The organism is Frigoribacterium sp. PvP054 (genome assembly GCF_040547465.1).
Lineage (GTDB): Bacteria > Actinomycetota > Actinomycetes > Actinomycetales > Microbacteriaceae > Frigoribacterium.
Map to the genome: position 1 here is coordinate 55907 of NZ_JBEPPU010000009.1, position 55697 is coordinate 111603.

Annotated in this window: 56 protein-coding genes and 2 tRNA genes (2 of these 58 running past the window's edge); 19 read left to right on the forward strand and 39 right to left on the reverse strand. The window is 73.5% G+C overall.

The features are described 5' to 3' along the window. Positions 1 to 430, forward strand: partial view of a TetR family transcriptional regulator gene (locus tag ABID81_RS11995; RefSeq protein ID WP_354595018.1) — the 3' portion only. 236 nt of this gene lie to the left of the window's left edge; only the last 430 of its 666 coding nucleotides appear in the window; its start codon lies off the left edge, out of view; the stop codon is at positions 428 to 430. Positions 431 to 433: 3 nt separating this feature from the next. Then, a complete protein-coding gene (locus ABID81_RS12000) occupies positions 434 to 1240 on the forward strand; it encodes a phosphotransferase (RefSeq protein WP_354595019.1) in 807 nt (268 codons plus the stop codon). A 74-nt stretch (positions 1241 to 1314) separates the two neighbouring features. Here ABID81_RS12000 and ABID81_RS12005 read toward each other — a convergent pair whose 3' ends face one another. The 5 genes from ABID81_RS12005 to ABID81_RS12025 form a co-directional block, all read right to left on the reverse strand. Then, positions 1315 to 2223 (reverse strand): glycosyltransferase family 2 protein, encoded by a 909-nt coding sequence (locus ABID81_RS12005; protein ID WP_354595020.1) that lies wholly within the window; start codon positions 2221 to 2223, stop codon positions 1315 to 1317. Then, positions 2220 to 3611: a PIG-L family deacetylase gene (locus ABID81_RS12010; RefSeq protein ID WP_354595021.1), complete on the reverse strand. Its 1392-nt coding sequence runs from the start codon at positions 3609 to 3611 to the stop codon at positions 2220 to 2222. Before ABID81_RS12010 ends, ABID81_RS12005 begins: the two co-directional genes overlap by 4 nt. Continuing rightward, entirely contained in the window at positions 3605 to 4789 is a 1185-nt protein-coding gene (locus tag ABID81_RS12015; protein WP_354595022.1) for an acyl-CoA dehydrogenase family protein, read from the reverse strand. Before ABID81_RS12015 ends, ABID81_RS12010 begins: the two co-directional genes overlap by 7 nt. Positions 4790 to 4889: 100 nt before the next feature. Then, the gene (locus ABID81_RS12020) at positions 4890 to 5222 is read right to left on the reverse strand and encodes a hypothetical protein (protein WP_354595023.1); all 333 of its coding nucleotides are present in this window, start codon (positions 5220 to 5222) and stop codon (positions 4890 to 4892) included. A 165-nt stretch (positions 5223 to 5387) separates the two neighbouring features. Next, positions 5388 to 5477: transfer RNA gene (locus ABID81_RS12025), tRNA-Ser, on the reverse strand. A 207-nt stretch (positions 5478 to 5684) separates the two neighbouring features. Between ABID81_RS12025 and ABID81_RS12030 the strand changes: the two genes are divergently transcribed. Continuing rightward, positions 5685 to 5996: a hypothetical protein gene (locus tag ABID81_RS12030; RefSeq protein WP_354595024.1), complete on the forward strand. Its 312-nt coding sequence runs from the start codon at positions 5685 to 5687 to the stop codon at positions 5994 to 5996. Here the strand turns inward: ABID81_RS12030 and ABID81_RS12035 are convergent. After that, entirely contained in the window at positions 5948 to 7321 is a 1374-nt protein-coding gene (locus ABID81_RS12035; RefSeq protein WP_354595025.1) for an LCP family protein, read from the reverse strand. The two genes, ABID81_RS12030 and ABID81_RS12035, sit on opposite strands and share 49 nt — an antisense overlap. A 150-nt stretch (positions 7322 to 7471) precedes the next feature. After that, complete coding sequence (locus ABID81_RS12040) at positions 7472 to 8533, reverse strand: glycoside hydrolase family 6 protein (protein WP_354595026.1); 1062 nt, start codon at positions 8531 to 8533, stop codon at positions 7472 to 7474. A 240-nt stretch (positions 8534 to 8773) separates the two neighbouring features. Between ABID81_RS12040 and ABID81_RS12045 the strand changes: the two genes are divergently transcribed. Beyond that, on the forward strand, positions 8774 to 9073 hold the full coding sequence (locus tag ABID81_RS12045; protein WP_354595027.1) for a hypothetical protein: 300 nt from the start codon (positions 8774 to 8776) through the stop codon (positions 9071 to 9073). Positions 9074 to 9116: 43 nt separating this feature from the next. On the opposite strand, the gene ABID81_RS12050 is transcribed toward ABID81_RS12045, so the two are convergent. From ABID81_RS12050 to serS, 3 genes are all read right to left on the reverse strand, one after another. Further along, positions 9117 to 9201: transfer RNA gene (locus tag ABID81_RS12050), tRNA-Ser, on the reverse strand. A 135-nt stretch (positions 9202 to 9336) separates the two neighbouring features. Continuing rightward, the gene (locus ABID81_RS12055) at positions 9337 to 10191 is read right to left on the reverse strand and encodes an HAD family hydrolase (protein ID WP_354595028.1); all 855 of its coding nucleotides are present in this window, start codon (positions 10189 to 10191) and stop codon (positions 9337 to 9339) included. Further along, positions 10188 to 11453, reverse strand: coding sequence for a serine--tRNA ligase (serS, locus tag ABID81_RS12060; protein WP_354595029.1), 1266 nt, complete (start codon positions 11451 to 11453; stop codon positions 10188 to 10190). Before serS ends, ABID81_RS12055 begins: the two co-directional genes overlap by 4 nt. Positions 11454 to 11551: 98 nt before the next feature. Here serS and ABID81_RS12065 point away from each other — a divergent pair, with 98 nt between their 5' ends. Further along, a complete protein-coding gene (locus tag ABID81_RS12065) occupies positions 11552 to 12577 on the forward strand; it encodes a diacylglycerol/lipid kinase family protein (protein ID WP_354595030.1) in 1026 nt (341 codons plus the stop codon). A 67-nt stretch (positions 12578 to 12644) separates the two neighbouring features. On the opposite strand, the gene pheA is transcribed toward ABID81_RS12065, so the two are convergent. Beyond that, on the reverse strand, positions 12645 to 13598 hold the full coding sequence (gene pheA, locus ABID81_RS12070; protein ID WP_354595031.1) for a prephenate dehydratase: 954 nt from the start codon (positions 13596 to 13598) through the stop codon (positions 12645 to 12647). A 69-nt stretch (positions 13599 to 13667) separates the two neighbouring features. Here pheA and pgm point away from each other — a divergent pair, with 69 nt between their 5' ends. Then, complete coding sequence (pgm, locus tag ABID81_RS12075; RefSeq protein ID WP_354595032.1) at positions 13668 to 15287, forward strand: phosphoglucomutase (alpha-D-glucose-1,6-bisphosphate-dependent); 1620 nt, start codon at positions 13668 to 13670, stop codon at positions 15285 to 15287. A gap of 104 nt (positions 15288 to 15391) precedes the next feature. Here the strand turns inward: pgm and ABID81_RS12080 are convergent, their stop codons facing one another. Both ABID81_RS12080 and ABID81_RS12085 read right to left on the reverse strand, forming a co-directional pair. Further along, the gene (locus ABID81_RS12080; protein WP_354595033.1) at positions 15392 to 15637 is read right to left on the reverse strand and encodes a hypothetical protein; all 246 of its coding nucleotides are present in this window, start codon (positions 15635 to 15637) and stop codon (positions 15392 to 15394) included. A 5-nt stretch (positions 15638 to 15642) separates the two neighbouring features. Next, positions 15643 to 16467 carry a M15 family metallopeptidase gene (locus tag ABID81_RS12085; RefSeq protein ID WP_354595034.1) on the reverse strand — a complete coding sequence of 275 codons (825 nt, stop codon included), beginning with the start codon at positions 16465 to 16467 and terminating at the stop codon, positions 15643 to 15645. Positions 16468 to 16615: 148 nt separating this feature from the next. On the opposite strand from ABID81_RS12085, the gene ABID81_RS12090 reads away from it, so the two are divergent. From ABID81_RS12090 to ABID81_RS12100, 3 genes are all read left to right on the forward strand, one after another. Beyond that, positions 16616 to 18445 (forward strand): MDR family MFS transporter, encoded by a 1830-nt coding sequence (locus tag ABID81_RS12090; protein WP_354595035.1) that lies wholly within the window; start codon positions 16616 to 16618, stop codon positions 18443 to 18445. Between the two features lie 286 nt (positions 18446 to 18731). Then, positions 18732 to 19298, forward strand: a complete 567-nt coding sequence (locus ABID81_RS12095; RefSeq protein ID WP_354595036.1) for a MarR family winged helix-turn-helix transcriptional regulator — start codon at positions 18732 to 18734, stop codon at positions 19296 to 19298. A 190-nt stretch (positions 19299 to 19488) separates the two neighbouring features. Further along, positions 19489 to 19659, forward strand: a complete 171-nt coding sequence (locus tag ABID81_RS12100) for a hypothetical protein (protein ID WP_354595037.1) — start codon at positions 19489 to 19491, stop codon at positions 19657 to 19659. A 114-nt stretch (positions 19660 to 19773) separates the two neighbouring features. Here the strand turns inward: ABID81_RS12100 and ABID81_RS12105 are convergent, their stop codons facing one another. Next, positions 19774 to 20634, reverse strand: coding sequence for a DNA-methyltransferase (locus tag ABID81_RS12105; RefSeq protein ID WP_354595038.1), 861 nt, complete (start codon positions 20632 to 20634; stop codon positions 19774 to 19776). A gap of 71 nt (positions 20635 to 20705) precedes the next feature. On the opposite strand from ABID81_RS12105, the gene ABID81_RS12110 reads away from it, so the two are divergent. Further along, positions 20706 to 20990, forward strand: a complete 285-nt coding sequence (locus tag ABID81_RS12110) for a GNAT family N-acetyltransferase (RefSeq protein ID WP_354595039.1) — start codon at positions 20706 to 20708, stop codon at positions 20988 to 20990. Between the two features lie 81 nt (positions 20991 to 21071). Here the strand turns inward: ABID81_RS12110 and lplAB are convergent, their stop codons facing one another. The 8 genes from lplAB to ABID81_RS12150 all read right to left on the reverse strand — a co-directional run bounded on the left by lplAB (position 21072) and on the right by ABID81_RS12150 (position 29088). Further along, positions 21072 to 22121 carry a lipoate-protein ligase LplAB gene (lplAB, locus tag ABID81_RS12115; protein ID WP_354595040.1) on the reverse strand — a complete coding sequence of 350 codons (1050 nt, stop codon included), beginning with the start codon at positions 22119 to 22121 and terminating at the stop codon, positions 21072 to 21074. Positions 22122 to 22130: 9 nt separating this feature from the next. After that, entirely contained in the window at positions 22131 to 23006 is an 876-nt protein-coding gene (locus ABID81_RS12120) for an alpha/beta hydrolase (RefSeq protein WP_354595041.1), read from the reverse strand. 158 nt (positions 23007 to 23164) lie between these two features. Continuing rightward, the gene (locus ABID81_RS12125; RefSeq protein WP_354595042.1) at positions 23165 to 23686 is read right to left on the reverse strand and encodes a PepSY domain-containing protein; all 522 of its coding nucleotides are present in this window, start codon (positions 23684 to 23686) and stop codon (positions 23165 to 23167) included. A gap of 249 nt (positions 23687 to 23935) precedes the next feature. After that, positions 23936 to 25579, reverse strand: a complete 1644-nt coding sequence (locus ABID81_RS12130; protein WP_354595043.1) for a HAMP domain-containing sensor histidine kinase — start codon at positions 25577 to 25579, stop codon at positions 23936 to 23938. Continuing rightward, positions 25572 to 26249: a response regulator transcription factor gene (locus tag ABID81_RS12135; protein ID WP_354595044.1), complete on the reverse strand. Its 678-nt coding sequence runs from the start codon at positions 26247 to 26249 to the stop codon at positions 25572 to 25574. Before ABID81_RS12135 ends, ABID81_RS12130 begins: the two co-directional genes overlap by 8 nt. Before the next feature lie 132 nt (positions 26250 to 26381). Further along, positions 26382 to 27134, reverse strand: a complete 753-nt coding sequence (locus ABID81_RS12140) for an SDR family NAD(P)-dependent oxidoreductase (protein WP_354595045.1) — start codon at positions 27132 to 27134, stop codon at positions 26382 to 26384. A 141-nt stretch (positions 27135 to 27275) separates the two neighbouring features. Further along, positions 27276 to 27695 (reverse strand): VOC family protein, encoded by a 420-nt coding sequence (locus ABID81_RS12145; RefSeq protein WP_354595046.1) that lies wholly within the window; start codon positions 27693 to 27695, stop codon positions 27276 to 27278. A gap of 166 nt (positions 27696 to 27861) precedes the next feature. Next, on the reverse strand, positions 27862 to 29088 hold the full coding sequence (locus ABID81_RS12150) for a multidrug effflux MFS transporter (protein ID WP_354595047.1): 1227 nt from the start codon (positions 29086 to 29088) through the stop codon (positions 27862 to 27864). A gap of 111 nt (positions 29089 to 29199) precedes the next feature. On the opposite strand from ABID81_RS12150, the gene ABID81_RS12155 reads away from it, so the two are divergent. Next, positions 29200 to 29652, forward strand: a complete 453-nt coding sequence (locus ABID81_RS12155) for a MarR family winged helix-turn-helix transcriptional regulator (RefSeq protein ID WP_354595048.1) — start codon at positions 29200 to 29202, stop codon at positions 29650 to 29652. Continuing rightward, positions 29649 to 31031: an MFS transporter gene (locus ABID81_RS12160; RefSeq protein ID WP_354595049.1), complete on the forward strand. Its 1383-nt coding sequence runs from the start codon at positions 29649 to 29651 to the stop codon at positions 31029 to 31031. Before ABID81_RS12155 ends, ABID81_RS12160 begins: the two co-directional genes overlap by 4 nt. A 127-nt stretch (positions 31032 to 31158) precedes the next feature. Here the strand turns inward: ABID81_RS12160 and ABID81_RS12165 are convergent, their stop codons facing one another. Both ABID81_RS12165 and ABID81_RS12170 read right to left on the reverse strand, forming a co-directional pair. Next, entirely contained in the window at positions 31159 to 32193 is a 1035-nt protein-coding gene (locus ABID81_RS12165; protein ID WP_354595050.1) for a YdcF family protein, read from the reverse strand. Positions 32194 to 32291: 98 nt separating this feature from the next. Further along, positions 32292 to 33155 (reverse strand): cation-transporting ATPase, encoded by an 864-nt coding sequence (locus tag ABID81_RS12170; RefSeq protein WP_354595051.1) that lies wholly within the window; start codon positions 33153 to 33155, stop codon positions 32292 to 32294. Positions 33156 to 33329: 174 nt separating this feature from the next. Between ABID81_RS12170 and ABID81_RS12175 the strand changes: the two genes are divergently transcribed. Continuing rightward, complete coding sequence (locus ABID81_RS12175; protein ID WP_354595052.1) at positions 33330 to 34442, forward strand: hypothetical protein; 1113 nt, start codon at positions 33330 to 33332, stop codon at positions 34440 to 34442. 48 nt (positions 34443 to 34490) lie between these two features. After that, the gene (locus ABID81_RS12180) at positions 34491 to 35348 is read left to right on the forward strand and encodes an endo alpha-1,4 polygalactosaminidase (protein WP_354595053.1); all 858 of its coding nucleotides are present in this window, start codon (positions 34491 to 34493) and stop codon (positions 35346 to 35348) included. A 211-nt stretch (positions 35349 to 35559) separates the two neighbouring features. On the opposite strand, the gene ABID81_RS12185 is transcribed toward ABID81_RS12180, so the two are convergent. From ABID81_RS12185 to ABID81_RS12195, 3 genes are read right to left on the reverse strand one after another with little or no spacing between them, the layout of a single operon-like run. Further along, positions 35560 to 36405 carry a transglutaminase family protein gene (locus ABID81_RS12185; RefSeq protein WP_354595054.1) on the reverse strand — a complete coding sequence of 282 codons (846 nt, stop codon included), beginning with the start codon at positions 36403 to 36405 and terminating at the stop codon, positions 35560 to 35562. Further along, complete coding sequence (locus ABID81_RS12190; protein ID WP_354595055.1) at positions 36402 to 37328, reverse strand: alpha-E domain-containing protein; 927 nt, start codon at positions 37326 to 37328, stop codon at positions 36402 to 36404. Before ABID81_RS12190 ends, ABID81_RS12185 begins: the two co-directional genes overlap by 4 nt. Then, entirely contained in the window at positions 37322 to 39076 is a 1755-nt protein-coding gene (locus ABID81_RS12195) for a circularly permuted type 2 ATP-grasp protein (protein ID WP_354595056.1), read from the reverse strand. Before ABID81_RS12195 ends, ABID81_RS12190 begins: the two co-directional genes overlap by 7 nt. 188 nt (positions 39077 to 39264) lie before the next feature. On the opposite strand from ABID81_RS12195, the gene ABID81_RS12200 reads away from it, so the two are divergent. The 4 genes from ABID81_RS12200 (at position 39265) to ABID81_RS12215 (ending at position 43220) form a co-directional block, all read left to right on the forward strand. Then, complete coding sequence (locus tag ABID81_RS12200; protein ID WP_354595057.1) at positions 39265 to 39477, forward strand: hypothetical protein; 213 nt, start codon at positions 39265 to 39267, stop codon at positions 39475 to 39477. Between the two features lie 141 nt (positions 39478 to 39618). Then, positions 39619 to 39888 carry a GlsB/YeaQ/YmgE family stress response membrane protein gene (locus ABID81_RS12205; protein WP_043595797.1) on the forward strand — a complete coding sequence of 90 codons (270 nt, stop codon included), beginning with the start codon at positions 39619 to 39621 and terminating at the stop codon, positions 39886 to 39888. 93 nt (positions 39889 to 39981) lie between these two features. Next, positions 39982 to 40338 (forward strand): phosphotransferase, encoded by a 357-nt coding sequence (locus ABID81_RS12210; RefSeq protein ID WP_354595058.1) that lies wholly within the window; start codon positions 39982 to 39984, stop codon positions 40336 to 40338. Between the two features lie 131 nt (positions 40339 to 40469). After that, complete coding sequence (locus tag ABID81_RS12215; RefSeq protein ID WP_502915220.1) at positions 40470 to 43220, forward strand: phosphoenolpyruvate carboxylase; 2751 nt, start codon at positions 40470 to 40472, stop codon at positions 43218 to 43220. A 102-nt stretch (positions 43221 to 43322) separates the two neighbouring features. On the opposite strand, the gene ABID81_RS12220 is transcribed toward ABID81_RS12215, so the two are convergent. The 10 genes from ABID81_RS12220 to ABID81_RS12265 form a co-directional block, all read right to left on the reverse strand. Then, on the reverse strand, positions 43323 to 44309 hold the full coding sequence (locus ABID81_RS12220) for an SDR family NAD(P)-dependent oxidoreductase (protein WP_354595059.1): 987 nt from the start codon (positions 44307 to 44309) through the stop codon (positions 43323 to 43325). A 49-nt stretch (positions 44310 to 44358) separates the two neighbouring features. Continuing rightward, positions 44359 to 44682: a ferredoxin gene (locus tag ABID81_RS12225; protein WP_354595060.1), complete on the reverse strand. Its 324-nt coding sequence runs from the start codon at positions 44680 to 44682 to the stop codon at positions 44359 to 44361. Beyond that, entirely contained in the window at positions 44679 to 46040 is a 1362-nt protein-coding gene (locus ABID81_RS12230) for an NADH-ubiquinone oxidoreductase-F iron-sulfur binding region domain-containing protein (RefSeq protein WP_354595061.1), read from the reverse strand. The genes ABID81_RS12225 and ABID81_RS12230 overlap by 4 nt, the downstream gene beginning before the upstream one ends. Continuing rightward, complete coding sequence (locus tag ABID81_RS12235; RefSeq protein ID WP_354595062.1) at positions 46037 to 46726, reverse strand: ferric reductase-like transmembrane domain-containing protein; 690 nt, start codon at positions 46724 to 46726, stop codon at positions 46037 to 46039. Before ABID81_RS12235 ends, ABID81_RS12230 begins: the two co-directional genes overlap by 4 nt. Beyond that, positions 46723 to 47793 carry an FAD:protein FMN transferase gene (locus ABID81_RS12240; RefSeq protein WP_354595063.1) on the reverse strand — a complete coding sequence of 357 codons (1071 nt, stop codon included), beginning with the start codon at positions 47791 to 47793 and terminating at the stop codon, positions 46723 to 46725. The genes ABID81_RS12235 and ABID81_RS12240 overlap by 4 nt, the downstream gene beginning before the upstream one ends. 2 nt (positions 47794 to 47795) lie before the next feature. Continuing rightward, positions 47796 to 48131, reverse strand: coding sequence for a globin family protein (locus tag ABID81_RS12245; protein WP_354595064.1), 336 nt, complete (start codon positions 48129 to 48131; stop codon positions 47796 to 47798). Between the two features lie 136 nt (positions 48132 to 48267). Further along, positions 48268 to 48888 (reverse strand): CDP-alcohol phosphatidyltransferase family protein, encoded by a 621-nt coding sequence (locus tag ABID81_RS12250; protein WP_354595065.1) that lies wholly within the window; start codon positions 48886 to 48888, stop codon positions 48268 to 48270. Between the two features lie 287 nt (positions 48889 to 49175). After that, a complete protein-coding gene (locus tag ABID81_RS12255; protein WP_354595066.1) occupies positions 49176 to 49610 on the reverse strand; it encodes an HhH-GDP family DNA glycosylase in 435 nt (144 codons plus the stop codon). A gap of 146 nt (positions 49611 to 49756) precedes the next feature. Then, positions 49757 to 50842, reverse strand: a complete 1086-nt coding sequence (locus ABID81_RS12260; RefSeq protein ID WP_354595067.1) for an alkene reductase — start codon at positions 50840 to 50842, stop codon at positions 49757 to 49759. A 153-nt stretch (positions 50843 to 50995) separates the two neighbouring features. Further along, complete coding sequence (locus tag ABID81_RS12265) at positions 50996 to 51961, reverse strand: NAD(P)-dependent oxidoreductase (protein WP_354595068.1); 966 nt, start codon at positions 51959 to 51961, stop codon at positions 50996 to 50998. Positions 51962 to 52445: 484 nt separating this feature from the next. Between ABID81_RS12265 and ABID81_RS12270 the strand changes: the two genes are divergently transcribed. Continuing rightward, complete coding sequence (locus tag ABID81_RS12270; RefSeq protein WP_354595069.1) at positions 52446 to 52922, forward strand: hypothetical protein; 477 nt, start codon at positions 52446 to 52448, stop codon at positions 52920 to 52922. On the opposite strand, the gene recQ is transcribed toward ABID81_RS12270, so the two are convergent. Beyond that, positions 52883 to 55006 carry a DNA helicase RecQ gene (gene recQ / locus ABID81_RS12275; RefSeq protein WP_354595070.1) on the reverse strand — a complete coding sequence of 708 codons (2124 nt, stop codon included), beginning with the start codon at positions 55004 to 55006 and terminating at the stop codon, positions 52883 to 52885. The genes ABID81_RS12270 and recQ overlap by 40 nt on opposite strands. Positions 55007 to 55037: 31 nt before the next feature. Further along, positions 55038 to 55697, reverse strand: the 3' portion of a protein-coding gene (locus ABID81_RS12280) for a CPBP family intramembrane glutamic endopeptidase (RefSeq protein WP_354595071.1). It continues 303 nt past the right edge of the window; 660 of the gene's 963 nt are visible here — the last part of the coding sequence; its start codon lies off the right edge, out of view — the gene reads right to left on this strand; its stop codon occupies positions 55038 to 55040.

A 55697-nucleotide genomic window follows, 5' to 3' on the forward strand; every position in this document is an offset into this window, starting at 1 on the left:
GCTCAACAAGGCCGGCGCCGCCGTCGACGCGTCCGACCTGTCGGCCCTGGCGACGTTCCAGGGCACCGACATCGACCTGCTCGAGCTGCTGCTGCTCTCGGCGGTCGACACCCAGCTGTGCGACTACATGATCAGCCTGCGGCACCTGCTGCGGACGCACGAGCCCCTGCTGCCCTACGTGCTCGCGGTCGGCGTCCCCATGACCGAGCGGGTCGGCGACGTCATCGCCCTCGCCGTCGGGCCGTCGCGCGACCCCCTGACCACGTCGTTGCTGATCCACGCGACCTGGGGCGCCGTCATCGCCGTGCTGCGCGGCGTCTACGACCCGTGGACCGACACCACCACCGACGACGAACGCGTCGAGGCGTTGCGCGCCTACTGGGTGACCACCTTCGACCGGTTCCGCACGGGCTTCGGCCCGGTCGCCTGACCCGTGGCCGACGAGGTGCCGATCGGCGAGGGGCCGGCCGACGCGGTGCCCACCGACGCGGTGCCGACCCACGCGATGCCGGCCGGCGAGGTCCTGGCCGGGGGCAACATGAACGCGGTCGTCCGTCAAGGTGACACGGTCCTGCGCGTGGCCGGCCCCTGGACGCCCACCGTCCACCGGCACCTGGCCTACCTCGCACGCGCGGGCGTCCGCGGCATCCCCCGGCCGCTCGGCATCGAGGACGGCCGCGAACGCCTCAGCTTCGTCGACGCCGAGGTGCCGGTCTACCCCCTGCCCGACCACGTCTTCACCGACGAGGCCCTGACCGAGGGTGCCCGGCTGCTGCGGCGGCTGCACGACGCGAGCATCGGCTTCGGACTCGACGGCGCCGTCTGGCAGGCACCGGCGAAGGTGCCGTCCGAGGTGATCTGCCACAACGACTTCTCTCCCCACAACCTGGCGTACGACGCCGACGGGCACGTCGTCGGCGCGATCGACTTCGACTTCGCCTCGCCCGGTCCCCGCCTCTGGGACCTCGCCCACTACGCCACCCGCGCCGTCCCCCTGACCGATCGCACTCCCCCGAACGCGCCCGGCCCGGCCGACGCCGAGCGCCGCGTGCGCCTCCTGCTCGACGCCTACGGCAGCGACGCCACCTGGGACGACGTGCTGCGGGTCGCGATCATCCGCCTGCACGACCTCGCCGAGATGAGCCGCGACAAGGCGGTCGAGCTGGGCAAGCCCGAGCTGGCGGCCGATGCGGACGGGTACGAGCGCGAGGCCGCGTACCTGGCGACCGTCCGCGACTGAGCCGCACGCGCCTCCCGGGGGCGTCGACGCCTCCGTCGGCGCGGCACCGCCGTCAGGAGGCGCGGGTCGGCCCGTCAGGCCAGCAGGTCGACGGCGAGGTACCCCGCGTAACCGCCCGACGTGCGCCCGTCGCGTCGTCCGGAGGTCAGCACCTCGCCGACGTCCGAGGCGACGAGCGTCGCGCCCGCGGCGCGCAGCCGGTCGACGAGGTCGTTGTCCTCGTGCAGGTCGACGGGGGCGAACCCTCCGACGGCCCGGTACGACGAGGCCCGCACGCCGAGGTTGGCGCCGTGCACGTGGCCGTTCGGTCGACCCGGCGTGTGCCGTCCGGTCCACGCCGCGATCTGCCGGGGCGAGAGGTCGGCGAAGTCGGGACGCACCGTGCCGATCACGACGTCGGCCCCGGCGGCGGCTCGGTCGAGCTGGTCGTCGATCCACCCGACCGGGACGACCGAGTCCGCGTCCGTGCAGGCGAGCCAGACGGCGTCGAGCGGCAGGTCGCCGGGCGGCAGGTCCTCGGCCCGCAGGTCGCCGGCGGGCCGGTCGTCGGCGGGCGACATGTCGTCGGGCAGGGCCCCGGCGTCCGCTCCCTCGGCGGCCACCCCGAGCGCGGCCACCCCGAGCGCGGCCAGGGCCGCGTCGACCCCGACGGACCGGGCGACGCCGACGCCCCGGGCGTCGATCTCGACCACCTGCACGTCGGGGTGCGCCCGGGCGGCCGCGACCGTGCCGTCGGTGCAGGCGTCGGCCACGAGGACGACGACGACCCGCGCCTCCGGGTGCGTCCGGGCCGTGTGCCGACGGGCGCGCTCGACGCCGTCGAGGGCCCGTGAGACGAGTGCCTCCTCGTCGTGTGCGGGCACGACGACCGCGACGGCCCGCACGGGGTCGGTGCGCCCGTGGTCGGTGCGTCCGAGGGCGTCGGGCACGGGAGCGTCCGGCACGGGCCCACCGGACCCGGTGCGATCCGTCGCGTCGCTCATCGCAACCCCGTCCGCTGGGCGACCGACCGCGGGTCGCGCGAGAACACGTCGAGCACGAAGTCGTCCTCGACGTGGTGCGAGACCCGGTGGAGGCGCGGGTCGGCCCCCAGCCGGGCGTGCACGTCGTCCGCGCCCTGCCGGAAGTCGCCCTCGGGCTGCAGCCAGTGGCAGGCCACGACGTCGCCGTCGTCGGCGAGCCCGTCGACGATCGAGTCGACGAGCCGCCCGAACGCGTCGGGGGCGAGGTAGTAGCCCACCTCGCTGAGGACGACGAGGTCGAAGGTGCCCGCCGGGTAGTCCCGTGCGGCGTCGGCCTGCTCGACCGTGACGTGCGGGAGGTTCGCGAGCCGCTCCCGCGCGGCCTGCACGGCCACCGACGACACGTCGAGGGCCAGCAGGCGGTCGGCGGCCGGGGCCAGGTCGCCCGTCAGCACCCCGATCGAGCAGCCGACCTCGAGCACGTGGCCGTAGCGCTCCCGTGGCAGCGACGCGAGGGTCAGGGCACGCTTGCGCCGTTCGTACCAGCGCGTCGTGACGCGCCAGGGGTCGGCCCGGCGGGCGTGCGTCCGGTCGAACGTGGCCTCGGTCGCGGCCGCCCGCCCGGCCGGGCCCGCGGTCTCGTGCCCGTCCACGACGAACACCTCGCGTCCGCGGGCGAAGTGCCGCTCGAAGACCGGGTGCAGCACGGCCGCGTCCTCGGGTGCCGACGACAGCGGTCGACGCTGCGACGCGTAGGCCGCGAGGGCGGAGCGCTTCGCCGCGTCGGCGGCGGCGTCGAGCGGGAGGAGCCGCATCGACGACCAGGGGACGTCCGGGTGGTCGGGCGATCCCCAGTGCCAGAGCCAGATCGGGTACTGCAGCAGGCGGGGCGCCGCGACGCCGGCCTCGTCGACCAGCTCGGCGGCGATCTCGCCGAGAACCCGGTGGTCGCGGTGGCCGTCGCCGCTCCAGGGGGCGACGAGCACTCCGTCCGGCCAGGGCAGCAGGGGCCGCAGCCGTTCGGTGACCTCGGCGCGCGCCTCGCGCACGGCCCCGTCGGGCACGGCCCACCGGACCAGCTCGACGTCGTGACCCAGCAGGCCGACGGCGACCCGCGCCTCCTCGGCCCGCGTCGCGACGAGGCTCTCGGCGTCGGTGGACGACCCGGGGTGCGAGGCGGCCCCGTCGGTGACGACGACGACCGTGACCGGCAGGCCGCGGGCCGCGGCGTCGGCGATCAGCCCACCGGCGCCGAGCGTCTCGTCGTCGGGGTGGGCGGCCAGGACGACGAGCCGCGACACCGTGGCCGGGTCGACGGCTCCGTCGAGCGGCGGCAGGGCGAGGAGGCGCGGGTCGGCCTCCCAGGTCTCGACCGGGGTGCCCGGCGCGCGACCGTCGAAGCTCACCACGCGGGCTGCCCGTCCGAGAGGGCGTCGCGCAGCAGGGTCTGGCCGAGCGAGGCGTCGTCGCGTTCGCCGTGGTGCTGGCGCAGGTACAGCTCGAGGTCGGCGACGCGCTTCGCGTGGGCCGCGTCGGTGGCGAGCGGAGCGGGGCCCAGGGCGCGGGACGCCCGGGCGAGCACCTCGTCGCAGGCGTGCGCGACCGTGCCGCGGACGCGCTTCGCCAGCAGGCGCCCCGCGTCGCCGGTCGCCTCACCGGCGTCGACGAGGTCGGCCGCCTCGACCAGCGCCCGACGGGCGTCGGCCAACCGCGTGTCGACGAGGCCGAGGGCCTGCAGGAGGTGCGGGTCGGCCGGACGCCCCGGCGTGCGACCCGAGGCGGTCACCGCCGCGGCGAGCAGGGTGCGGGCCACCCCGACCGCGCCGCCGTACCAGCACGCGGCGACGCCGATGCCGCCCCACGAGAAACCGGGGCGCTCGAGGTACCAGCCGGGTGCGCCGACCTCGTGCGCCTCGACGTCGTCGAAGGCGACCGGGCCGGACGGGATCTCGACGAGGCCCCTGGCGTGCCAGGCGTCGGCCTCGACCGTGACCCCCGGCTGGCGCAGGTCGACCGAGAAGAGCCGCCGGTCGTCGCCGACCCAGGCGGTGATCAGGGCGCCGTCCACGGTGCCCGCGAGGGAGCACCAGGGCTTCGCGCCGGTGAGCGACCAGGCGGGGGCGGCGTCGGTGGCGTCGGCGGACCCGGGCCCCGTGGCCGGGCGTGCCGCGGCGACGAGACGGACGCCGGGGCCCTCGGCGGCGAACACCCCCCAGGTGAACGAGTCGTCGGCCCGGGCCCGGGCGGGCAGGGGCGAGCGGTCGGACGCCGCACGGGCGTCGCCAGCGTGCTGGTCGAGGATGGCGAGCGCGTCGAGGTGCGGTTCGGCGGCCCGGGCCGCACCGAGGTCGTGCGCCGCGAGCGTGGCGAGGGCCTGCCAGAGGTCGGCGGTCGACCCGAGCCCCGGCAGCGCGCCGTGGCGACCGAGCTCGACCGCGAGGTCGAGCGCTGCGCCCACGGACGGTGCCGCTCCCGATCGCAGCCGGTCGACGACGAGCGCGGTGGCCGTCCCGACGACCGGGCCCGCGCCTCCCAGGGTCACGGGGGTCACGGCCTCGGTCGGGTCCGGAGGCGCGGTGGTGGTCATCGTGCCGACGCTAGTCGGTCCGGCAGCGCTTGGCGGACCCTTGACAAGCGGAGACCACGCCGGTCCCGACCCGGCGAGAGTCGACGACGCCTGTCGGCGATCAGAACTCGTCGGTGTCGAGTGGGATGCCCTCGGCCGGTTCGGTGGACTGCGGTTCGACGCCCCGCAGCCGGTCGATGCGCGCCTCGATGTCGTCCACCAGGCCCGGGTCGTCGATCTCGGCCTCGTCGGTCTGCTCTTCTGAGACGAGCATCTGGCTCGCCGGGCCGAGCAGGATCTGGAACCGCTGGTGCAGGCCCGCGCGATCCCGGCCGGGGAGGTCGACCATGTCGGACTTGTTCTTCATGGCCAGGGCACGCGCGTACTCGACGACGGCCGCCGCGATCGTGTCGCCGGTGACCATGTACTCGTCGGTGTAGTGGATGCGTTTCACCCGGGGGCCTCCTGCGGTCGTGACGGGCGTCCGTCGCCGATTACGCTACGCCGGAGGCGACTGGGAAGGCGCCGCCCCGGGGGACACCCCCGGCACCGGGTGAGGGCAGAAGAAAAGCCACCCCGGAACGTCTCTGGCGAGAGAGAGGACCGACGTGGCTTTCCGCGGAGCCGGTGGGATTTGAACCCACGGTTCCCACAAAGGGAACTCCACCTTAGCAGGGTGGTGCACTAGGCCGAACTATGCGACGGCTCCATGCGGCTCGCGAGCGAACGCGCAGGGACCAGCATAGCGGCCCGCGGGCCAGATGCCGAACCGGGGCGGGCGGTGACAGAACCACCCTCGCCCCACCCGCTCCGGGGGCCGTGATCGGGTTGTCGGCATTTGTGCCGACACATAGAGTACCCCTGACGCCGACGACGGCCGAGGGGCCGGGGCCCGACAGCACGGGCCCGTTCACCCTTGCCGAACACGCCCTCCGACGGTCGCCGCGTCACGTGCCCCACCAGCGAGCGCCGCACCCGAACGGCGGCGTCCGAGGGGCTCGTCGCCGGCACCGACGCCGGCCTCCACACCCCCCTCGGTGCCGACCCCCTGATCCCGGCACCGCGGGGTTCTCATGCGCGCGCGTTCGGGCCGCCGCGTGAGGTCACCGGTCGTCCCGGCGAGCTGGTTACTCGCCGGGACGACTCTCGGGCGGCGCTCCTCGCCCGGACGCTGCGCGCCTACTTCGAGCCGAAGGCCACCGAGCAGGTCTGGTCGGCGGCCGTCTGACCGGTCAGCCCCTGGATGACCTCCGTCGAGGGTGCCGAGGTCTCGGTGCCCGTGCCCGGGTCGGCGGGCGCGGCCGTCCCGGCCGGAGCCGACGACGTCGGTGCGGACGCGGCCGGGGCGCCCGTCGCCGCCGGCGCCTCGGTCGCGGCCGGGGCCGTGCTCTCGGAGCCGATGCCGGTGCTGCCCTCGGGGATCGAGAAGGGCACGTCGCTCTTGATCGCGTCGAACAGCTGGTTCGCGACGGCCGTGTCCGGTTGCACCTTGCCCGCGTAGACCCCGGTGCCGCCGGTCGTGCCCGGGTACTGCACGAAGTTGACGTCGTCGAGCGGCAGGTCGCGCAACGCGAGTCCGATCTGCACCATGGTGTCGATCTTCGTGAGGCCGTCGGACAGGGTCATGTTGCTCGCCGCCGCACGGGCGAGCGAGTAGAGCTTGGTCGGGTTGCTCAGGGTGTCGGCGCTCTTGACCGTGCGCAGCAGCGACGAGAGGTAGACCTGCTGGCTGCTGATGCGGCCGAGGTCGGAGCCGTCACCGACGCCGTGCCGGGTCCGCAGGAAGGCCAGGGCGTCGGCACCCGAGAGCACCGACTCGCCCGCGGGGATGTCGAGGCCCGTGTAGCGGTCCTTGATCGGGGTGGCCGCGCACACCGGGACGCCGCCGATGGCGTTCGACATCTCGATGACGCCGTTGAACGAGATCATCCCCGCGAAGGGGATGTCGAGACCCGTCAGGGCCGACACCGTCGAGGCGACGCAGCTCAGTCCGCCGTACGAGTAGGCCTCGTTGATGGGCCGGGCCGCCATGGCCGAGTAGTACCCCGAGCCGTCCTCCTTGGCGCAGGACGGGATCGGCACGACCATGTCGCGCGGGATGCTGACCGCCGTCGCGTTGCTGTGGTCCGCCGAGACGTGCAGCAGGATGTTGACGTCGTTGAGGGTGGCGTCGCGCTTGCCGAAGGCCCCCTCGTCCTGGCTGGCGTCGTTGTCGGTGCCGACCACCAGGATGTTGAACCCGCCCTCGTACTCGCTGATCGAGGGCGGCGCCGCCTTGTTGGTCTGACCCTTCGCGGCCTGCAGCTCGACACCCGTGCCGAGGTCGCTGCGCACCTGGTACGCGGCGATGGCGCCGACCGAGGCGCCGCTCACGAGCAGGACCGCCACCGAGGCGGCGACGACCTTCGTGACGGCCCGCACCGCGCCTCCGTCCTTGAGCCGCCCGTGACGGGCCACGCCCGTCGACGCGGCCGCGGGGCGGCGCCAGAACGGTGACTTCTGGGGTCGGGCGGCTCGGCGGCCACGGCCGGATCGGTCGCGAAGGTCGCTCACGCGGTGTCCTCTCGGTCATCGAGGGCGCGAAGCACCCGGACCCGACCGACGGGACTGACTCGGTCTCGTCGATCTGGTGGGCGGGATCGCGCCGTTCGGTGTACGGGCAGGTGAAGATTGTACGCAGACTGCCCTGGGCGGCCCCCGGGGTCAGCCGACCTTGCGGTTCGCGACGAGGTCCACCGCGTACGAGGCGTGCCACGTGCCGGCCCGGGGGCCGCCGTTGCACTCGCCGTCGCTCGCCCCCGGCGTCTTGATCCAGAGCAGCGCGTCCAGCTTGGTCGTGCCGCTTTGGACCGACGGCGCCGACCCCAGACCGGCACCGGGGGCGTTGCACCACGTCCCCTTCCACCCGCGGCCGTTGCGCGACGTGTCGATCACGTAGCGAGCGCCTCCCGCCGCCTGCGAGACCTTGTCGGCGTAGGCACGCTCGGCCTCGACCGGGTAGTAGTTCGAGACGTTGGTGGCGAAGCCCCGCGCCCGGTCGACGCCCGCCGCCTTGAGGCGGGCGGCCATGGTCTGCGGCGGCACCCAGTTCGAGTTGCCCGCGTCGATGTACGCCGGCACCCCGGCGGCGGCGAGGGCCTTGACGGCCGAGGCGATGGTCGCCTCGCGCCCGTTCGTCTGGGTGGGGCAGTTGCTGATCAGCGCGAGGGCGTCGGGCTCGACGACGACGACGGCACGGTGGCCCGAGAGGCGCGAGGCGACGAGCTGGTTCCAGCGCAGGTAGGCCGCGTTGTCGGCCGAGCCGCCCGCCGAATGGCTGCCGCAGTCGCGGTTGGGGATGTTGTAGGTGACGAAGACCGGCGTCGTCCCCTTCTTCTCGGCGGCGGCGACGGTCGCGTCGATCTTCTTCACGAGCTGCGCGTCGGTGAACCAGCCGCCCAGCCAGGTCGCGACCGACTGCTGGGCGATCGTCCTGGCCGCCGAGGCCTGGGCGGTGCGCCCCTGCGCCGAGAGCGTGGTCGCGGCCCGCGCGGCCTCGCCGTTCGTGTCGACGAAGAGGCCGCCCTTGTAGAGGGTCGCGCTGCTCGCGGTGCGGATCGTCTGCGGCGTGGTCGTGGCGGTCGAGCGGGTCGCGGCCTTCGACGTGCTCGTCGGCGCGGGGCCCGCGGCGTGGGCGGCGGTCGGGGTGGCGGCGAGGCCGGCCACGAGTGCGACGGCGGCGCCGATGACGACGGCGGCGCGGGTCGTCGGGGTCATGTGGGTCATGGGTGTCGGTCCTGGTGTCGAGGGCCCGGGCGGTGTTCGGCCCGCCCGGGGTGCCGACCGGTGCGGGGTCGCAACGGCGGGCTCGAACAGTGCAACACGAGGCCGCGACCGCGTTCAGTCCCTGTTCGGGGGGACGGGCGGTCCCCTTCGGGGGGCACGCCCGGTCGCCGCCGGGCCGGACCTGGGACACTGGACCGGCGGTCGCGCACGCTCCCGCACGCACCGGCCCCGGAGGACCACATGAACGGCGAGACCAACCGAGACGCGTGGCGTGACTCCGTCGAGACCTGGCTCAAGGGCGACGAGCGCAACGACGTCTTCGACGCCTACCTCGACTGGTACCGCGCGCCCGTCATCGCCGACACCGACGACTGGACCCGCGACTTCTTCGTGCTGCCCGCCGTCGGCTCGGACGTGCTGCACAAGCACGCCGGCTTCGTCGACGGCGACTCCCCCGTCTCGGTCGACGACACCACCTGGCGCGAACTCAGCACCCTGATCGGCGAGGCCTTCTCGACCTACGCCGCCACCAAGCACTGACCCCAGGAGGCGCGGGCCGGCCCACCGGCGCGCCTCGCCTCTGCGGAGGGCGTGGGATTCGAACCCACGAGACATCTCTGCCCACTTGTTTTCAAGACAAGCTCCATCGGCCGCTCGGACAGCCCTCCCGGTGACCAGGCGATCCACGCCGCCACGATGTGGACGAAACGCCATCTTTTCTCGTGGCGTTCTGTCCATCCCGTGGCGGGGTGCGTGCACCCGGCGACCGGGGCCGAGCCTAGCAACTCAGCAGCACAGCCCGCTCAGAGCGTGGCGAGCACCTCGGCGAGCCCGTCGTCGAGGTCGCTCGACGTCTGCTCGCCGGCCGCGGCCACGACGTCGTCGGGGGCCTGGCCCATGGCGACGCCGCGCCCCTCGGCGGCGGCCCAGCGCAGCATGTCGATGTCGTTGCGCCCGTCGCCCGCGGCGAGCACCTGCGAGCGGGGCACGTCGAGCCACCGACGCACGCGCTCGAGGGCCGTGGCCTTCGAGACGCCGTCAGGGGCGATGTCGAGCCACGCCGTCCAGCCGACGTTGTAGTTGACCTGCTGAAGCCCCATGCGCTCGACGACCTGCAGGAAGTCCTCGGTGTCGTGGTCGGGCGAGACCACGACGACGCGCGTGGCGGGACGCCCGACGAGGTCGTCGAACTCGACCTTCTCGGCGTTCAGGGCCGCCGCCGCGGCGGGGAACGTCCCGCAGTACCGCAGCAGCCCCTCCTGGTCCTCGACGGCGTAGCCTGCGCCGGCGTCGGCCAGGGCCTCGCGGATCGTCGACAGCACCTCGGTCGGGTCGAACTCCTCGACGTGGACGCGCCGGTAGCCGGACGGGGCCGACTCGTCGCGCCCCAGGGTGATCGCGCCGTTGGCACAGACGACGTAGTCCGAGACGAGGCCGAGGCGCTCCATGACGGGCAGGGTCATCGACACCGACCGTCCGGTCGCGATCATGACCTGGTGACCCTCGTCGTGCAGTCGCGAGATCTCGCCGAGGACGGCCTCGGAGATCGTGCCGTCCTCCGGCATGATCGTGCCGTCGACGTCGAGCGCGACGAGCCACCGGTCGGTGGCCGCCACGGGCTCACGGTCGGGCCGGGGTGCGGCGGCGGCCTGGCTCATGCGACCGGCTCGATGACCTCGAGGCCGCCGAGGTAGCCGCGCAGCGCCTCGGGCACGACGACCGAACCGTCGGCCCGCTGGTGGGTCTCGAGGATCGCGACGAGCCAGCGCGTCGTGGCGAGGGTGCCGTTCAGGGTCGCGACGGGGGCGGTCTTGCCGCTCTCGGTGCGGTGACGGGTGTCGAGGCGGCGGGCCTGGAACGTGGTGCAGTTCGACGTGCTGCTGAGCTCGCGGTAGGTGCCCTGCGTCGGCACCCAGGCCTCGATGTCGAACTTGCGGGCGGCGCTCGAGCCGAGGTCGCCGGCCGCGACGTCGATGACGCGGTAGCTGAGCCCCAGGGCCTGCATCATCGTCTCTTGGAACCCGACGAGGGCGTCGTGCTCGGCCTCGGCCTGGTCGGGGTGCACGTAGCTGAACATCTCGAGCTTGTTGAACTGGTGCACGCGCAGGATGCCCCGGTTGTCCTTGCCCGCGGCGCCGGCCTCGCGGCGGTAGCAGGTGGACCAGCCGGCGTAGCGGATCGGGCCCGCCTCGACGTCGAGGATCTCGTCCGCGTGGTACCCGGCGAGCGCGACCTCGCTGGTGCCGGTGAGGTAGAGGTCGTCGGCGGGTAGGTGGTAGACCTCGTCGGCGTGCGAGCCCAGGAACCCGGTGCCCGCCATGACCTCGGGCCGCACGAGCGTCGGGGTGATCAGCGGCGTGAAGTCGTTCGTCAGGGCCAGGTCGAGGGCCATGTTCATCAGGCCGAGCTCGAGGCGGGCGCCGATGCCCCGCAAGAAGTAGAAGCGCGAGCCCGACACCTTCGTGCCGCGCTTGATGTCGATCGCGCCGAGCCTCTCGCCGAGGTCGGCGTGGTCGAGGGGCTCGAAGTCGAAGGAGGGGCGGGTGCCGTGCTCGCGCAGCGTCACGAAGTCCGCCTCGCCGCCGGCCGGCACGCCCTCGATGATGAGGTTTCCGATGCCGCGCGCGGCCCTGTCGAAGACCGCGTCGGCCTCGTTCGAGGCGACCTGCGCCTCCTTCACGCGGGCGGCGAGCTGCTGCGCCTGCGCGACCAGGGCCTTCTTCTCGTCCTTCGGCGCCTTGGCGACGGTCTTGCCGAAGGCGTTCTGCTCGGCGCGCAGCTCTTCGAACGCGGCGATCGCCGCGCGTCGTGCCTGGTCGGCCGCCACCGCGTCGTCGACGAGCGACTCGGAGTCGCCCCGGGCCCGCTGGCTCTGCTTGACGAGGTCGGGGGATTCACGAAGCAACTGGGGATCGATCACCCGCCCATCCTAGGCAACGGCACCGGCCCGGCCGACGATCTGCACAGAGGCTCCGCCACTCCGTTACCTCGCCGGGTCGCGTCCAATACGCTCGCCCCATGACCGCCACCTCCCCTGCCCCCGCCGAGCGCGCCTCGGCGCCCGAGCCCGAGACGGCTCGCCAGACCGCCGCGGTCGTCTACAACCCGATCAAGGTCGACCTCGACGCCATCAAGACCGCCGTCGGCCGGCACGAGTTCTCGAACGACTGGGCCCCGACCAAGTACTACGAGACCAGCAAAGAGGACCCGGGCGGAGAGGTGACGAAGCAGGCCCTCGCCGACGGCGCCGACATGATCATCGCGGCCGGCGGCGACGGCACCGTCCGCGCCGTGGCCGAGGCCCTGCAGGGCACCGACGCGTCGCTGGCCCTGCTGCCCTCGGGCACCGGCAACCTGCTGGCCCGCAACCTCGAGCTCTCGCTCGACAACCTCGACGACTCGATCGCGACGGCGTTCAGCGGTCGCGACCGCGAGATCGACCTCGGCGTCGTCGACATCGAGCGCGAGGACGGTTCGCGCGAGACCAAGGCGTTCGTCGTCATGGCCGGCGTGGGCCTCGACGCGAAGATGCTCGCGAACACCAACGACGAGCTGAAGAAGCGGGTCGGCTGGCTCGCCTACGTCGACGCCATCGCCCGCGCCCTGCGCGACGACAACAAGATCGAGGTCCGCTACGAGCTCGACGACGGCGGCCGCAAGACGATGCGCGCCCACACGATCATCGTCGGCAACTGCGGGCTGCTGCCCGCCAACATCATGCTGCTGCCCGACGCCGCGATCGACGACGGCATCTTCGACATCGTCGCCCTGCGCCCCGAGGGCTTCTTCGGCTGGGTGCAGATCTGGGTCAAGATCGTCTGGGAGAACGGCGTGCTCCGCCGCACCCACGTCGGCCGTCGCATCCTCGCCGCGAACAGCCGCGAGGTCCGCACCCTGCGCTACAACAAGGGCAAGAAGCTCGTCCTGCGCCTCGACTCCCCCCAGGACTTCGAGATCGACGGCGACTCGGTCGGCAAGGCCGTCGCCCTGCGCGCGGTCGTCGACCCGGGCGGCCTGACCGTCCGCGTGCCCGCCGACGCCTGACCCGCCGACCGACGACGCCCCCGCACCTCGGCCCGCCACGGCGGCCGGGGGCGGGGGCGTCCTCGTGTCAGCGCAGCCCGGCGACGAGACCCCGCAACCAGTCGCGGGCGTCCACGAACGCCTCGTCGTCGTACCTCGACGAGACCTCGACGGGTGTGCCGTCGGCGCGCGGGTACGAGCCCAAGAACGTCACGGCCGGACTGAACCGCTTGAGCCCCAGCAGCGCGTCGGCGACGCGTTCGTCGAGCACGTGCCCCTCGAGGTCGATGACGAAGCGGTAGCGGCCGAGCGCGTCGCCGATCGGCCGTGACTGGATCAGGCTGAGGTTGATGCCGCGGGTCGCGAACTGCTCGAGCATGTCCACCAGCGCGCCCGAGCCGTCGGTCGGCAGTTCGACGATCAGGCTCGTCTTGTCGGCGCCGGTGGCGGGCGGCACGGGCACGGTGCGGCTGACCAGCACGAAGCGCGTGACGGCCTGGTCGTTGTCGCCGATCTCGCGGGCGAGCACCTCGAGGTCGTGGTGGTCGGTGATGCCGGGAGGCGCGACCGCGGCGTCCGCGGAGCCCCCGGCGCCCCCCGCCTCGAGCAACGACGCGGCGGCGGCCACGTTCGACGAGGCGGGGAGGTGCCCGTGGCCCGGCAGGGCGCGTTCGAGCCAGCGGTGGGTCTGCGCGTAGGCGACCGGGTGCGCGTTGACGAGCCGCACCTCCTCGAGGCGCGTCCCGGGGCGGGCCACGAGCACGAAGTTGACGCGGACCAGGTACTCGCCGACGATGCGCAGCCCGGGCACGGTGGCGAGTGCGTCCTGCGTGGCGCTGACCCCGCCCTCGACGCTGTTCTCGATGGCGATCATCGCCGCGGTGCTGACGCCCGAGACGACGTCGGCGAGCGCCTCGCCGACGTTGTTCACGCTCTTCCAGGTCGCGCCGACGGCCTCGGGCACCTGCTTCAGCGCCGCCTCGGTGAAGGTGCCCGCGGGGCCGAGGTAGCTGTAGGTCGTCGAGGAGGCGCGGGTCGGCATGTCGAGGAGCCTACTGAGAGCCGCCCGCACACCGCGACGGAGCTCGGCGGCTGGTGCCAGGATGGCCCCATGACCGACCGTGCCGGAACCCCCGCAGAAGCCAGCGACCTGATCGACCCCGAAGCGGTCTCGGCCGCGTACTACGACCTCGTCCCCGACGTGACGAAGGTCGAGCAGAAGGTGGTCTTCGGCACCTCGGGCCACCGCGGCTCGTCGCTCGACGCCGCGTTCAACGAGACCCACATCGCCGCCATCACGCAGGCGATCGTCGAGTACCGCGCCGGGCAGGGCATCACCGGCCCGCTCTTCATCGGGCGCGACACGCACATCCTCAGCGGTCCCGCCGAGCGCACGGCCGTCGAGGTGCTGACCGGCAACGACGTGACGGTGCTGGCCGACGCCGAGGGCGGCTACGTGCCGACGCCCGCGCTGAGCCACGCGATCCTCGTCTACAACAACGACCCGGCGAACACCGACAAGGCCGACGGCATCGTCGTCACCCCGAGCCACAACCCGCCCCGGGACGGCGGCTTCAAGTACAACCCGCCGCACGGCGGCCCGGCCGACAGCGACGCCACCACGTGGATCGCGAACCGCGCCAACGAGATCATCGCCGCCGGCAACGTGGACGTGAAGCGCGGCGTCGGCACGCCCGGTCGCCACGACTTCCTGCGCGGCTACGTGGGCGATCTCGTCAACATCATCGACATCGACGCCATCAAGGCGGCCGGCGTGAAGATCGGCGCCGACCCGCTCGGTGGCGCGAGCGTCGAGTACTGGGGCGCGATCCGCGACGTCTACGGCCTCGACCTCACCGTCACCAACCCCGGCGTCGACCCGACCTGGCGCTTCATGACCCTCGACTGGGACGGCAAGATCCGCATGGACCCGTCGAGCCCCTCGGCCATGGCCAGCGTCGTGCACCGCAAGGACGAGTTCGACGTGCTGACGGGCAACGACGCCGACGCCGACCGTCACGGCATCGTCACGCCCGACGGCGGCCTGATGAACCCGAACCACTACCTCGCGGTGGCCATCGACTACCTCTACACGCACCGGCCCGAGTGGCGCGACGACGCGGCGGTCGGCAAGACCCTCGTCTCGTCGAGCATCATCGACAAGGTCGCCGAGTCGCACGGGCGTCGCCTGTGGGAGGTCCCGGTCGGCTTCAAGTGGTTCGTCCCCGGCCTCGTCGACGGCTCGGTCGCGTTCGGCGGGGAGGAGAGCGCCGGCGCGTCCTTCCTCCGCAAGGACGGCACCGTCTGGACGACCGACAAGGACGGCATCCTGCTGGCGCTGCTCGCGAGCGAGATCATCGCGGTCACGGGTAAGACCCCGTCGCAGCTGTACTCCGAGCTGGTCGAGAAGTTCGGCGACCCGGTGTACCAGCGGGTCGACGCGGCCGCCACCAAAGAGCAGAAGACCCGACTGGGCAAGCTCGACGGCGACGCCATCGAGGCCACCGAGCTCGCGGGCTACCGCATCACGGCCAAGCTCAGCAAGGCCCCCGGCAACGACGCGGCCGTCGGCGGCGTCAAGGTGGTCACCGACAAGGCCTGGTTCGCCGCCCGCCCGAGCGGCACCGAGGACGTCTACAAGATCTACGCCGAGTCGTTCGAGGGCCCCGAGCACCTGGCGCGCGTGCAGGCCGAGGCCAGGACGATCGTCGACGCGGCGCTCGGGGCCTGACCCGCGCCTCCCGCACCGCCCGACGGGCGTGTCCGGCGACTGCGGGCGACTGCGGTCGCCCGGGTCCGACGAGCACGCCCGTCTTCCGGTGTCGGGCTCCGGCGTCAGTCGGCGCGGCGGGCCCGTCGCCGGCGCACCGCGTCACGGACGAGCAGGGTGATGCCCCAGATGATCATCACGACGCCGGTCGGCACGCCGAACAGGGCCAGTCCCTCGGTGCGCCCCTGCCAGTTCCAGTAGCTGAAGGCCAGGAACGCCCCCACGCCGAGGGCGATGAAGACCAGGCCGATGACGACGAACTGCCAGCCCGTGGCGGGCTTCTCGTCGGCGGGCGGGCGACGGACGAACACGCGCGTCAGCCGGCGTAGTCGGGGGCGGCGGGCAGGCCGAAGAACTCCTCGAGCGTGGTGACGCCCGTGTCGTGCATCTCGGTCGCGAGGGGCACACCGACGTACCGGAAGTGCCAGGGCTCGTAGGTGAAGCCGGTCACGGCGACCTTGTCGGCCGGGTACCGCAGCAAGAACCCGAAGCGCCACGCGTTCGCGGCGAGCCACCGCCCCTGGGTCGTGTCGCCGAAGCAGGCCTGCAGGGCACAGCTCAGCGGCACCGGGCTGATGTCGAGGGCGAGCCCGGTCTGGTGCTCGCTGAAGCCCGGGCGGGCGCTCTGGGCGTCGGCCTGGGCCTGGCCGAGGCGCTGCACCCATCCGGCGTAGACGCTCACCTGGGTGTCGTACGAGCGGTAGGCGCTCTGCACCTGGAACGCCCCGGCCCCCTCGGCTTCGCCGGCCTGGAACATCGCGACGACGGCGGCCGCCGGCTCGGCCCGCAGCGTCGGCGGGTTCTGGTGCGCGACGTCGGGCGTGACGAGGTCGGTGGGCGCGTAGTCGACCGGATCGAGCGGACGCAGCTTGTCGCTGACGACCCAGAGGCTGGCGGGGTCGTCGACCGACAGGGCCGTCTCGTCGAACGCGGGTGTCGTGGGGGACGTGGGAGGCGCCTCCTCGGTCGGGGTCGGGGTCTCGGTGGCCGTCGGCGTCGCGGTCGCAGCCGACGTGGTCGCCGTCGACCCGGACGGGCCGGGTCCGGGCGGACCGTCCGAACAGGCGGCGAGCAGGCCCGTCGCGAGGACGGCCGCCAGGACGGTCACCGCGGGGCGCGGCAGGAGGTGGCGTCGAGACATCGCGTCGAGCCTAGTCACGGGCGGCGTGACGGTCACGCGCCCGGCATCGACGGGACGATCCCTCTTGTTGTCGGAAGCTTGCTCGTGAAGTAACTTTGCGTTCTGCGCAACGTCGCGTCGAGTCCCCTCCCCCTGACAGGAAGACACCATGTCGAGCGCTGCCTCCGCCCCCACGACCACGGCCCCCGCCGAGCGCGAGGGCCTGATGACCCACCGTCAGATCCTCTACGTGATCTTCGGGCTCATGGCCGGCATGTTCCTCTCGGCCCTCGACCAGACGATCGTCGGCACCTCGATGCGGACGATCGCCGACGACCTCGACGGGCTCAGCCTGCAGGCGTGGGTGACCACCGCCTACCTGATCGTGTCGACCATCTCGACTCCGATCTACGGCAAGCTCAGCGACATCTTCGGCCGCCGCCCGTTGTTCTTGATCGCCATCTCGATCTTCCTGCTCGGGTCGGTCGCGGCCGGCTTCTCGGAGAGCATGTACCAGCTGGCGATCTTCCGGGCGATCCAGGGCATGGGTGCCGGCGGCCTGATGGCGTTGCCGCTGACGATCATGGGCGACATCCTCGCCCCGCGCGAGCGCGCCAAGTACCAGGGCTACTTCCTGGCCGTGTTCGGCATCTCGAGCGTCATCGGGCCGCTCGTCGGCGGGCTCTTCGCCGGTGCCGACCAGATCCTCTTCGTGACCGGCTGGCGCTGGGTCTTCCTGGTCAACGTGCCGATCGGCGTCGTGGCGCTCTTCATCGTCGTGCGCTTCCTGCACATCCCGGGTCAGAAGCGCCGCGAGAACGTGCGCATCGACTGGTTCGGCGCCGCGGCCGTCATCGTGGCCGCCGTGCCGCTGCTGCTGGTGGCCGAACAGGGCCGCATCTGGGGCTGGAGCTCGCCCGGGGCGTTCGCCTGCTACGTGATCGGGGCCGTCGGCATCGTCGCCTTCGTCGTGATCGAACGGTCGATGGGCGACGACGCGCTGATCCCGCTCAAGCTCTTCCGCAACCCGACCTTCTCGATGGCCACCGTGCTCGGCGTGCTCGTCGGCTTCGGCATGTTCGGCGCCCTGCTCACGGTGCCGCTGTACCTGCAGCTCGTCAACGGCGCCACGCCGACCGAGAGCGGGTTCCAGATGCTGCCGATGATCGCCGGCCTGATGATCTCGTCGATCGTCGCCGGCCAGCTCATCTCGCGCACCGGCAGGTACAAGGTCTTCCCGATCACGGGCACGGCCTTCATGGCCGCCGGCTTCTTCTGGTTCACGAACCTCTCGTTCGACAAGCCGTACTGGTTCATGATGGTCGGCATGCTGCTGGTCGGCCTGGGCCTCGGGCAGCTGATGCAGACCCTGACCATCGCGTCGCAGAACTCGGTCGGCCCCCGCGACATCGGCGTGGCCACGTCCGCCTCGACGTTCTTCCGGCAGATCGGCGGCACGCTCGGCACCGCGGTGCTGTTCTCGGTCCTCTTCAGCCGCATCCCGCAGACGATCGCCGCCGCGTTCGCCGATGCGAGCCTGCAGGGACGCGCCCAGGCCGCCCTCGCCGACCAGTCGGTGCTGTCCGATCCGGCGAACGCCTCGATCCTCAAGCTCTACCAGGCGGCCGGCAGCGGAGACACGTCGCAGGTGAGCGGGGCGCTCGACGGCAACACGTCGTTCCTCAACACGGCCGACCGGCGCCTGGCCGCACCGTTCCTCGACGGGTTCGCGAACGCGGCCGTCACCGTGTTCTGGGTGGCCCTGGCGGTCGTCCTGGTGGCCTTCGCGCTGAGCTTCTTCCTCAAGGCGACGCCGCTGCGCCAGAAGTCGGCCATCGACGAGGCGGCCGACGACGCCCGTGCCGCCGTCGCCGCCGACGCCGCGCTCTCGGCCCAGGCCGCCGCCGCGCAGACCGGCTCGCTCGTCGCCCCCGACACGGGGTCGATCGACGTCGTGCCGGCCGGTGAGCGTCGCGACGACGCACCTCCGCGGGCGTGACGAGGGCGCCCGCGGGGTCACCGAAGAGCCCCGACCGTCGCCGGATGCCCGCGAGCTGGTGTCGCGAGGCGGCGACCGTCGGGTAGCGTTCCTCCGACGGCGTTTCGACGCCGAAAGGATCGTCTCGTGTCCGGCGTTCCCTGCCCGTGAAGCTCACGCGGGAGGCGAGACGACCGAAGGCCGCACGCCCACCGGGCGTGCGGCCTTTCTCGTCGGCCGAAGAAACGCCTGGTCAGCGAAAAAATTTTTAGCTAGACGGGCTAGCGAGGCGGGTTAGACTCACCGCATGCCCGATCAGCACGCCACCGCCGCACCGTTCGACGCGTCCGGTTACTGGTACAGCAGCAGCACCGAAGAACGCGGCGTCACCGTGCTGAACACCCTGCGCGCCTACCGCGCGGCCGAGGTCGCCATGCGAGCCCGCACCCGCAAGTCGATGAAGATGAACGACACCGACCTCGCCGCCCTGAGGTTCCTGCTCCGGGCCCAACGCCGGGGTGACAGCGTGACCGCCAAAGAACTGGCCACGCAGCTGAAGATCACCTCGGCCTCGACCTCGGTGCTGATCAACCGCCTCGTGGCGAGTGGACACATGCTGCGCCACCCGCACCCGTCCGACAAGCGCGGCGTGCTGCTCACGGCCACCGGCGAGTCGAACTCCGAGGTGCGTGACACGATGGCCGCGATGCACGCGCGCATGATCTCGACGGCCGAGTCGCTCGACCCCGACCAGGCCGCCGTCGTCGTGGGGTTCCTGCAGCGCATGACGGCCGCGATCGAGATCGACGACCACCACGTCGACGACGCCGACCGGCCGGCCGCGGTGGCCGAGGCGGGCGACGCGACCTCCTGACCCGCGCCTCCCGGGGGTCGCTCGACCGCCGGCATCAGCCGTTGTGCGAACAACCGGTGAATTGTCTAGACGGACTAGACGCAGGGTGCCAGGCTGACCGGACGACGCCGGTTCACGGCGGTGTCGTGACCGTCAGAAGCACTTCCACCGTTCCGCCAGGCAGCGCAGGGTTGCCGGAGACGAGCCGAACATGACCACCATCGACGTCGCCCGCAGTGACCGCCCCACCCCCCGCAGCACCTTCTCGGAGGTGCGAGACACCGCCCGCCAGCGGACGCTCGCCGTCATCGCCACGGCCGCCACCGGCGCGAGCGTCAGCCTGGTCGCCGCCCTCGTCCTCGCCCTCGGCGCGGTCCGATGAGCACGTCGCCGGGCCTCTCGGCCCAGCAGATGCAGGGCCTCACGCACGAGCAGCTCGTGTCGTTCGTCCGCGGCTCGGTCACGACCGTCGCCTCGGTCGCCGACCTGCACGCGGTCAGATCGACTCGACCCGCGCCGACGGCAGCCGCCTGCGCATGACCCCCACCGCCTCGTCGTTGCTGTCGACGAGCAGGTAACGCCGCCCCAGGGCCTCGGCCACGGCGCCGGTCGTGCCGCTGCCGGCGAAGAAGTCGAGCACCCAGTCGCCCTCGCGACTCGACGCCTGCACGATGCGTCGGAGCACCCCCTCGGGCTTCTGCGTCGGGTAGCCGGTCTTCTCGCGGCCCGTCGGCGACACGATCGTGTGCCACCACACGTCGGTCGGCAGCTTGCCGCGCGCGACCTTCTCGGGCGTGACGAGGCCCGGCGCCATGTAGGGCTCGCGGTCGACGCTGGTCGAGTCGAAGTGGTAGCGCTTGGGGTCCTTGACGTAGACGAGGATCGTGTCGTGCTTGGTCGGCCACCGGTTGCGGCTCTTCGCGCCGTAGTCGTAGGCCCAGATGATCTCGTTCAAGAAGCAGTCCCGCCCGAACAGGGCGTCGAGCAGCACCTTGGCGTAGTGCGCCTCGCGGTAGTCGAGGTGCAGGTAGAGCGTGCCGTCGGGGGCGAGCAACCGCCAGGCCTCGGCGAGGCGCGGCTCGAGGAACGACCAGTAGTCCTCGAACCGGTCGTCGTAGCCCATCAGGTCGCCGCGGATGCGCTCGTACCGCACGCCCTTGAAGCCGGCGACCGAGGTGACCGAGTCCTCGGCGCTGCGCACCGACGTGGTGGAGCGGCGCCGTTGCTGCCGCCCGGTGTTGAACGGTGGGTCGAGGTAGACGATCGTGAACCCGCCGTCGGGCAGCCGGGCCGTCACGTCGAGGGCGTCGCCGTGGACCACGAGGCTCGGGGAGGCGCTGGTCCAGTCGAGGGGCATCCGTCCATTCTGCTGCCTGCCGGGCACCGGCACGTGCCCGATCACCGGCCGGGGGCGCGTAGCGTGTCGGGATGACCACCGAGGTAGAGAACCGTCCCACCCAGAACCAGTACGCCCTCGTCGAGGACGGCGAGACCGTCGGCTTCGCGGCCTACGACGTCGTCGGCCACGAGATCCGCTTCACCCACACCGAGATCGAGCCCAGTCGCCGGTCGGCCGGCCTCGGTGCACGGCTCGTCCAGGGCGCCCTCGACGACGTGCGCGAGAACACCGACCTGAGGGTCGTGCCGCTCTGCCCGTTCGTGGTCGACTTCGTCGAGGACCACGTCGACTACCGCGAGTTGCTCGACCGCTGACGACGGCCCGGCCGCCGGGGCCGGACCGACCGCCGGGGCGGGTCGGGAGGCGCGGGTCGCCTCGTCCGCGCCCGTCCGGGCTCAGGGCACGCGCGCCAGCCACTCGGGCGTCGCGAACTTCGAGGTCACGAGCTGCTCGGCCTTCTCGAGCTCGGCCTCGGTGACGTGCCCCTGGGTCGCGCCGTAGAGCCCGGTGAAGGTCTGCTTCAGGCGCTCGATGATCTCGGCGCGGGGCAGGCCGGTCTGGCTGCGCAAGGGGTCGACGCGCTTGGCGGCGCTCGTCGTGCCCTTGTCGCTCATCTTCTCGCGTCCGATGCGCAGCACCTGCACCATCTTGTCGCCGTCCATGTCGTACGACATGGTGGCGTGGTGCAGCAGGGCGCCGTTGCCGAGCCGCTTCTGCGCGGCCCCGCCGATCTTGCCCTTGGCGCTGGTGATGTCGTTGAGCGGCTGGTAGAACGCGTCGATGCCGAGCGATTTGAGGGCGGTGATGACCCACTCGTCGAGGTAGGCGTACGAGTCGGCGAAGCTCATGCCCTGGACGAGCTCGCCCGGGGCGTAGAGCGAGTAGGTCACGATCGACTGGGCGTCCATGAACATGGCACCGCCACCGCTGATGCGCCGGACGACCTCGAAGCCGTGCGTCGAGGCGGCGTCGAGGTCGACCTCGTTCTTGAGCGACTGGAAGCTGCCGATGACCACGGCCGGCTGGTCCCACTCCCAGAAGCGCAACGTGGGGCCGCGGCGACCGGCACCGACCTCTTCGGTGAGCACCTGGTCGAGGGCGAGGTGCAGGTTGGGCGACACCGGGGCGTCGTGCACGATCTGCCAGTCGTAGTCGCGCCAGTCGGTGGCCTTCGAGAGGCTTCGGCGGATCGCCACGGCGATGGCCTCCGGCGTGAAGCCGAGCAGGACGGCGTCGTCCGGCAGGCCCTGCCTGATCGCCGCGGCGATGGTGGCCGCGTCGGACTCGACCGGCAGGCCGTTGACCGCCCGGTCGATGGCGTCGAGCGCCGTGTCGGGTTCGAGGAAGAAGTCGCCCGCGAGTCGGAACCCGGCGATGCGGCCCTCTCTCACGTCGAGGTCGACGACCACGAGCTTTCCGCCTGGGACCTTGTACTCACCGTGCATGGGGGCAGCCTATGCCCGCTGTCCGACGCGCTCGTCGAGCCATCGCACCAGGTCGGCCACGACCTCGTCGCGGTTGGTCTCGTTGAAGACCTCGTGCCGGGCCCCGTCGTAGACGATCAGCTCGACGTCGCTCAGCCGACTGCGGTTCACGTAGGCGTCGGCGAGCTTGCGGGCGCTCTCCTCGCCGCCGAGGGTGTCGTCGCTGCCGACCAGGATCAACACGGGCGGATCGGCGTCGAGCGACCGCGACGGGCGACCGAACAGCCGCAGGGCGTCGCGGTAGCCGAACAGGTCGACGACGGTCGCGACGGTCATCAGGGGGTCGGCCTCGGCTCGTTCGACGACGCCGCGATCGCGGCTGAGCCACTCGTAGCCCGTGCCGCCCTCGTGCGCGTGCCGAGCGTTCAGGTCGCCGCCGTTCATGCTGCCGGGCATCCGGTACGCCGTGCCGCTCAACACGACCGCGTCGAAGAGCGACGCCCGGCGGTCGACGATCTTCTGCATCATGAGCGAGCCCCACGAGTGCCCGAGCCCGACGAGCGGCAGGCCCGGGTTCTCGGCACGGGCGATGCCCGCCAGCTGGACGACCTCGGCGATCGTGCCGCGCAGGCCCGACGGCCCGAGCCGTCCTAGCTTGGCGTGATCGCCGTCCCACTGGCCGAGGCCGGTCTCTCCGTGCCCCAGGTGGTCGTCGGCGTAGACCGTGTAGCCGGCTCGCACGAGGTCGTTCGCCAACCGTTCGTAGCGCAGCGCGTGCTCGGCCACCCCGTGGGCGAGTTGCACGACGCCCCGCGCCGAGGCGGCACGCCAGACGTAGTAGTGGACGGTGACGCCGTCGGCGTCGACGAAGGTGAAGTCGCCTCGGGCGGCGGAGAAGGTCGGCATGGGTCGAGTCTTCCACCCGGCGCCGCGTCCTCCCCCCACGACGGCACGACGGGCCGCCCCCTCGCGGGTGGCGGCCCGTCTCGGTGGCGGCCCGTCTCGGTGGCGGCCCCTCTCGGTCGCGGCCCGTCGTGACGCCGGGTCGGTCGGACGACGTCGGCTCAGTGGTCGTCGTCGTCGTGGCCGTGGTCGTCGTCGCCGTCGTGGTCGTCGACGCGCGAGCCCGAGTGGTGACCGGAGTCGTCCGCCGGCACCGGGGTCGGCGTCGTCACCGACCCGCGCCGCGAGTCGTCCGCCAGGGGCGTCGGCGTCGCCGCCGAGCCGGGCGAGTCGTCGCCCGCCACCGGGGCCGGCGTCGTCACCGACCGCGACGAGTCGTCGTCAACGCGGCTCGACGTGACCGCGTAGTCGCCGTCGAGCAGCACCTTCGCCTCGCGACCGTCCGGCAGCACGACCTCGACCTCGTAGCCGACGAGTCCGTCGTCGAGGGTGTCCACCTCGGTGACGGTGCCGCCGCCGGTCTCGGCGAGCGCCGCCTCCTGGGCCCGGTCGCGGCTCTGCGTCGACACGTGGTCGTCGGAGCCCGAGGCGATGGCCACGCCACCGCCCCCGAGGACGAGCACGCCCGCGATGCCACCGGCGATCAGCAGGGACTTCTTCGTGGTGAGGGTGTTCTTCAGCATGGTGTCTCCGTCCGTGGGGCCGCGGTGCGGCCGGTCGATGCCGCTCTGTCGAGCGGGTGACCACACCCTCTCGAGCGGGCACTGAACCCGTGCTGAAGCCACCTGAAGAACCGTTCAGGAGGCGCGGGTCGGCCCGGTCGCGCGCTCCCGGCCCGGTGCACCGCGTTTCGTGCACTGCACCCCGTCCAGACCCGGCGTCGTGCTCGAAACGCGGTGCCGGACCGTGGAGGGCGGGGTGAGGCGCCCGACTCAGGCCGAGCCGGCGGGCAACGTCACCACGAAGCGGGCACCACCGAGGGGGGAGGCCGTGACCGACACCGCGCCTCCGTGGACGCGGACGATCTCGCGCACGATGGCGAGCCCGAGGCCGCTGCCGCCCGAGTCGCGGGCACGGGCCTCGTCGAGTCGCACGAAGCGTTCGAACACCCGCTCGCGGTCGGCCTCGGCGACGCCCGCACCGTCGTCGTCGACGGTCAGCGCGACGCCGCCGTCGTGCTCGGACAGGGCGACGGCGACGCGCGAGTCGGCGTGGCGGGCCGCGTTGGCCACGAGGTTGTGCACGACCTGGCCGAGCAATCCCTCGTCGCCGTCGACCCGTGCGGGGCCCACGGCGGTCGCGTCGACGCCGAGCCGGCCGCGGCCGTCGACGGTCGGTGCGTCCCGCAGCCGGGCCGTCTCGGCGACCACGAGGTCGTCGAGGTCGACGGGGCGACGCGTGACCCCGAGGGCGCCCTCGTCGGCCCGCGCGAGGACCAGCAGGCCCTGCACGAGCGCCGTCAGCCGCGCCTCCTCGCCGAGGACGGTGCCGGCGAGCGCGGCGCCGTCGATGCTGCCGGGGTGCAGCAGGGCGACCTCGGCGTGCTGGCGGATCGTCGCGAGGGGGGTCTTCAGCTCGTGCGAGGCGTCGCCGACGAAGCGCCGCTGGGCCGTGGCCGACGAGTCGAGCCGGTCGAGCATGCCGTTCAGCGTGTGCGCGAGGCGGGCGATCTCGTCGCTGCCGCCCGGGTCGGGCAACCGGTGCGACAGGCTCTGGGCCGTGACCGAGTCGACCTCGCGCCGCATCGACTCGACCGGGCGGAGTGCCCGGCCCACGACCAGCCACGTGGTGACCCCGAGCACCAGCAGCGCCACCGGGATCGCGATGCCGAGCGTGACGAGGCTGGCGGAGGAGGCGGCGCTCGCCTCCCCGAGGGAGCGCGCGGCGACGACGGCGTACTCGGTCGTGACCGTCTCGACGGGCGTGGTGGCCGCCTCCGGGCTCACCGACGCGTCGCCGGAGGGCGCCGCGTCGGTGCCGGAGTCGTCGCCGCCGGAGTCGTCCGAGCCCGACCCGCCGCCGGAGTCGTCGCCGGACCCCGAATCGCCGCCCGAGTCGTCGTCGGACGACTCCGACGGGGTCGGCGTCGGGGTCGCCTCGGGAACGACGGGGGTGGGCGTCGGCGTGCTCTCGACCCCCACGTCCTGGCGTTCGACCACGAAGTCGCCGCCGTCGAGGTCCACGCGGTCGCCCGAGGCGGCCGACGCGATGGACGAGGCGAGGTCGGTGAGGTCGTCGTCTCCGCCCGAGGCGAGCACCCGCCCGGACGCGTCGGTCACCACGACCAGCGATCCGTCGGCCTCACCGGCGACGGCCACCGACGGGGACGAGCCGATGGCGAGCGCCGACACGGCACGGTCCACGTCGGCCGAGGCGGCCTGACGCGGGGCGTCGGCGAGCACGGCCTGCTGCACGAGCGCGAAGACGAGGGTGAAGAGCCCGAGGGTCAGGGCGACGGCCAGCACGGCGGCCGCCGTGATGCGCGACCGCAGCGACGCCCGCCGGGCCCGGCCGCGCCCGCCGCCGACGGTCGGGTCGAGCCCGGCGACGCGGTCGCGACCGGTCCGCTCAGCCACCCCGCGCCTCCAGGCGGTACCCCGCCCCGCGCAGCGTGACGATGGCCTCGCGGCCGAAGGGCCGGTCGACCTTGTTGCGCAGGTGACGCACGTAGACCTCGACGATGTTGGGGTCGCCCTCGAAGTCGTCGTTCCAGACCCCGTCGAGGACCTCGCGCTTCGTGACCACGCTGCCGGCGTGACGCATCAGGAACTCGAGCACGGCGAACTCGCGGCTGGTCAGCTCGACCTCGACGTCTCCGCGGTGGACGCTCCGCGAGGCGGGGTCGACGCGCAGGTCGCCGGCTTCGAGCACCACGGGGCGTTCTCGGGCGCCGCGGCGGACGAGGGCCCGCAGCCGGGCGAGCAGCACGGCGAACGAGAACGGCTTGGTGAGGTAGTCGTCGGCGCCGGTGTCGAGGGCCTCGACCTGGTCCCACTCGCCGTCCTTGGCGGTCAGCATGATGACGGGAGTCCAGTCGCCGCCCTCGCGCATCGCCCGGCAGACGGCGTACCCGCTCATGCCCGGCAGCATGATGTCGAGGACGACCACGTCGTAGCTGCCCTCTCGGGTCCGCCAGAGCCCGTCGGTGCCGGTCCCCGCGACGTCGACCGCGATGCCCTCGGCCTCGAGACCGAGCCGCAGCCCGTCGGCCAGTGTCGACTGGTCCTCGACGACGAGCACGCGCACGGTGGCCCTCCCTCGGTCGCGCGGGTGCGCGTCGTGCCCATCATGGCGGGCGCGCGCTGAAGCGGGGCTGAAGCGGGACGGCAGGAGGCGCGGTGCGGGACCGCCCGCACCGCGCCTCCTCGGACTCCGACGTCAGTGCGCCGAGTAGCCGCCGTCGACGAGGTGGTAGCTGCCGGTGACGAACGAGGCCTCGTCGCTCAGCAGGAACAGGACGAGGGCGGAGACCTCGGCGTCGGTCCCCAGGCGGCCGGTGGCGTGCTGCGCCTCGAGGTACGAGAGGGCGTCGCCGTCGAGCGACGAGCGCACGAGGGGCGTGTCGATGAAGCCGGGGCCGACGGCGTTGGTGCGGACGCCGCGCTTCGAGTACTCGAGGGCCGCGACCTTGGTCAGGCCGACCAGGGCGTGCTTGCTCGCGACGTAGGCCGCGTTCTGCGCGATGCCGACCGAGCCGAGCACCGAGCTCATGTTGACGATCGAGCCGCCGCCGGCCTCGACCATGGCGGGCAGCTGGTAGCGCAGGCCGTAGAAGACGCCGTCGAGGTCGACGGAACGGACGCGGTCCCAGGCGGCGATGTCGTAGTCGCCGATGTCGGCGGCCGGTGCGCCGATGCCCGCGTTGTTGACGGCGAGGTGCAGGGCGCCGTAGGTCGACTTCGCGAACTCGACGGCCGCCTCGGACTGCTCGGGCTTCGCGGTGTTCTGCTCGAACGCGACCGCCGTGCCGCCCGCGGCGACGATCTGGTCGACGACGCCCTGCGCCGCGTCGAGCTTGATGTCGGTGACGACGACCGAGGCGCCCTCGGCCGCCAGGGAGCGCGAGATCGCGGCGCCGATGCCGCTCCCCCCGCCGGTGACGAGTGCCGTCTTGTCGCTGAACCGTGCCATGGTGCGTGCCTTCCTCGATCGTGGCCGACCGTCGGGGCCGGTCGGGCTCGTCGACGAGCCCGCCTGCGAACATACGCTTGCATGGAGTTCGGGGCAACACGTGTCGTTTTGCCGCGCGAGCGCGCGACCGCCCGGCCGGGCTCAGGCCGCTGTGCCGCCGATGTTGACCATCCAGTGCTGGCCGTACCGGTCGTCGAGCATGCCGAACGAGTCGCCCCACGGCGCCTGCGCCAGGGCCTCGTGCACGGTGCCGCCCACGGCGAGCGCGTCGAACCAGCCCGTCAACGCGGCGGCGTCGTCCGGGCCGCCGAAGAGCGACAACGACACGCTGCTGGCCTCTTCGAGCGGGTACGAGTCGGGCCGGTCGGCTCCCATCAACAGCAGGCCCGACGGCGTCTGCAACTGACCGTGCATGACCTTCTCGGCCTCGGCGGGCGTGCCGACGCCGAACTCGCCGAACGTGCTGAAGGTCGGCGTGCCGCCGAAGACCGTCGCGTAGAAGTCGAAGGCCTCGCGCGTCCGGTCGCGGAACGCCAGGTACGGGGTGAGTTGCACGGTCACGGTGTCCTCCTCGGGTCGCGGCGCCGGTCGACGTCGAGCCCAGGGTGGCACCGCGCCGCCCGGCGCACCACCCCCCGTCGACCGCAGGAGGCGCGGGTCGCGCCGCCGACCGCAGGAGGCGCGGGTCGCGCCGTCGACCGCAGCAGGCGCGGGTCGCGCCGCCGGGTCAGGTCGCCGGGCTGCCACCTCGCGACGACGCCCACGCCTGCACGGCCAGCCCGGTGGCGATGAAGCCGAGCATCAGCGCGCCCATGACGACGGCGGTGCCGCCGAGTGCCCCGGCGAGCGGGGTCGCCGCCCCGCCGAGCCCGAACTGGAGGCCGCCGGCGAGCGCGGCGGCGGTGCCCGGCGCCCGGTGCCCGAGGGCCTGCGTCAGCGTGATCGACCCGGGGATCACCCAGCCCCAGCCCGCCGTCACGAGGGCCAGCGCCGGCCAGACGAGCGCGGGGCCGAGACCCGTCAGCGCGCCGACCAGCACGAGGGCCGAGCCGACCGTGCAGGTGACGAGCCCCGCGGTGAAGAGGTGGTCCTCGGCGAAGCGCCCCACGAGCCGGCGGAACACCAGGGTCGAGGCGATCATGCACGAGGCGTTCGAGGCGAAGACGAGCGTGTAGAGGCCCTCGCCGAAGCCGTACTGCTCCTGGAAGACGAACGACGACGTCGCGATGTACGAGAAGAACCCGATCGTCGCCGCGCAGCCCGTCACCAGGTACCAGCGGAACCTCGGCATCGCCAGCAGGGTGCCCATCCGCCGCAGGGACGCGAGCAGCGAGCCCGCCCCCGGCTCGGGGTCGACGAGGGTCTCGGGCAGGCGACGCGCGGCGGCCCAGGTCAACGCCGCCCCGAGCACGGCGAGGACGACGAACGTCGCCCGCCAGGTCGACACCGAGAGCACGACGCCGCCGACGAGCGGCGCGACGACGGGCCCGACGGCGTTGATCGCGGCGAGCGTCGCGAAGAGGCGGCTGCGCACCAGCCCCGTCGTCGAGTCCCCCACCATGGCGCGGGCGGCCACCGAGCCCGCCGCACCGCCGAGGCCCTGCGCGACGCGCGCCACCACGAGGGTCGCCGCGTCGGGGGCCACGGCGCAGGCGATCGAGGCGAGGGCGAACAGGAGCGTCCCGCCCAGCAGGACGCGCCTCCTGCCCCGCCCGTCGCTGATCGGCCCGATCACGATCTGGCCCACGGCGAAGGCGACCAGGAACGCCGTGAGACTGAGCTGCACCTCGGCCGTCGTGGCGCCGAGGTCGCGCGCGATCGCCGGCAGGGCGGGGATGTACATGTCGGTCGCGAACGGCGAGATGCCCACGATGAGCGCCACCGTCAGCACGGCCCCCCGCCCGGACAGCCAGGAGGGGCGGGTCGGCTCGGCCGGGACGTCGTCGTCGCTCATCGATCCGAGCCTAGGCGCACGCCGGTGCCGTGCCGCCTCCGGGTGCCGCGCATCGCACACCCCGCACCCAGACGTTTACTTAGCCGAACTAAACGAGTATCGTGGCCCGCGATGACCGACTCCGCGCCTCCCACCGCTCGGGCCCTGCCCCACGCCCAGCTCGCCACCGACGTCCGTGGGGCGGTGCTGCGCCTCGCCCGGCGGCTGCGGCAGCAGAAGGCCGACGCCGACGTCACGGACGCCCAGATGGCCGCACTCGGCTACGTCGTGCAGAACCAACCGCTGACGATCGGGGCGCTGACGGCGCACGAGGGCGTGACTCCCCCGTCGATGAACCGCACCGTCGGCAAGCTCGTCGACGCCGGCCTGCTGCGCCGCACCGTCGACGACGACGACAAGCGGCGCGTGCTGCTCGAGACCACCGAGGCCGGGGCGGCGTTCGTCTTCGAGACGCGGCGGCGTCGCGACGAGTGGCTGCTGCCCCGCCTCTCGGCCCTGACCGCCGACGAACGCCGCACCCTGGCCGAGGCGACCGACATCCTTCGGAAGCTGACCCGCTCGTGACCGCGATGTTCCGCAGCCTGTCGCTGTTCAACTACCGCCTCTGGTTCGCCGGGGCCCTCGTCTCGAACGTCGGCACCTGGATGCAGCGCACGGCGCAGGACTGGCTCGTCCTCACCGACCTGACCGACAACGACGCCACGGCGCTCGGCATCACGATGGCGTTGCAGTTCGCGCCGCCCATCCTGATGGTGCCCATCACCGGGCTGATCGCCGACCGCTTCGACCGTCGACGCCTGCTGATGGTCACGCAGCTGAGCATGGGCCTGCTCGGGCTCGGCCTGGGCCTGCTCGTGCTGACCGACAGCGTGCAGCTCTGGATGGTCTACCTCTTCGCCCTGCTGCTCGGCGTGGCCGCGGCGATCGACGCTCCGGTGCGACAGAGCTTCGTGTCCGAGCTGGTCCCCCCGGGGCACCTCACCAACGCCGTCAGCCTCAACTCGGCCTCGTTCAACGGCGCCCGCCTGGTCGGACCGGCGGTCGCGGGCGTCCTGATCGCCACGATCGGCACCGGCTGGGTGTTCGTCATCAACGCCGGGTCGTTCGCCGCCGTGCTGCTGTCGCTGCGGTTCATCCGGGTCGCCCAGCTCGAACTGAAGCCGGCCGTGTCGCGGGCGAAGGGGCAGATCCGCGAGGGGTTCCGCTACGTGCGGTCGCGGCCCGACCTGGTCGTCGTGTTCGTCATGGTCTTCGTCATCGGCACCTTCGGCCTGAACTTCGCGATCTTCACCTCGACCATGGCGAGCGTCGAGTTCGGCGTGGACGCCAGCGGGTTCGGCCTGCTGTCGTCGTCGATCGCCGTGGGCTCCCTGGTCGGCGCCCTGCTCTCGGCCCGCCGCGAGAGACCCCGCTGGCGGGTGCTCGTCACCGCGGCCCTCGCCTTCGGCGTGGCCTCCCTCGTCGCGGCGGTCATGCCGACCTACTGGAGCTTCGCGGCCGTGCTCGTCACCGTGGGGCTCGCGTCGATCACGCTGATGACGACGGCGAACGCCACCGTGCAGCTCACGACGGCACCGCGCATGCGTGGCCGCGTCATGGCGCTCTACATGGCCGTCTTCACCGGCGGCACCCCGCTCGGAGCCCCGGTGGTCGGCTGGGTCGCGAACGTGGCCGGCCCGCGCTGGGCGATCGGGGTCGCGGCGGCGTCGGGCTTCGTGGCCGCCGGCGTCGCCATCGCGTGGCTCGTGCGCGGGCAGCACCTGCGCGTCCGGCGCGTCCACGACGGCGAGCCCGATCCCGTCACCGGCGCCCTGCCGGTCCTCGGCGCCGGCAGGTTCCACTACCGACTGCAGCACGACGGCGACGGGGCGGCCGTCCGCGAGCGCGACGAGGCCGCGACCGACCTCGCGGTGGACGAGGGCACGGCGACCCGGCCGTCCTGAGCGTCGGCGCGGCCCTGCGCGGCGCGGCGCGACGCGATGCCACGCGACCGCAGGAGGCGCGGTGCCGGGCGACCGCAGGAGGCGCGGTGCCGGCGCTCCCCTCACCGCGCCTCCTCGGCGGCCCCGGTCAGGCGTGCAGCGACACGACCCAGGCCGCGATCAGCACCACGAACGGGGCCACGAGCAACAGGTTCAACGCCTTGTGCTCGACCATGACGGCCACCCACTCGCGCAGGAAGGCGCTCGGCACGTAGTAGGCGGCGGTCGGCGACGCCACGACGTCGGCGCTGCTGCCCGTGTCGCGCGCCAACAGCGCCGCCCGCAGCACGTGGTAGTCGTTGGTGACGACCAGGGTCGAGCCCTCGCGCGCGGCCTCGGCGAGCACCCGTCGGGACAGCACGAGGTTCTCGCGGGTGCTGCGCGAGGCGGTCTCGGGTCGCACGTCGGCCGGGTCGGCCCCGTGGGCGACGAGGTACTCGGCCATGGCCTCGCCCTCGGGTCGGGGCTCGTCCGCCCCCTGGCCGCCGGACGGCACGAGCAACGGCCGACGCGTGCCGTCCGGGGCGGAGCGGTAGATCGCGAGGGCCCGATCGAGTCGGCTGCGCAGCAGCGGCGGCACCTCGCCGCGGACGAGCCCCGAGCCGAGCACGATCACGGCGTCGGGCAGCTCACGTTCGCGGGGTCGGGCGTAGACGAGCGACCAGAGGGTGAAGGCGGCGAAGGTGGCCGCCGCGTACCCCGAGACGAACACGATCACCAGGGCCAGGACGAAGACGACGTCCTGCAGCACGGGCACGGTCGTCCGGCCGGCCGCCACCACGATCGTCACCACGAGGAACGGCACGCCGATCAGGGCGAGCCCGGCGAGCAGCGAGAGGAGGTTGCCGAGGCTGCGCCCCTCGGACCGCAGCATCGTGACGCCGTTGGCGATCGCGAAGACTGCGAGAGCCAGCACGAGCACCGGCACGAGGGCGACCGCGAGGACGATCAGCAGGGCGAAGGGCGGGAAGACCGCGACGAGGACACCTGTCGCGGTGACGAGGCCGAACCCGCCGGCCATGAGCAGGAACACCCCGTTGCGGAACCGCCGGGCGTCGCGGCGTCGCGACACGACGAACAGCGACAGGAAGACGACGGCGATGCCGGCCGAGATCGCGATCATGCGCCGAGGCTACCCAGGCGAGACCCCAGGACGTCGCCCGGACCCCGCTGCGCGCACGGGGGTCTCGGCGAGATCGTGGGGTCTCGGCGGGTGGGGCGTCAGCGCTCGAAGAAGTCGCCGAGCCCGGGGAGCCGGAACCCCTCGCCGAGGCTGCCGAGCTGGTCGCCGAGCCCACCGACCTGCTCGCCCAGGCCGCCGACCTGCTCGCCGAGGCCGCCGAGGTACTCCTCGCCGCCGGCGGTGAGGCCGTCGAGCCCCTCGAAGCCGAACCCGTTCGTCAGCTGGTCGAAGTCGATGCCCGAGGCCACGGCATCGCCCAGCAACGGCAGGGCGACGCTGCTGACGGCCGCCGCACCGGCGACGGCGACGGCGAGGCCCGCGACGCCGGCCACGCCCGCACCGACCGCCGCACCCGCCGCGACCTTGCCGCCCGTGCTGCCGAGCACGCGCTTCATGAGGCCGGGGTGCGCCGTCTCGCCCCGCGTCGCCGCGCGGGCGAGGTCGGCGGGCTCGCTCGAGGCGGGACGCTCGCCCGCGGGCACCTCGGCGCTCAACCGGGCGAGCACCTGCTGGCGCTGCTCGGGCGTGAGGCGCTCGAAGGCGTCGCGGTGCACCTGCTCGAGCTGCTGCGGCGGCGCGGTCTGCAGCAGGTAGTCGTACTTGGCGAGGGCCGCGCGGTCGGCAGCCGACCCCTGCGGGGCGTGGCCGCCGGCGCCCGGACGCCCGACGCCCTGCTGGTGCTGCGGCTGCTGGTGCTGCGGCTGCCGGGGCGCGCCGTACCCGCCGGGCTGGGACTGCTGCCCGTTCTGACGGTCGTCGCCGGTGACCTTGTCGGAGACCTTGCGCACCATGTCGCGCCAGTCGGTCGAGCCGCCGGACGCGCCACCGCGGCCGGACGAAGAAGAGGACGAGTTGCCGAGCGCACGAGCGGCGGCACCCAGGAGACGGTCGAAGTTGGCCATGCGCCCGATCCTCTCGACCCAGCATCCGAGAAGCCCCCGCAGAAGCCGAGCATCGCCCGGGAACGGCGCGTCCGACACCGCGGGTTCCGGTCGAGCCCCCCTCGGGGTTACATTCGCAGGGGACATCCGCCCGGACCGACCGTCGGTGAGGCGTCCCGCGCCAGGAGGTGTCGCATGGGCAAGGCAGCAGTCACGGGCTGGATCGCGCTCGCCATGCTGGTCTCCGGTGCCGCGCTCGTCCTGGCCGCGACCTTCCGGTTGGCGAGCGTGGGGCTGTTCTCGGGCGGGTTCATGCCGCTCGGCGAACTCGACTTCGTCACGGTCGGCATCTGGCTGCTCGGCGCCGCCCTCGCCGTCGGCGGTGTCACCGTCGCCCTCGTCGGCCTGGCCGACCGCGTGCTGGGAGCCCTCCCCCACGACGACCCGGCGCCGGTCGCCGCCGACGAGCGGTCCGCGGCCCCCTCGCCGCTCACGACCGCCCCGGCACCCCGGGAGGCGCGCGTCCCGCCCGCCGGACGACCTGCGGTCGCCGCCTCGCTCGCGACCGCCCCCGTGGTCGCCGCCCCGACGTCGCCTCTCCCCGCGACCTCGGCCGCGGCCGCAGGAGCGGCGGCACGGGCCGACACCGCGACGCCGCTGCCCACCACGACGCTGCCGACGCCCGGGGACGCACCCCACGAGACCACCACGGCGGCGACGACGGGCGACCAGGCTCCGGCCGCGCCGACGCTGGCCGACCGCCTCCGCCCCGCCCTGTCGACCGCCGCCGCCCACGTCGCCGCGGTGGCCCGCACGGTCGGCGACGCCCTGGCCCGGGCAGGTCGGGCGACGGCGCGTGCCGTGCGTCGCGCGTCGCGCGCGACCGTCGCCTGGGCACGGCGCACCACGCCCGTCGTCGTCGCCTGGTTCCGCACGACGGGAGGCACCGTCGCGACCCACGCCCGACCGGCCGCCCGCTCGACCTGGGACGGCGTGCGCCACGGCAGCCGGGCCACGGCGGCCGGAGCCGTCGTCGCCGCCCGGGCCACGGGGGCGACCGCGCGCCGCGCCTCCTCGGCCGCTGCCGCCCGCGCACGCGAGAACACCCGCACGCTCGCGGCCGCCCGGGCCGCCGCCCGCCAGGCCGAGCTCGACCGCGAGCAGGCCCGTGAGGCCGCGCGCCTGGACTTCCTGGCCTCGCGGCGGGCCCCGGCCACGACGCCGACGACGGCCGCCGCGGCGATGGCCGGCCCGGTCGACGCCGCCGTCAGCGAGCAGGAGTCGGCCCCCCTCACCCACAGCGTCTGACGCCGTCGCCCGGCGGTGTCGCAGCGCCTCCTCCCCTAGGCTCACGGCATGCGCGCACCCCTCGGACTCGTCGGCCTCGTCGTCCTCGGGCTGGCCCTGGCGGGGTGCACCTCGGCGGGAGCCGGAGACGGTGGCCCGGCCGAGCGCGCCTCCGCGTCCGCGGCCCCGGCGGTCGACGGCGTCGAGCTGCCGCCCGAGGGCGCCCGCTTCGACTACCAGCTGGGAGGCGCGTCGACCGTCCCCGACGGAGCCACCGTCGTCGCCCGCGACAGCACCGACGACCCCGCCGAGGGCGTCTACGGCATCTGCTACGTGAACGGGTTCCAGACCCAGCCGGGCGTGGAGTGGCCGACGGACCTGCTGGTGCGGACGGCGGACGGCGAACCCCTGGTCGACCCGGGCTGGCCCGACGAGCACCTGTTCGACCTGTCGACGGAGGCGGTGCGGCAGGCCGTCGCCGAGCGTCAGGCGTCGACGATCGACGGCTGCGCCGACTCGGGCTACCGGGCGGTCGAGTTCGACAACCTCGACTCGTGGACGCGGTCGGACGGAGCCTTCGGCGAGGACGACGCGGTCGCCTACGCCACGCTGCTCGTCGCCCGGGCGCACGCCGCGGGGCTGGCCACGGCCCAGAAGAACACCGCCGACCTGGGCACCCGCGGGCGCGACGAGGTCGGCTACGACTTCGCGGTCACCGAGGAGTGCGACCGCTACGACGAGTGCGCCGCCTACACCGACGTCTACGGCGGGCTCGTGTTCGACGTCGAGTACACCGACGACCTGCGCGGCGCGGTCGCCACGGTGTGCGCCCGGGTGGACGCGCTCGACCCCGCGCCCTCGACCATCGTGCGCGACCGCGACCTGGTGCCGGCCACCGACCCGGCCCACGTCTACACGGCCTGCTGACCCGCGCCTCCACGGGCTGCCGCCCCGGGGCTCGCGGCCGGGGCGCTTCGCACCGCGTTTCGTGCACCACACCGTGTCTCGACGCGGTGCGGTGCACGAATTGCGGTGCGGTGCGGAAGGCGTGGCGTGGCCTGGCGTGGCGCGGTGCGGAAGGCGCGGCGCGGCGCGGCGACGCACGCGAGCCGCGACGGCAGGGCCGGCGGGGCCGCCCCTAGGCCTCGCGAGTGATCTCGACGGTGACGAAGAGCTCGCTGTTCGACGAGCCGGCGTAGACCCCGCGCAGCGGCGGCACGTCGCGGTAGTCGCGGCCCTGGCCGACGACGACGTGTCGTTCGCCGATGTCGATCAGGTTGGTCGGGTCGTAGCCGTGCCAGGTGCCGCAGAAGAACTCGACCCAGGCGTGGGACTCGCCCGTGACCGTCTCGCGCAGCTCGGCCGAGGGCTTCGGGTGCAGGTAGCCGCTGACGTAGCGCGCCGGGATGCCCGCGGCCCGCAGCGCGCCCACCGTGACGTGGGCGATGTCCTGGCAGACGCCGGCCCGGGCGGCCCACGACTCGGCGGCCGTGGTCTTCACGTTGGTGACGCCCGGCAGGTACCGCACCGCGCCTCCCACGGTCTCGCAGATCGCCATCGCGGCGGCGCACGGGTCGGTGTGCGCCGCACGGGCGTCGGTGCCGACCGCCGCGAGGTCGGCGGGAGGCGCGGTGAGGGGCGTCTGCTCGAGGTGCTCGACGAACGAGGTGCTGGCCCCCGCCACCGACGCCAGGAGGGCCCACGAGATCGTCTCGGCCGGATGCGCCTGCGGACGGACCTCGACGAGCGAGGTCGCCGTCAGCGAGAGCTGCCGGTGCGGCAGCAGCACCTCGAACGACGACACCCGGGTGCCCCAGTAGTCGACGTACTCGTGCGACGCGGCGACCGGCTCGATGCGCAGGTGCGACGAGAGGACGAACTGGCCCTCGGTGTGCGCGGGCAGCATGCGGGCCTCGTTGTAGCTCGCGACGGCCTCGCCCTGGTACGAGAACCCGGTCACGTGCCGGATGCGCAGCCGGCTCACGACCGCTCACCCACCCAGGTCGGAGCCGCGCTCGTCGGGAAGTACCGCTGCCGGATCGCCTCGGACGCGGCGCTCGTGGCGGCCTGCACGGTGTCCATCTGGCCCGGCAGGTCGTCGAGGATCTCGCCGATCGGCCGGAACTCGAGCTCGCTGCGCATCTGCCCGAGGATGCGCACGCCGCTGTCGGACGCGGCGACCCGGTGGGTCGTCGGCTCGACCTCGCGCAGGCACGACTCGGCCCGGCTGATCGCGAAGAGCACGCTGCGGGGGAAGAGCCGGTCGAGCAGCAGGAACTCGGCGGCGTTGCGGGCGCTCGGCACGCCCCGGTAGGTGCGCAGGTAGGCCTCGTAGGCGCCGCACGACCGCAGGATCGTCGTCCACGACGGGCCCGACGCCTCGGTCAGCGTGCGGGTGGCGAGCAGGCGTGCGGTCATGTCGGCCCGCTCGATCGACCGGCCGAGGGTGAAGAACTGCCACACCTCGTCGCGGCTCGTCGCGCTCTCGATGATGCCGACGGCGAGCGCGCTCCGTTCGCGCACCCAGGCGAAGAACTCGTGCACCTTGTCGTCCGCGACCTTGCGGGGCATGCGGGCGCGCGTCGTGTTGAGGCACTCCCAGAGCTCGGTCGAGACGATCTCGCGGGCCCGGCGCGCGTTCTCGCGGGCGGCGCCCAACGAGTAGGCGATCGAGGCCGGGTTGTGCCGGTCGACGGCCAGCATCGACAGCACGTCCCCGCGGGCCAGGTCGCCCTCGGGGGCGTCGCTGCCCATCACGGCGAGCAGGCTGCGGCAGGCGACGTCCTCCTCGATCCACGGGTCCTCGAGCAGCAGCTGCAGGTGGACGTCGAGGATGCGCGCCGTGCCGTCCGACCGCTCGATGTACCGGCCGATCCAGAACAGGCTCTCGGCGATGCGGCTCAGCATGATGGCCCTTCGGTCGGGGTGGCTGCGTGGTCGTCGGGCGGGGACGCAGGAGGCGCGGGGCGTCCTGGCGACCCCGGCCGCGCCTCCTTCGCCTGTTGCTGTTGTGCCTGCTGGTCGTTGCGCGGGTCGTCCTGGGGTGCGTGGTCGGGGCTGTGGTCCGCCGCCGCGGCGGCGGCCTCGGCGGCCTGCTCGGGCGTGATCACCGGGATCGACTGGGTCGGGGTGGTCTGCTCGGCGATGAGCGCGCTGACGTCGTGCCCGGCCCAGGCGTTGACGTCGCCGCCGACGATCCAGGTGTCCTTCGAGCCACCGCCCTGGCTGCTGTTGACCACGAGCTGCCCCTCGGGCAACGCGACCCGGGTGAGGCCGCCGGGCAGCACCCAGACGTCGTCGCCGTCGTGCACCGCGAACGGACGCAGGTCGGCGTGCCGGGGGCGCAGGCCGTCGTGGACCAGGGTGGGGATCGTGCTGAGCTGCACCACGGGCTGGGCGATCCAGCCGCGGGGGTCGCGCTGCAGCTGCGTGCGCAGGTCGTCGAGCTCGCGTCGACTGGCGGCGGGCCCGACCACGAGGCCCTTGCCCCCCGAGCCGTCGACCGGCTTGACCACGAGCTCGTCGAGCCGGTCGAGCACCTCGTCGAGGGCGCCGGGGTCCTCGAGCCGCCAGGTGCGCACGTTCGGCAGCAGCGCCTCCTCGCCCAGGTAGTAGCGGATCAGCTCGGGCAGGTACGTGTAGACGAGCTTGTCGTCGGCGACGCCGTTGCCGACCGCGTTCGCGATGGTCACCGTCCCGAGGCGCGCGGCCATCAGCAGGCCGGGCGAGCCGAGCACCGAGTCCGCCCGGAACTGCAGCGGGTCGAGGAACTCGTCGTCGACCCGGCGGTAGATCACGTCGACGCGCTCGGGGCCGCCGGTGGTCCGCATGAAGACGCGGCCGCCCGAGCAGTAGAGGTCGCGGCCCTCGACCAGCTCGACGCCCATGAGACGGGCCAGCAAGGTGTGCTCGTAGTACGCCGAGTTGAAGACACCCGGCGTCAGCACCACGACCGTCGGCTCGTCGACGCCCGACGGCGCGCTCTTCTTGAGCGCGGCGAGCAGGCGGTTCGGGTAGTCGCCCACCGGGCGCACCCGCATCGAGACGAACAGCTCGGGCAGCGTCTGCGCCATGACCCGGCGGTTCGAGATGACGTAGCTCACGCCGCTCGGGACGCGGACGTTGTCCTCGAGCACCCGCCAGGCCCCGGCCTCGTCGCGGATCAGGTCGATGCCGCTGACCTGGATGCGCACGCCGTTGGCGGGGTCGATGCCGCTCGCCTGCCGGTGGAAGTGGCTCGAGCTCGTGATCAGGCTCGCGGGGATGACCCCGTCGGCGATCGCCGTCTGCGGGCCGTAGACGTCGGCGAGGAACGCCTCGAGCGCCTTGACGCGCTGCTTGACGCCTCGCTCGACGGTGGTCCACTCGGCGTGCTCGACGACGCGGGGCACGGCGTCGAGCGGGAAGGGGCGCTCCTCGCCGGCGAAGTCGAAGGTGACGCCCTGCGCCAGGTACGAGTCGGCCAGGGCGGCGGTCCGGCCGCGCAGGTCGTCCTGCGTCATGCCCTCGAGGGTGGCGTGGATGTCGTGGTACGCCCGGCGGGGCGTGCCGTCGGGCTCGAACATCTCGTCCCACGCCGTGGCGGTCGGACGCGACCCGGCCGGCCGGGTCGCGGCACCCGTGGTGGTCGCGTATCCGTCGAAGAGCTCACCCATGGCTCGACGCTAGCCAGGGGGTGTTGCCGGGGTGTTTCGGTCGTGCGGCGAGGGCGTGACGCCCGAGCGCCGACAGGACGGATGCGAACGCCGCAAGCGCAAGACCCGACCGATTTGTAACAGAGAACTCCCAGGAGGAATAGCGTCACCGGCGAACGACAAGAACGTCCCACCGGGAGGACCACCACATGCGCTTCAAGTACCTCGTCATCGCTCTCATCGCGTTCCTCGCGTACACCTACGGCGCCAAGGCCGGAAAGGGCCGCTACAAGGAGATCAGCAACTTCTTCGGCTCGTTCTGGAACGACCCCAAGGTCAAGAAGGCGCGTGCCCAGGCCAAGAAGGACGTCACGAAGGCCCGCAAGGCCGCCGTGAAGAAGGCTCGCAAGGCCTCGCACTAGTCCTCCCCGCCACGGAGACCGAAGGAACGACCTTCCTGAGGACTCCGACCGTGCGGCCGTGATCACAGACCCCGCTGGCACGCACCCGACCGTCTCAGCAGCAACAGCGCAACCCGCGCACCCAACGAAAAGGAACACATCATGGGCTTCCTCGCCTTCATCCTCCTCGGCCTCATCGCCGGCGCCATCGCCAAGCTCATCCTCCCCGGCCGTCAGGGCGGCGGCTGGATCGCCACCCTGATCCTCGGCGTCATCGGCGCCCTCATCGGCGGTTGGATCGGCGGCGCCGTGTTCAACGTCGGCTACGACGGCTTCTTCAGCATCCAGAGCTGGATCATCGCCATCCTCGGCGCGCTCGTCGTCCTCGTCATCTGGGGCTTCATCACCGGCCGCAAGGGCAGCCGCGCGTAAGCAGCTCCCCGCACCAAGCAGAACGGGCCGTCCCCTCGGGGGCGGCCCGTTCCGTCGTTCGCGGGACGGGGGCTGAGGCGGCTGCACGACGCCTTGCCGGTCGACGAGTGCCCCTTCAGCTGGTCGGTCGACGACCGGATCGCGACCAGCGCGAAGGCCCGCACCGCGCCTCCCGGGCTGGGTGACCCTCCGCCGATCGACCGGCTCGTCGTCTGCCACGGCGACCCGTGCGTGCCCAACACCATGATCGGCGACGACGGCCTCTGGTCGGGGCACGTCGACTTCGACGCCCTCGGCGTCGCGGACCGTTGGGCCGACCTCGCCGTCGCCACGATGAGCCTCGGCTGGAACTACGGGCCCGGCCACGAGCAGGCCTTCCTCGACGCGTACGGCGTCGCCGACGACCCCGTCCGCACCGAGTACTACCGGGCGCTCTGGGCCGCGACCTGAGCCGGGGCGCGCCGTACCAGCTGCCCCGAGCCGGGCACCACGCCACGTTCTGGACACCGCGCCACGATTAAACCTGGCGCGGTGACCAGAACGTGGCGTCATGAAGCGCCCGGGTCGTCCAAGATGGTGCGGTGACCGACATCGAGACCACACGACGACACGACGGCAGCCGCGACGACATCAGCGGCGCCGTCGACGGCAGCCTGCGTCAGGACGTCAGCTACCTCGGCAGCCTGCTCGGCCGGGTGCTGCGCGAGTCCGGCGGCGACGAGCTCTACCGGGCCGTCGAGGACGTCCGCGCGGCCGTCATCGCCGCCTACGAGGGGGCCGACGGCGCGAGCCTCGACGACGCCCAGCGCCTCGTCGACGCGCTCGACCAGGGCCTGGCCGAGCAGGTCGCCCGTGCCTTCACCTGCTACTTCCACCTCAGCAACCTCGCCGAGGAGCACCACCGGGTGCGGGTCCTGCGCCGCCGTGGCAGCGAGGCCAGCGGTGCCGGCGACTCGGTCTCGGCCACGCTGCGCCAACTGACCGAGGAGGTCGGGGCGGAGGAAGCCTCGAAGCGACTCGACGCGTTGCGCTTCCACCCCGTGCTCACGGCCCACCCGACCGAGGCCCGTCGTCGTGCGGTCGCGTCGAGCATCCGGCGCATCAGCGACCTCATGACCGACCGCGACCGGCTCGAGAACGACGTCGCCGTGGCCGAGGCCGAGCGCCGGTTGCTCGAGGAGGTCGACACGCTCTGGCGCACCTCGCCGATCCGCACCACGCGGCCGACCCCGCTCGACGAGGTGCGGACGGCCATGAGCATCTTCGACCAGACGCTGTTCGAGATCGTGCCGCAGGTCTACCGCCTGCTCGACGACCGGCTGCTCGGCGAGGCCGCCGGCCGCGAGCCCGCCGTGGCCCCGGCCTTCATGCGCCTCGGCACCTGGATCGGCGGCGACCGTGACGGCAACCCGCACGTCACCGCCGAGGTCACGCGCGCCGCCGCCGACATCGCCGCCGAGCACGTCCTGCTCGGCCTGCACCGGGCGACCACCCGCATCGGCGGCACCCTCACGCTCGACGAGGCCGAGACGCCGGCCTCCGACGACCTCGTGGCCCTCGCGGAGGCGCAGCGCCGGATGGACGCGGACGTCGCGTCCCGCATCGGCGTGCGCTCGCCCCACGAGCTGCACCGCCGCGTGCTGATGTTCGTCGCCGCGCGCATCGACGCCACCCGCCGCGAAGGTGCCGCGCTCGCCTACGGCCACCCCGACGAGCTGCTCGCCGACCTGCGCGTCGTCCAGCGGTCGCTGCGGGCCGCTGGCGCCCACCGCAGTGCCAACGGCGACCTGCAGGGCCTGGTCTGGCAGGTCGAGACCTTCGGCTTCCACCTCGCCGAGCTCGAGGTGCGCCAGCACTCGCAGGTGCACCGCACGGCCCTGGGCGAACTGCGCGCCGCCGACCCGGTCGCGGGTGCGTCGCACGAGGCGGGTGCGGCGCAGGCGACCGACGGGGCGCAGGCTACCGACGGCGTCGTCGAGACCGACGCCGCGCCTCCTGCCCGGTCCGAGATGACCGACGAGGTGCTCGCGGTGTTCCGCACCATCGCCGACCTGCAGAAGCGTTACGGCGTGCGGGCCGCGTCGCGCTACATCGTGTCGTTCACGCAGTCGTCGGCCGACCTCGCGAACGTCTACGAGCTGGCCGAGCGCGCGATGGGCGACGAGCCGGCCCCCGTGCTCGACGTGATCCCGCTGTTCGAGACGTTCGCCGACCTCGAGGCCAGCACGCGCATCCTCGACGAGGCGCTTCGGACCGAGGCCGTCCAGAAGCGGCTCGAGGCGACGGGTCGTCGCCTCGAGGTGATGCTCGGCTACTCGGACTCGTCCAAGGACGTCGGGCCCGTCTCGGCCACGTTCGCCCTCTACGCGGCGCAGGCGCGCATCGCCGACTGGGCCGCCGAGAACGACATCGAGCTGACCCTCTTCCACGGCCGCGGCGGAGCCCTCGGGCGCGGCGGCGGACCGGCGAACGAGGCCGTGCTGGCCCAGCCGCCGGCCTCGGTCGACGGCCGCTTCAAGATCACCGAGCAGGGCGAGGTCATCTTCGCCCAGTACGGCAACAAGACGATCGCCGCCCGGCACGTCGAGCAGATGGCCGCCGCGACGCTGCTGGCCTCGAGCCCGTCGAACGAACAGGCGAACGCGACCGCCGCGGACCGGTTCGCCGACGTCGCCGAGACCATGGACGTGGCGTCGCGCGAGGCGTTCTTCGGCCTGGTGAAGGCCGACGGCTTCGCGTCGTGGTTCGCCGCCGTCACCCCGATGGAGGAGGTCGGCCTGCTCGCGCTCGGCTCGCGCCCGGCGCGACGGGGGCTGTCGGTCGAGTCGCTCGAAGACCTCAGGGCGATCCCGTGGGTGTTCGCCTGGACCCAGGCCCGCATCAACCTGGCCGGCTGGTACGGCCTCGGGTCGGCCCTCGAGGCGGTCGGCGACCTCGACCGGCTGCGCGAGGCGTACGCGACCTGGCCGCTGTTCTCGGCGATGATCAAGAACGTCGAGATGTCGCTCGCCAAGACCGACGAGCACATCGCCCGCGAGTACCTGGCCCTGGCCGACCGCGACGACCTCGCCGGCCGCGTCCTCGACGAGATGGCCCGCACCCGCTCGTGGGTGCTCGCGGTCAGCGGCCACGACGAGGTGCTCGACGGGCGCCCGGTGCTGAGCCGTGCCGTCCGACTGCGCTCGCCCTACGTCGACGCCCTCTCGCTGCTGCAGCTGCGCGCCCTCCGGGCCATCCGCCGCGCCGGCGGCGGCGACCCGGCGGACGCCGACCACCGCCTCCTGCTGCTCAGCGTCAACGGCATCGCCGCCGGACTGCAGAACACCGGCTGAGCCGCGGGGCCCGACCGCAGGAGGCGCGGGCCGGTCTCGAGGACCGGCTCGCGCCTCCTGCGTTCCCGACCCGCGGTGTCGCCGGGCCCGCGGTCTCGCCGGTCAGGCGAGCAGCTGCTCGCTGAGGGCCCAGAGGCGGTCGGACTGCTCGGGGTCGAGGGCGTAGTCCTTGACGCCTCGGCCGGGGGCGTCGTCGCGGAACGGTTCGGCCTCGGCGACGTCCTCGAAGTAGCGGGCGCCCACGCCCTCGACGAGCGGGTGCACGGCCACGAAGACCGACGTCGCGGCGCCCTGCTGCGTCGACTTGAAGGCCGGGTTGGGCGTGCCCTCTTCGTCGATCCAGCCCCGGTCGAGCATCTCCTGCTTCGGCAGGTGGCGCTGCAGGGGCGTGATGATGCCGCCAGGGTGCACGGCGTTGGCGAGCACGCCGTCGTCGGCCCAGCGCTGCGTCACCCCCACGGCGAAGAGTGCGTTCGCCGTCTTCGACTGCCCGTAGGCCGCCCACGGGTCGTACTCCCGACGCTCGAACATGACGTCGTCGAACACGACCGGCGAGCGGTGGTGGCCCGTCGAGCTGAGCGACACCAGGCGTGACGGCGTGCCCGAGGCCTGGGCGCCGGCGACCAGGGCGTCGCGCAGGGCGTTCGCGAGCGCGAAGTGGCCCAGGTGGTTGTTGCTGAACTGGAGCTCCCAGCCCTCGGGCGTGCGGGTCTCGGGCGTGGCCATGACGCCGGCGTTGTCGATCAGCACGTCGAGGGGACCCTGCCACGCGTCGGCGAAGGCCTGCAGCGTGTCGCGCTTCTCGAGGTCGAGGACCGCCGCGCGGACGGACCCCGGGCCGGCGGCAAGGCCCGTGCCGCCGCCCGCGCCCGTACTGGCGCGGATGTCGGCGACGGCTTGCTCGCCCTGCTCGGGACGGCGGACGGCCAGGGTCACGTCGGCCCCGGCCGCGACGAGGGAACGGGCGGTCTCGATGCCGATGCCGGACGCGGCGCCGGTCACGACGATGCGCGTGCCGGTCAGGTCGAGGCCGTCGACGACCTCGTCCGCCGTGGTGGAGGCGCTGAAGGGAGTGGTGATGCGAGTCATGGCCTCGACGCTACGCCCGCGGGTCTCGGGCGCGTCAGGCGGCCGGGGGTCACGGCAGGGGCAGGGGCCGGAGGCGCAGGGCGGCCCTCGGGCACAGGGCGACGGCGTCGCGGGCGGCGTCGACGAGCTCGGGCGGGACGGTGACGTCCGACCGGGAGGCGGGTGGCTGGCCGACGGCCACGGGGTGTCCCCACTCGTCGCGTTCGAGCAGTTCGGGCAGCAGCTCGGTGCAGAGTCCGCGCCCGTCGCAGAGGGTCCAGTCGACGTGCATCGACGCCGCCGCACCGCGGACCGGGCCCGACCGGCCCGAACCCGCGGCTCCGACCGGCCGCGGTGACGACGGGGTGCCCCGGCCGAGGTCGAGGGCGCTCATCGTCCCTCCCCCGGTCGGGTCGGCGTCGCCGACGGCACGCTGGGACCCGGGCCTCCGGCGAGGCACCGCCCCTCGAGGTGGTGCCGCACGTCGTCCGCGAACGCCTGCAGCGTGCTGAACACGAGTCGGGCCGTGCCGTCGGGGTGGTGGCACGACCCGCGCCCGGTGACGAGTCCGGCCAGCCGGGTCACCTCACCGGGCAGCCACGTCGCGCGGTCGCCGCGGGCCAGCCTGCCGAGCACGTCGGCCAGCCGGGGCAGGCCGTTCAGGCACGGTCCGCACTGCCGGGCCGACTGCCCCGCCAGGTACGTCGTGATCTCGGCCGCCGCCGCGAGTCCGCACCCGTCGGCGGTCAGCGCCCAGACGACGCCAGCCCCCGGCGAGGCACCCCAGGGGTGCAGGGCCTCGCGCGTGAAGGGCAGGTCCAGGGCCCCGACCGGCAGCCACGCGCCGTGGAACCCGCCGACCAGCACCGCCCGCAGCCGCGTCGGGTCGACGCCGGCGGCCTCGACGATGCGGCGGAGGCTCATGGTGCCGGTGACCTCGAGGACCCGACCCGCGCCTCCCGGGGTCGCGGCCGTCGCCATCGGCGACCGCCCGTCACCACCGCTGACGGTGACCAGGCGCGTGCCCGGCTCGGCGGGCGCGCCCACCGAGCGGAACCACGCGACCCCGAAGCGCGCCACGAGGGCGAGCTGGGCCAGCGTCTCGACGTTCTGCACCAGCGTCGGTCGACCGCCGACGCCGCTCGTGGTGAGTCGTGCGATCCGGTCGGACGGCACCGCGGGACGGCCCTCGACGGCGGCCACGACCGAGCTCGCCTCACCCGACAAGAAGGTGTCGGGGGCCTCGACGAGGGTCACGTCCGACGCGTCGCCCCGCTCGCGGAGCGCGGCCTCGACCACCGGCAGGAGGCGCGGGGTCGTGTAGAGGACGGCCCGCGAGGCTCCCACGGTCGCCGCGGCCAGCAGCAGCCCGTCGAGCACGAGGTGCGGGGCCCGGTCGAGCAGCGTGGCGTCCTTGCGGCTGAGGGGTTCGCCCTCGGCACCGTTGCCGACGACCACCGCGCGGTGCCGCCCCCGGGCGGCCGGACCCCCGCGGCCCTGCTGCTCGGCGCGGGCGGCCGCGAGCTTGCGCCAGGTCGCGAAGTGGGCTCCGCCACGACCGTCGAGCCCTGCCCCCTGCAGCTCGGCGATCAGGTCGGGGCCCGCGTGGTCGAGGGTCAGCGGCCCGAACGCCGCGAGGTGCGCGGCGAGCGACGGATCGGCGGCGGCGAAGAGTCGACGGACGCCGTTCGGGGCCGGGTGGCGGGTGCCTCCCGTCGAGGACGGCACGGGCGGCGGGGCGAGCGTGGTCATCGGGGCAGCCTCTCGACGGGGCGGGACGGCACGGGGCGTGCCACGGCAGGGGGTGTGGTCGGAGTGTCGGCCCACGGCGTGCGCTGCGTCGGCGTCCAGCCGGTCGGGGGGACGGACCCGAGGTCGCGCGGCGTGGCCCGGGGCCGCCGCCGGGTGCCGAGCTGGACGAAGCGCGTGCTCAGCCGCCACGCGACGGATGCGACGACGGCCACGGTGCAGAGCCCGGCGAGCGCGAGGAACCACGCGTCGGTGCCGTTCGTGCCGTTGCCGATCGCGTGGGCGAGCGCCACGGGCCAGAGCAGGTAGGTGCCCCAGTGCACGGCGCGGAACACGCGGCGGCCGACGTGCCGGCGCAGCATCCCGGTCAGGGCGATCGCGATCGTCAGGTCGAGGGCGAGCGTGCCGAGCCCCTGCCAGAACGGCCGGAAGTCGCCGAAGAAGGGCACGACGATGTCGAGCAGGGTCAGCTGTGCGAAGGGGTCGAAGAGCAGCGCCACGACGTGGACCAGCAGGAACGCGGTCGCGAACAGCGACACGTTGCGGTGCACGAGCGTCACCGAGAACCGGGGCAGGCCGGCCAGCGGTCGACCCGAGCGGGTGACGACGCCGAGCACGACGGCGGCGGTGAACAGCACCAGGGCGGCGACGCCCGTGCCGCGGCCCAGGGCCCAGAGTGCCTCGGTCACGAGCCGCTGCCCCCGTCGACCTCGGCGGGCCAGCCGCCGGTCACGACGACGCGACCCCGCGAGTCGACGAGTCGCGCGGGGGCGGCGAGCGAGGTGAGCCAGGCGACGGCGCCGAGACCGCGCACGACCGCGGCCGTGCTGAGCGTGTTCGCCCGCAGGCAGGTCGGGGCCGCCACCGTGACGCTCCGCCAGACCGGAGCCGCCGGCACGCCCCACCGCGGGTCGAGGATGTGGTGGACCGGTCGCCCGCCCGAGGTCCACCGCCGCTTCTGCGTGCTCGAGGTGGCGAGGGCGTGGCCGGGCGCGAGCTCGATCGTGGTCGCGGGGTCGGTCGGCAGGTCCTGCACGTCGACGCCCCAGCTCGACCGGCCGGCGGGGGCGGGGCCCGCCGTGGCGATGTCGCCGCCGAGCGAGACCAGCACCCCGACCCCGAGCTCGTCCGCGACGCGTCGGGCCGCGAGGTCGGCGGCGACGGCCTTGGCCGTGGCTCCGAGGTCGAGGCGGACGCCGGCGGGCACGGTGAGGACGCGCCCGTCGAGGCGGACGTCCGGCCAGGCCGGCGCACGACGGGGGCCGGGAGCGAGGGTGACCCCCTCGGCGACCGCGAGGGACGCCGGGGCCGGCGCCGCGCCTCCTGCGGGATCGGCAGACGGCACGCCGTGCTCGTAGCCGAGCGCGACGAGGTCGGCGCCGAGGGTCGGGTCCACGTCACCGTCGGTGTCCCGGGCGGCGACGAGGGCGGCGTCGACCAGGCGGGCGAGCATCGCGCTCACCTCGACCCCGCCCACCGGCGCGGGGCCGAGCCGACTCAGCTCGGAGTCCTCGCGGAACCGGCTGCCGGCCCGCTCGACCGCCCCGGTGACCTCGTCCACGATCGCCGCGGCGGCGTCGAGGAGGCGCGGGTCGGCGACCACGAGACGCGCGTCGGTGGTCCAGAGGGTCCAGTCGCGGGTGGCGGTCGGGTCGGTGCGGAGGGTCGGGGTGGTGCGGGGAGTCGGGGTGGTGCGGAGGGTCGGGGTGGTGCGGGTGGGCGGGGTGGTGCGGGTGGGCGGGGTCGAGGTCGGCATGGTCACGACCCCGAGCTGCGGGCCTGCGAGCCCTGGCCGGTGCTCGGCTGGACCGGCGTCGTGACGGCACCCGAACTGCCCGAGTCGGTGCTGCCCTGGTCGGTGCTGCCCGAGTCGGTGCTGCCCTGGTCGGTGCTCGTGCCCGAGTCGGCGCTCGTGCCGGACTGGCTGCTCGACGTGTCGCCGGTCGTCGAGGCCGAGGCGTCGAGGCTGCCGGGGACGAACACGCCGACCGACGTCGCGCCGGCGATCGCGACGGCCGAGAGCCCCACTGCGGCGGTGACGGTTCGGGCGCGACGTCGTCCCGTGTCGCGGGTGGTGTCGGGGGTGCGGTCCATGGCGGCCTCCTGGTCGGTGAGGTCTCCACCTTCCGGCCCCGGGCTTTGCGCTTCCGATGCGCTCCCCATGAAGCAGCCGCCGGGTCGTCGTCGAACGTGTGCGTCCTCGAATCCCACCCGGGCGACGTCGGGAGGGTCAGGCCGTGCGGCGGGCGCGCCGCAGGCGGACGAGCGCCGCGGCGTAGAGGGCGGCCGCGAGCCAGTGGCCCACGAGGCCGACCCAGAGCACCACGAGCCCGACCGTCCGGCCGACGGCGCCGGCGAGCGGGGCCGACGCCGCGCCTCCTGATCCGCCGAACTGGTCCACGAGCGCCGCCGCGACCAGCACGAGCAGCAGTCCGACGAAGATCAGGGCCGTGCGGATCTTGCCGACCCAGGTCACGGGGAACGACGCCCCGGCGAGCACGAACAGCGCGTAGGCGCTCAGCAGCAGGTCGGGCACGAGCAGCAACGGCAGCACCGGCCAGGGCACGAGACCGCCGGCGACGAAGGCGATGACCACGACGATCACGGTGATGCGGTCGGCCACCGGGTCGAGCCACCTGCCGAGCTCGGACGTCGTGTTCGTCCGACGGGCGATGAACCCGTCGAGGAAGTCCGTGACGAAGACGACCGCGATGACGACCATCGCCGACCAGTAGTGCTGCCCGACGATCAGCACGAGGAACACCGGCAGCAGCAACAGCCGGGCCGCCGAGATGGCGTTGGGCACGGTGCGCCACTCGTCCTGCCGGAACAGCTTGTCGACGAGCGTCACGAGGCCCCCTCTGCACGGTCGCGCGGACGATCGGCACGGTCGCACCGATCACACCCGAGGAGGCGCGGGTCGCGCCCCCGAGATCGCTCCGAGTCTACGGGTGGTCGCCCCCGCCGCGCCGTCCCGGCCCCGGCTGCCCCGCCCTGCACTGCCCTGCCCTGCCCCGTCCTGCCTGCCCGCCCGCCCGCCCGCCACGCGACCCGGGCCGCGGGGCACCGCGTTTCGTGCACGGCACCGCGTCTAGACGCGGTGCGGTGCACGAAACGCGGTGCGCAGCGGCGGCGGCGTCAGGCGGTGCCGTACAGCGCGTCGGGCAGCTCGCGCGTGAAGATCTCGGCGGTCTTCGGGCCGACGCCCTTGAGGTCGGTCAGCCGTCGGGTGAGCTCGGCCCGGTCGGCCGACGACCGCACGAGGTGGTTCACCGAGCCCCAGTCGGAGTCGATCCGGCCCATGACCTCGTGCAGCTCGTCGCTCATCACGTGGTCGATGCGCGCGTAGCTGCCCTCGTCGAGCAGCCGACGCAGCCCCTCGTGGTCGTGCTCCGCGAACCGCGCGGGACTGGTCAGCCCGTGGTCGATCAGCACCTGGTAGGTGTCGGCCGCCACCTCCTGCTGCACGGGGCGACCGAACAGGACGCTCGCGAGCAGCCAGCGGTAGAGCTGCTGCGGCGAGCCGGCACTCAGGTCGATGCCGAGGTCGGAGGGGTGCTTGACGTCGCTCATGCCGACCTGTCTACGCCCGGTGCGCGGCGCTGGTGACGCGACCCGCGCCTCCTCGCTCCGCCGGCACCGCATTTCGTGCACGGCACCGTGTCCAGACGCGATGCGGTGCACGAAACGCGGAACGGGTCGGCGACGCAGGTGACCGACTAGCGGTCGGCGTGCTGCAGCGTCGGGTAGTCCGTGTAGCCCTCGGCGCCGGCCGCGTAGAACGTGTCGGGGTTCGGCTCGTTGACCTCGTGGTCGCCCTGCCAACGCTCGACCAGGTCGGGGTTCGCGATGGCGAAGCGACCCACGGCGACGGCGTCGGCCTGGCCGTCCGCGACCTCGGCGATCGCCTCGTCACGCGTGGTGATCTGCCCGAAGCCGCTGTTCGCGATGAAGGCGCCGCCGAAGCGGGTGCGGAGGTCCTGCACGAGCTCGCCGCGCAGGTCGGCCTGTAAGATGCTCAGGTAGGCGAGGCCGAGCGGAGCGAGTCCCTCGACGAGCGCGCGGTAGACGGCGGTCACGTCGGCGACGTCGGTCTCGACGACGTCCTGGATGTTGTGCATGGGCGACAGGCGGATGCCGACGCGACCGGCACCGATCGCCTCGGCCACGGCGGTCGCGGTCTCGATCGCGAGGCGGGCGCGGTTCTCGGGGCTTCCGCCGTACTCGTCCGTGCGCACGTTCGACACGGGCGAGAGGAACTCGTGCAGCAGGTAGCCGTTGGCGCTGTGGATCTCGACGCCGTCGAGCCCGGCCTCGAGCACGGCGCGCTTCGACGCGGCGACGATGTCGGCCGTGACCTGGCGCACCTCGTCGGTGGTCAGGGCGTGCGGCACCGGGAAGTCGACCTTGCCGGCGGCGGTGTGGACCTGGCCGTCGATGGCGACGGCGCTGGGGGCGACGATCCGGTCGGTGCGGGTGATGTCGGTGTGCGAGACGCGGCCGCCGTGCATGACCTGCATGACGATGGTGCCGCCCTCGGCGTGCACGGCGTCGGCGACGCGCTTCCAGCCGGCGACCTGCTCGTCGGTGACGATGCCGGGCTGGCCGTCGTAGGCCTTGGACTCCTGCGAAGGCCAGGTCCCCTCGGTCGTGATCAGACCGAAGGAGGCGCGCTGACGGTAGTGCTCCACCACGACGTCGCCCGGAACGCCGTCGTCGCCGGAGCGCAGACGGGTGAGGGGCGCCATGACGACGCGGTTGCGCAGCTCGAGCTGGCCGAAGGTGGCGGGAGAGAAGAGGTCCAAGGGTGGTCCTTCCGAACGATGACGCGCCCTCGGGCGGGGGCACCCGTGGGGCAACCGGGCCGCCGCCCGCGGCATTCCCCGACGCAGCGGATGCTCGGACCCCGGGAGTCGCCGAAGGACGGCGTCCCGAGCGGGTCGGGTCGCGCCGGCGCCTCAGGCCTGCCGGTCGAAGCCCGCCCGCACGGCGGCGATGTCGTCGTCGCCGTGGCCCCGGTCGGCGGCCGTCGCGTAGACGTCGGCCAGGGCCTCGATCAGCGTCGGGTCGAACGACGTGCCCCTCGCGGCCTCGCGCATCAGTCCGAGGTCCTTGCGGAGGCCGTCGAGCGCGAACTGCGCCGGGTACTCGCCGGCGATCATGGTCGCTCCCTTGAGGTGGGCGTACGGGGTGTCGGACTGGCCGCCGTCGATCGCGTCGAGGAAGAGCTGCGGGTCGAGGCCCAGGGCCTCGGTCAAGGCCAGCGACTGCGCGGTCGCGGCGGTGATGCTCGCGATCCAGGCGTTCGCGGCGAGCTTGAGCGCCGTGCCGTGGCCGACCGTGTCGCCCGCGACGACGGTCTTCGACCCCATCGCCTCGAGCACGGGCCGCACGACGTCGAGCAGCCCCGCCTCACCCGCCGCGAGCATGACCAGCTTCCCGGTCGCGGCCGGCTTCTTCGTCCCGAGCATCATCGCCTCGACGAGCCGCAGCCCCCGCTGGCCGGCGACCTCCACGACCCGGGCCGTGTCGGCTTCGCCGATCGTGCTGGCCTGCACCCAGACCGCGTCGGGCCCGGTCGCCTCGGCCCCGTCGGCCATCACCTCGAGCACCGCGTCGCCGTCGAACAGCACGGTGACGACGACGTCCGCACCCTCGACCGCCTCGCGGACCGCGTCGACGACGGTCGCACCGTCGGCCGCGAGCGGCTCGGCCTTCGACCTCGTGCGGTTCCAGACCGTCACGTCGAACCCTTCGCGCAGCAGTGTGCCCGCCACGCCCTGACCCATGATGCCCGTCCCGAGCACAGCGACCTTCATGGCCCCGACGTTACGCCGGAGCCGGACCGGTGGCCCCGTCCGGGATCGGTCCGGGATCGGTCCGGGATCGGTCCGGCGGCGCCCGGTCACCCGCGGACGCCACACCCCGAGGCTGCCGCACCCACGGGCCGCGGGCCAGGGGTGAGGGGGCCGGACGATCGAGGGACGTGGGCACGCCCCTCGGCGACCGAACCGCCCCGCCGTCGACGGCCCGGCTCGCCCGCCCTCCTCACCCGCAGGCTCCGACCGACCACCCCGACCACCCGATTCGGGGAACAACGGGTGTCCCCCTCAGGGAGGATTGCCGCTCGGGGACCTGCCCCCTATCGTCGTAATCCGACCGAAACGGGACGACCGTCCTGTTCGGAGGGTGTCCCCGATCCCGAACGTCAGGGACCCGATCGAGGTGCGGCAGCGCAGCCGCACGCCGCAGCCGGCCCGAGTCCGCGACGGCCCGACGGCCCGCTCGACGAGCGGCCCGAAAGCCCGACGGCCCGATCCGTCGTCGCGCCCGCACGGACGCCCCGCCCCGCCCCGAACCTCCGAGACCACGACACCGACGACGAGACGACACGAGAGGACGACGACCATGGACGACGAGTCGGTCATCGACCGCCCCCGGCGCCTGTCGCTCTTCTTCGGCGCGGCTGCGGTCGCCTACGCCTTCTTCGCCGTGACGAGCATCGTCGGGGCCGGCACCTCGGTCGGGGTCGGACTGGTCGCCACGGTCGTCGCGACCGGCCTCTACGGGCTGTCGGCCCTCGTCTGGCTGGCCCTGGTGGTCGTGGCCGTCTCGGCGGCCCGGCGGTCACGACGACCGGGCGGGGTCGACGCGGCGAGCACGCGGTTCATCGGCGTGGCCCCACCGGTGGGCGGTGCCGTGCTGCTGGCCGCCGCCTACGTCGCGCGGATGAACGGACAACCGTTCTTGGGGGGCTTCGAGGCGATGGTGATCACGACCGCCGGCCTGGTCGTGCTGTCACGGCGGTTCACGGCCCTCGGCTTCGGGTCTGCCGAGAGCGTGGATCAGCGCCAGTCGTCGGGCGGCGGCGGCGCGTCGTCGTAGGGGTCGAACGGGGCGTCGGAGGGCAGATCGTAGAGATCGTCGCCGGGGACTTCGGGCACCTCGTCGACCGCGACGGGTGCCGCCGACCGCGAGGCACGGCCCGCGACCGGACCGGACGCCCGGGCCGACCGGGCAGGACGGGCCGTGGACCCGCCCGTCGGGGCCGACGACGGCGTCGGGGACGCCCCGGCGGCCGCCGCCTCGGCCGGTGCCGTGCCGCCCACGACGGCGAGCACCTGCTGACCGTAGGTGTCGAGCTTCTTCTGGCCGACGCCGCTGATGCCGGCGAGCTCGTCGAGCGAGCCGGGCCGCTCGGACGCGATGCCCCGCAGGGTGACGTCACCGAACACGACGTAGGCGGGCACGCCCTGGGCCCGGGCGACGCCGGCGCGCCACTCTCGCAGCGTCTCGAACAGGGCCGCGTCGTCGCCCGTGAGCTCGGCGGCACCCCGCGACGAGCCCCGGCCGGACCCGGCCGAGCCGCCTCGTGCCCGAGCCGCACGGGCCGGCCGGTCGGGCTCGCGCCGCAGCCGGACGGTGCGTCCGCCGGACAGCACCTCGGCCGCCGCGTCGGTGAGCAGCAAGGTGCCGTAGCCGTCGGGCGAGACGGCCAGCAGCCCCTGGGCGAGCAGCTGCCGCACGACGCCGCGCCACTCGACGTCACCGAACTCGGTGCCGATGCCGAAGGTGGACAACTGGTCGTGCCGGTTCTGGACGACCTTCGGGGTCGACTTGCCGAGCAGGATGTCGACGATCTGGCCCGCACCGAACTGCTGGTTGCGTTCGCGCTTGAGGCGGACCACCGTCGAGAGCAGCTTCTGGGCGGGCACGGTGCCGTCGAGCGACTGCGGCGGGGTGAGGCACGTGTCGCAGTTGCCGCAGGGCGTGCTCGCCTGGCCGAAGTAGCCGAGCAGTTGCACCCGCCGGCACTCGACCGTCTCGCAGAGGGCGAGCATGGCGTCGAGGTGGGCGCTGAGCTTGCGGCGGTGCTCGGCGTCGCCCTCTGACTGGTCGATCATGCGGCGCTGCTGCACCACGTCTTGCAGCCCGTAGGCCAGCCAGGCCGTCGAGGGCAGCCCGTCACGACCGGCACGACCGGTCTCTTGGTAGTAGCCCTCGACCGACTTCGGCAGGTCGAGGTGAGCGACGAACCGCACGTCGGGCTTGTCGATGCCCATGCCGAAGGCGATGGTGGCGACCATGACGATGCCCTCGTCGCGGAGGAACCGCGACTGGTTGCGTGCGCGCGTCCCGGCGTCGAGACCGGCGTGGTACGGCAGGGCCGCGATGCCCTGCTTCACGAGGAACTCGGCCGTGCTCTCGACCGACTTGCGCGAGAGGCAGTAGACGATGCCTGCGTCGCCGTCGTGCTCGGCGCGGATGAAGCGCAGCAGCTGTTGCTGCGGGCCGTCTTTCGCCTCGATGCGGTACTGGATGTTGGGCCGGTCGAAGTCGGCGACGAAGTGTCGCGCGTCGTCGAGGTCGAGGCGCCGCGAGATCTCGCGGTGGGTGGTCTCGGTGGCGGTGGCCGTCAGGGCGATGCGCGGCACCTCGGGCCAGCGCTCGTGCAGCACCGAGAGCTCGAGGTAGTCGGGGCGGAAGTCGTGCCCCCACTGGGCCACGCAGTGCGCCTCGTCGATGGCGAAGAGCGAGACGTGGCCGCGGTCGAGCAGCGACTTGGTCGAGTCGAGCTTCAGCCGTTCGGGGGCGAGGTAGAGCATGTCGAGCTCGCCCGCGACGAAGGCCTGCTCGACGGCACGGCGGCTGTCGGGGTCTTGCGTCGAGTTGAGGAACGCCGCCCGGACGCCGACCGCCTCGAGGGCGTCGACCTGGTCTTGCATCAGTGCGATGAGCGGCGAGACGACGATGCCCGTGCCGTCACGGACGAGGGCCGGCACCTGGTAGCAGAGCGACTTGCCGCCACCCGTGGGCATGAGCACGAGGGCGTCGCCGCCCTGGACCACCTGGTCGATGATCTGCGCCTGTTGACCGCGGAACTCGTCGTAGCCGAACACGCGGTGCAGCACGTCGAGGGCGGCGGCGGGCGCGTCGGGGGCCAGGGCGGGCGAGGCGGGTGGGGTCACGCGACGAGTCTACGAGCGGGCACCGACGTGGTCAGCCGACCCGCGCCTCCTGGGGACGGTCGTCGGGGGCGGGCGGGCTGGGGACGAGGGGTTCGGAGCGGACCGTCACGAGCCCCGAGCGCCGAGACGCCCGCAGCACCAGCCAGACGTAGAGCGGCGTCGACACCACGGTCACCGCGAGCGCGAGCGGGCTGCCGTCGCTCGACTCGACGCCCGCGTACGGCGCCGACAGCAGGAACAGCACGGTGTTGTTCAGCACGTGCGCCACGATCGCCGCCTCCAGCCCGCCCGTGCGCCAGGTCAGGTAGGCCGCGGCGACGCCGAAGACGGCGACGTCGAGCATGCCCCACGCGTTGTAGTCGTGCCCGAGGGCGAACCCGACCGTGGGCAGCAGGATCGCCGCGGCCGGGTACCGCAGCCACGAGCCGACGGTCTGCATGGCCAGGCCTCGGAAGGCGTACTCCTCGGCGGTCGCCTGCAGCGGCGTGACGACCAGGATGACGACGACGGCCCAGACCAGCGTGTCGGCCGGCGTGGTGACCGGGCCGGGGCTGATCGGCTCGCCCGAGAGGGGCGGCACCACGAGGTAGCTGAGACCCACGGTCAGCGCCATGAACGCCAGCCCCGGCACGATGCAGCGCGCGAGCCAGCGCCAGCGCAGCCGCCCGGCGACGCTCGACAGTCGACCGAC

Coding starts and splice junctions, on each gene's coding strand:
- ABID81_RS12005 (WP_354595020.1), bottom strand. CDS start 2,223: ATGAGCGACGCGACGGATCGCACCGGGTCCGGTGGGCCCGTGCCGGAC.
- ABID81_RS12015 (WP_354595022.1), bottom strand. CDS start 4,789: ATGACCACCACCGCGCCTCCGGACCCGACCGAGGCCGTGACCCCCGTG.
- ABID81_RS12040 (WP_354595026.1), bottom strand. CDS start 8,533: ATGACCCACATGACCCCGACGACCCGCGCCGCCGTCGTCATCGGCGCC.
- ABID81_RS12045 (WP_354595027.1), top strand. CDS start 8,774: ATGAACGGCGAGACCAACCGAGACGCGTGGCGTGACTCCGTCGAGACC.
- ABID81_RS12055 (WP_354595028.1), bottom strand. CDS start 10,191: ATGAGCCAGGCCGCCGCCGCACCCCGGCCCGACCGTGAGCCCGTGGCG.
- ABID81_RS12065 (WP_354595030.1), top strand. CDS start 11,552: ATGACCGCCACCTCCCCTGCCCCCGCCGAGCGCGCCTCGGCGCCCGAG.
- pheA (WP_354595031.1), bottom strand. CDS start 13,598: ATGCCGACCCGCGCCTCCTCGACGACCTACAGCTACCTCGGCCCCGCG.
- pgm (WP_354595032.1), top strand. CDS start 13,668: ATGACCGACCGTGCCGGAACCCCCGCAGAAGCCAGCGACCTGATCGAC.
- ABID81_RS12085 (WP_354595034.1), bottom strand. CDS start 16,467: ATGTCTCGACGCCACCTCCTGCCGCGCCCCGCGGTGACCGTCCTGGCG.
- ABID81_RS12090 (WP_354595035.1), top strand. CDS start 16,616: ATGTCGAGCGCTGCCTCCGCCCCCACGACCACGGCCCCCGCCGAGCGC.
- ABID81_RS12095 (WP_354595036.1), top strand. CDS start 18,732: ATGCCCGATCAGCACGCCACCGCCGCACCGTTCGACGCGTCCGGTTAC.
- ABID81_RS12100 (WP_354595037.1), top strand. CDS start 19,489: ATGACCACCATCGACGTCGCCCGCAGTGACCGCCCCACCCCCCGCAGC.
- ABID81_RS12105 (WP_354595038.1), bottom strand. CDS start 20,634: ATGCCCCTCGACTGGACCAGCGCCTCCCCGAGCCTCGTGGTCCACGGC.
- ABID81_RS12110 (WP_354595039.1), top strand. CDS start 20,706: ATGACCACCGAGGTAGAGAACCGTCCCACCCAGAACCAGTACGCCCTC.
- lplAB (WP_354595040.1), bottom strand. CDS start 22,121: ATGCACGGTGAGTACAAGGTCCCAGGCGGAAAGCTCGTGGTCGTCGAC.
- ABID81_RS12120 (WP_354595041.1), bottom strand. CDS start 23,006: ATGCCGACCTTCTCCGCCGCCCGAGGCGACTTCACCTTCGTCGACGCC.
- ABID81_RS12125 (WP_354595042.1), bottom strand. CDS start 23,686: ATGCTGAAGAACACCCTCACCACGAAGAAGTCCCTGCTGATCGCCGGT.
- ABID81_RS12140 (WP_354595045.1), bottom strand. CDS start 27,134: ATGGCACGGTTCAGCGACAAGACGGCACTCGTCACCGGCGGGGGGAGC.
- ABID81_RS12150 (WP_354595047.1), bottom strand. CDS start 29,088: ATGAGCGACGACGACGTCCCGGCCGAGCCGACCCGCCCCTCCTGGCTG.
- ABID81_RS12155 (WP_354595048.1), top strand. CDS start 29,200: ATGACCGACTCCGCGCCTCCCACCGCTCGGGCCCTGCCCCACGCCCAG.
- ABID81_RS12165 (WP_354595050.1), bottom strand. CDS start 32,193: ATGATCGCGATCTCGGCCGGCATCGCCGTCGTCTTCCTGTCGCTGTTC.
- ABID81_RS12170 (WP_354595051.1), bottom strand. CDS start 33,155: ATGGCCAACTTCGACCGTCTCCTGGGTGCCGCCGCTCGTGCGCTCGGC.
- ABID81_RS12175 (WP_354595052.1), top strand. CDS start 33,330: ATGGGCAAGGCAGCAGTCACGGGCTGGATCGCGCTCGCCATGCTGGTC.
- ABID81_RS12180 (WP_354595053.1), top strand. CDS start 34,491: ATGCGCGCACCCCTCGGACTCGTCGGCCTCGTCGTCCTCGGGCTGGCC.
- ABID81_RS12190 (WP_354595055.1), bottom strand. CDS start 37,328: ATGCTGAGCCGCATCGCCGAGAGCCTGTTCTGGATCGGCCGGTACATC.
- ABID81_RS12195 (WP_354595056.1), bottom strand. CDS start 39,076: ATGGGTGAGCTCTTCGACGGATACGCGACCACCACGGGTGCCGCGACC.
- ABID81_RS12200 (WP_354595057.1), top strand. CDS start 39,265: ATGCGCTTCAAGTACCTCGTCATCGCTCTCATCGCGTTCCTCGCGTAC.
- ABID81_RS12205 (WP_043595797.1), top strand. CDS start 39,619: ATGGGCTTCCTCGCCTTCATCCTCCTCGGCCTCATCGCCGGCGCCATC.
- ABID81_RS12220 (WP_354595059.1), bottom strand. CDS start 44,309: ATGACTCGCATCACCACTCCCTTCAGCGCCTCCACCACGGCGGACGAG.
- ABID81_RS12225 (WP_354595060.1), bottom strand. CDS start 44,682: ATGAGCGCCCTCGACCTCGGCCGGGGCACCCCGTCGTCACCGCGGCCG.
- ABID81_RS12230 (WP_354595061.1), bottom strand. CDS start 46,040: ATGACCACGCTCGCCCCGCCGCCCGTGCCGTCCTCGACGGGAGGCACC.
- ABID81_RS12240 (WP_354595063.1), bottom strand. CDS start 47,793: ATGCCGACCTCGACCCCGCCCACCCGCACCACCCCGCCCACCCGCACC.
- ABID81_RS12245 (WP_354595064.1), bottom strand. CDS start 48,131: ATGGACCGCACCCCCGACACCACCCGCGACACGGGACGACGTCGCGCC.
- ABID81_RS12255 (WP_354595066.1), bottom strand. CDS start 49,610: ATGAGCGACGTCAAGCACCCCTCCGACCTCGGCATCGACCTGAGTGCC.
- ABID81_RS12270 (WP_354595069.1), top strand. CDS start 52,446: ATGGACGACGAGTCGGTCATCGACCGCCCCCGGCGCCTGTCGCTCTTC.